Genomic DNA, 57,671 nt, shown 5'->3' on the forward strand with positions numbered 1-57,671 from the left:
TTAGGAACACGCTTGATGTTGAAATAACGATCAACACCTGCCGACACATTATAGGCGAACGACTGAGCACTGGCTACGGCACGGTAATTAGGGATTTCTCCCATATTCTCGTCTGCCGAGTTATTCATATTCGAATCGTCTATCGTGCCGGGAACAGCCGGATAACCGGGGTTATTCGTGAAGCTGACACCGCCACCCAAATTTAGTTTCCACTGATCTTTGAAGAACCAGCCTCCTTCGAAACCAACCATCAGCTTTTTGTCTGCCCAGTTGGTTGAGAGTGCTCTGACTTCATAGTCAGTCAGCAGCCCCGAAGGGGCTGTGACGTTTGTGTAACTATTGTATCCAACAGTAGCTGCTACCGTAAAGTCACCCTTTTTAGGAGTATTGTCTNCACTAAAAGTCTTTTTATTTTCATACGATACTTTTTTTGATTTGTTGTTTATTTGCCGTTACTATTGGCGATTATTCTGCAGAGTCACCTACTAAAGCTTTGATCTGAGCTAAATAATCATTGTAAATAGGTTCATTTACAGCCAAACTATTTTCAAGGTTAGCAATTAATTTCTCCTGATTTGCGATAGCCTGTTCCTCTGATACAATTGAAGCAGCATTAGCTATATTTTCATCAGCAGTAGCAATAGCTTGTTTCTGGGCTAAAATCAACTGATCGTAATCAGCTAAGCCATCAGCTATACGTTGTAATGTAGAGGCCAAAGTATATTGAACAGAATAATTATGAGAAGCTTTATTGTAAGCAATTGCAGTCTCTACTTGTGCTTTGACGGCATTATCCATAACAGTTAATAAATTAGCATATGCTGTAGCATTGTCACCCGATACGGCAGCCAATATATTATTCCAAGACTTCAAGTTATTTTCACTATCCGTTACATCTGTAGTAGCATCCTTAACTGCAGTTTCCAAAGGCTGCATGTAAGCACTTAAATTATCCTCCGCTGTACGTAGTTCACTCAAAGCAGTATTTTTATCTGCTTCGGTTTTAGCATCATCAAATTTCTTCTGCGCATCAGTTACAGCCTTTGTCAGACTTTTATAAGTATCAGAAGCCTTTGCATCTGTCAAAGCCTTATTAGCATCTGCAAGAACAGCTTTACTTACACTCAAATATCTTGTTTGATTAGTAATTGTCTCATTGATACGATCCAAATTAGCAGTATATTTGGTATAAGAGCGAGGCCATACTGTTCCGTTAGTAGAATCATCGTTTGTATAATTCACACCTTCTCCCCTAATATATTCCGTATCATAGTAAGGCGAACCTATTTGCTGCAATGTCTGAACATAAAGAGAACCATACAAATTAGTAGATGCTACCTGATAAGCTTGTTGCGCATTTTGATCAGCTGTATTTTTTTCACCTTTAATCTGGTCAAGAGCAGTCAATTTAGCATTAGCTTCCTGAGCCGCTTTCTCAGCATCGGCCTTATCTTTAGTACTATACTTCTCATATTCCGCAATTAATGCCTGAGCAACAGCTTTATTTTTTTCCTCATTAGCTATTGTTTGCTGATTGCTTAACTCTACTGACACTAAACCAGCTTTCAATCTTGCCAACTGATCTTTTGCATCAATTAAACTCTGTCTATCGTCATTGATCGTTGTCAGCAACCCATTAGCTTTACCTAACAGAGTTGTAATTCTTGTCTTATTGGCCTGATCTACTTGATCCAAAGCGGCAATAAGCTCTGCTTTAGCAGCTTCTAAAGCAGCCTTAGCATTATTCAATTCAGCTTCAGCATTAATTTTAGCAGCTTCAAGTTCTGCCTCCAAGGCAGCCTGAGCTTTCTCCAATAGGATTTTTTGTTGATCTGCTTGAGCCTGCGCCAATTCGGCTTGTGCTTTTTGATAGGCGGCTTCAGCCTCTTTTATTGCAACTTCAGCCGCAGTAATAGCTTTCTTAGCATCCGCATTCGCATTATTCATGTTCGCAACAGACTCTAATTGCTTTGCTTTTGCGTTACGCACCGCTGTTACCGATGCCGATTCGTCGTTGTCTACGCAAGCTCCCAGTGACAACGCACCCAGAAGCACTGCAACCATCATGAGTTTCTTTTTCATAATCTCAATTTTTAGTGTTAATAATATAAATAATTCAATATGTGTGTAATACCTTAATTCTTCTCTATTCTATCAAAATTGGCTATATTTGCCAATTGCCAATGGTTAACATACTTTTTAAAGAACCCTTTAATAATTGGGTATATTTAATTGTTCGAAGCAAATGTAGATATTATAATTATACTAAGCAAGAGTTAAGAGAAAAAAAATTAGAGTTTTTTGTATAAGTCTGAGTTTTAATGGAATCCAAGTAAAAAGAAAAAGCCTAAACAGCTTCTTCATACCTATATAATAATAAAATAAGGAAATATTCACGTAATATAGAACTGTGAAAAGAGCCCTCAACATAAAAGAAAATAAGGATATAATTATTTCATATATAATAATGTATACCATTATATACATATCAAACGAACATCTTACAAGCCGCTAATATATAAGATGTTGTCACAAAAAGAATCTGCAATTCCCGAAGATATGGCCTTAGATTCACTTCCGGAGATAATAAAACAGACACCAACCGAATTGGATAACTCAAGTTTAGAAAGCGGATTTACACCGCTTGAACCGGTATCCTCATACTTATATTTTTCTTCAATTAACATTGTTAACGCCTTTTGTCAGGTTGTCTTATTCTTATGCGCCAATAACAAGTCTTTTGCATTTAAAGAGCTTGTTATTCACATCTAAAGGACAAGCTTTAACCCTGTGTTAAAACAAAGCTTTGAGGACAGAAATCTTACTTTTTAAAGATGTTGATTTTCAGATGGTTTAGTCTAAAATTCGCTTCTTCACCTCACGGATGGACTCTTCGGACGAAAGCCGGGATACTTACTTCTTTGTCAACTATAAACAACGAGTTTCTAGCATTGTGAAACCAAGTATTTTTAAAAGATGCGCAAAGATAACGCAACCATACTAAAAGTCAAATAGTTATAAAACAGATTTTTTAGCGAAGTCGGACAAGAAAGCAAAGGAAAGCATATTTGGAAGGGAGTTACGTTACCAGTTTGTATCCTGTTAAAGCAAAAACGGTCAAAACGCAGGAAACACTTATCAGCTATTGCAACCGATACAACCACCAACTTGCAGCCAGAATCGGTGTAAACATAACATTGGAAAGTTATAAACGATACGGCGTATTATTCAACCACCTACGCCGTTTTCTACGAACAAAGTACAATCTGAGTGACATTTCGTTTCAAGCATTGGATTATTCTTTTGTCGAAGCCTTTGATTTCTACCTACGGGTACAATTGAAATTCAAGCCCAATACCATTGTAGGTATTTGGGGTAACTCAAAAGGCAGCGAGTTGCTCGCCACACCTTGCCCTTACAGGGAGCAATCGCCCTCCCAAGTCGGGCGATTGTAGAAATCAAGAATAGGATTACTAAATAAATATATGAGAAAACAATGTTACTAATCTGCATTTTCAATATATTTGCAGTAGATGGAAATTATGGAAAGAGGAATGGAAAGATCTTAAAATAGATGAGATAAAAAAAGAATGGTATAAATAATAATAAATGAAAATAATTCATACTGCAGATTGGCATTTAGGGCAGACGTTTTTTGAATATGACCGTAAAGGTGAACATACTCTATTTTTGACGTGGCTTCGAGAGCAAGTGAAAGTTCACGAGGTGAATGTGTTGTTTATTGCCGGAGATTTGTTTGATATCCCAAACCTATCGGCTGAATTACAACGGCAGTACTATACTTTTTTCAAAGAGGTGACGGCGAAGAATTTCGCTCTGCAAATCATCATTATTGCCGGAAATCATGACTCGGAAGCCCAGCTCGAAGTTCTCAATTCGCTTTTGGTATCGATGGATGTTACTGTGTGGGGGATTGTCAAGCGTACCGAAGAGGGTAATATTGATTTCGACCATTTGATTGTACCGCTCGGTAAAAGAGAGTATTGTTTGGTTGTACCCTATTTGCGACAAGAGGATTATCCCGAATCAGATGCCTATGCAGAAGGAGTGCAAGTGATGTATAGAGAACTTTTTGATACACTACCTATGCCGGACAAAAGTAAACTTTTCATTGTAATGTGGTATTTGCAGGCTATGTGTTCGAAGATTTTGGAAAAGAACCGTGCCGAACGCACGATTATCGGAAGGTTAGAGTGTTTTTCGCCTGAAGTATTCGACGAAGAGATTGCATACACGGCACTCGGACACTTGCACTGTACCCAAAGGGTGTCGAGGCATGAGAATGTCCGATATGCAGGTGCTCCGTTACCGATGTTATTTGCCGAAAAAATAACAAAGAAAGTGTACTGAAAAAAATATAATAGATTAGTATTGAAAGAATTCATGATATGGCAAAAGAAATAATAATAAATGATAGCGAGTACGCTCAAATATTACAGCTGGCAGTCTCTGAAATTCAGACCGCTCGCACTATCATTGCCCGGCAAGTAAACACTTCCGTCAATTCTGTATATTGGAATATCGGAAAGTTGCTCTTTGATAGAAATTTAGAGAGTGGATATGGTAGTGGCGTAGTTAAACGATTATCAGTGGATTTGAAAGAACAGTTTCCGGATATGGGATTGTCTCCTCGTAATCTATGGGATATGAAGCGTTTTTATGAAAGATATAAAACTTGTGATTCAAAACTGCGACAAGCTGTCGCAGTTTTACCTTGGGGACATAATTTATTATTGATAAACAAGATAGATGACAATAATGCTGTGAAATTTTATGCAGAAGAGTGCTTGCAGAAAGGTTGGTCGAGAGATATGTTACTCAATGCAATAAAGATGAATACTTACGCAGCTCATCAGACACAAATCAAAACGAATAATTTTGATTCGGTCTTACCTGTAGCACAAGCAGACTATGCGAATGAGGTCTTTAAAAGTTCATACAACTTGGGGTTTCTTGGGATAACAGAACCGGTTAAAGAGCTGGAATTGGAGAAGCGGCTGGTTGCTAAAATCAGATCGTTTATACTGGAGTTAGGTAAGGGATTTTCTTTTATTGGAAACCAATACCGTCTGGAGTATAACAACAAGGAATATGCGGTGGATATGCTATTCTTTCACAGGGGTTTGCGGTCACTTGTTGCCATCGAATTGAAAATCGGTGCTTTTAAGGCAGAATATGTAGGCAAAATGAACCTATATCTTTCACTTCTTGATCGTTTAGAGAAAGCTGAAGGAGAGAACCCATCAATCGGTATAATCCTTTGTGCCGACAAGGATCATTTAGATGTAGAAATCGCTTTGCAAGATATAAACAAGCCTATCGGGGTAGCTGAATATCAACTACTGTTACCTAAAGACGAACTTCAGGCGTTGCTTATCCAAGAGATTAATTCTATGGAAGAAAATAGGGATATTCCGTAAATGTTCCTCTTTCTTATAAATCAAGAGAAAAGTTTTACTTTACGTGAGCTTTTCTCTTATTTTTTTCGGCCCAATTGCCAGTCTTCTATCTTTTTCATAGAATATTATTTACATATCCTTGTTTTTTTCTTCCCAACCATGCATTATGTACATATCTTTTTCAGGGGAAGTTAAAACCTCTCCTTTTTTCCTCTTATTTTGGTCCGATTATGCTGCCGTTCTTTTTTTCTTTTCGACCTTTTCTACCATACATACCGCATTAGCCGTATGTATTCCAAAGAAAATCCAAAGCATTTCCGTTTTCCTGTTTCTGGCTTTTATCCCGGCCAGTGAGTAATGTTGTTTCTGTGTTCCAAAGCTTCCTTCCAGGCGGGTAGCTCTTTCACGGCTGAGTTCCGAGCGTAAGATCTTACGAAGCGGCTCATCTTTGGCAGTTCTGCCCTTACGCTTAAAGGAAGTACTTATATGTCTTTCAAACGCGTCTTATTCTTATGCGCCAATAACAAGTCTTTTGCATTTAAAGAACTTGTTATTCACATCTAAAGGACAAGCTTTAACTCTGTGTTAAAACAAAGCTTTTGAAGAGGGAAAACTCACGCTTCGAAGACACTGTTTTTCAAATGGTTAAGTTCCGGATTCGCTTCTCCATCCCACGGATGGTCTTTTCGGGCGAAAGCCGGGATACTTACTTCTTTGTCAACCATAAACAACGAGTTTGACTTCCGAAACCTGAAATTAGATAAGGATTATCTTGTCAAGGTCTATCATCGTCTGTGCCATTACCTCCTCTATGCAGTACACACCAGGCTTCAGGCGGATAATCTCACCGGATTTTACCGATTCCAATAGCCGGTAATGCAGATAACGGTTGCCGATAATCTGCTTGCGGGTAATATATCCCCCGTTCTGTTCTATCAGATTTTTCAATTTGTCATCCATACTATTCTTGTCTTATGTGTACAAAACAACGGCATTTATTTCTAAGTGCTGTTGTTTTGTACATATTTTCTTTTGAAGATATTAGATAGATTCCTCTTTATTATTCCCTAACAGATGTTTGAGTGCCGGAGCATTCTCAATTCATTATAAATTAGTACGACTATGAAAATAAAGATTATAACGATGTTCGCGGTGGTATTGACCGAACTGTTCCTTACCTCCTGTAATGACAAAATAGATAACTCTACTTTAAAAGTGGCATTTGATTAAGCATATTCTTTATTTTTATTGCTACACGAGGCATAGGTTCGGCAATCGTTAAACCAACCACGTCATATTCCTTTGCAATATCGTTTATCACCCTTACAACGGTTTCAATCTTCAGCCCGTCAGGATCAGTGCCAACGGCCGCAATAATTTCTGCCGGATCCAAAGCATCCAAGTCAAAGTGGATAACCACTTTTGACGCTCCGGTAGTTTTAAGCCAATCAAGAACAGTCGTACTATTCCGTATAACACAGGCAGGCAAAAGACTCTTTACGCCAATCTGTTCTTGCCGCTCCTTTGAGGCATTGGTATCATCCCAGGTACGCAGCCCTACAATGATAGATTTTGCCGGATTGAGTTTGGCGGGAAGTATATCCATAATCTCCTTGTCACCCATACCAAAGCAAGCTGTCAAAGCCATTGCATGATAACCCGTATAGCTATCACCGGGTAGGTTTAAGTCGGGGTGAGCGTCTATCCATACAACGGCTACATCATCGGGATATTTCTCCGACAAATAGGTAAATGGTACAACACTCACCGAACATTCTCCACCAAGGGTTACAATACGATCCGGATTTTCTTTTCTAATCAAGTCCAATGCGTCTTTACTTTGTTTAATAATAGCACGATAACCGCTAATACCCTTTTCCTCTTTGTGACTCTTTATGTCGAGAGAAATAGGGACTTCAACCGTTTGTTGTTTGCTTTCAGGTGCAAGAATTTGCAGTAACTGCGCACCAAGAAAATAACCACGTGAAACATCATTGGCAGGAATATCTGGCATCCAGTTTGCAACCACACCTCCCTGCCATTGAGGATAGATTAGCCGAAGTGTTTTAGAAGAATCTGCTTTCATATCATCTGATTTTGCATAAGTTGTACCTATCATGCTAAGTACAACAAGTAATAAAAACTTGTGTTTCATTTTTAATGCAAAATTACGGCGTATATACTGATAATACAAGCAGCGATAAATTTTTCATATACTGATAAATTTGCCTGTATACTTCAAAATATAGGTAATATTGATTATATTCGCAGGGAAATAGAGAGAATTATGTATAAAAAGAAGATACCGTTTAATATTGAATGTGGGGTAAAAATCACAATGGAGGTAATGGGCGGCAAATGGAAGAGTTGTATCTTAATGGAGCTGATGGGTGGTGCTAAGCGTCCGAGCGAACTTCACCGTCACTTCAATGATGCCAGCCCACGTGTAATTGACCAACAATTAAAAGAGTTGGAGGCACATGGGATGATTAGCAAAAAGATATTTGCCGAGTTGCCTCCACGCTCTGAATATTCCATAACAGAACAAGGTAAAACCCTTATTCCCATTATTGAGCAAATAGAAAAATGGGGGGATAACTTTCGACCGCAGATGGCAGAGATTCTGAAATTACAAGAAGAAAAGTAATTCCATAAAATTCGATTATACTCTGCTTGAGTTTTCAAACAATCCAACAGCTTTGTACTCATTAACGTAAAAAGCAATTTCCTACACCGAGAGGGGTAGCCGGATGTAATTGTGCGATAGTGAACTGCCTTTGTGCGTGTCCGCACAATAATAAGAGAACATTTGGGAATATATTGTATTATATAACAGCTACTTAGCTATATGGCATGATTCTTGCAAGCATAAAGAAAAAACAGTAATAGAACATGATTAAGCATTACTTGAAAGTAGCATTACGCAATTTAATGAACTTTAAAGTTCATAGTCTTATTTCGGCTATTTGTTTGGCGATAGGCATCACCTGCTTCTGCATGATGAATTATTTTATTGATGCCGTATCCGGTAAGATTGAACTGTCCGATGATAATGAATACAGCATCCGGTTACTCGGAGCATCTCCCCAGACAGCCGCCGATATCTATTTGTTTAAGGAGGATTTTGATTATCTGAAAGAGTTGCCGATAGCGGGCATAGATACCCTTGTGGCTTCTTCTTATAGCAATGGAAAAGAAATTACGGTCATCGACAAAAAACAACAGGAACTGCCGTTTTTAGTGTCGTTCAAAAATGTATCATCTAATTATTTCACCTATAATTCGTTCAAATTGAAGTATGGCAATCAAGAGATAACAGCTCCCAATGAGGTGATCGTCTCCGAATCGTTTGCCCGGAAAGCATTTGGACAAGAAGATCCGATAGGTCAAGTCATCCGTCAGGAGACAGAGGCTAACGACTCGTCTGATCTCATGGTGTATAAAATTGTCAATGTTGCTTTGACAGAAGAAAAAGATCATCGTGGGAAAACGATCGATTGTTATTTTCCCCTGTCCGCAAAGTCCCGTACTCCACTCAGCATCAGATCACGTCTCACCAGACAAACCACGACGGAAAGCCTGAATAAACAGTTAAAGGACATGACTTGGAAGCATGGAGACCAGGATATCTATTTATATGCTTTTCTGGAGTCGGAACAGAATGACAGCGTCCAAAAAACAATAAGTATTCTGCTCGCCCGGTTTATAGCTTCGCTGATTTTATTGTCGGGGTTGATCAATTTTCTGAAGTTCATTATCCAGATGTTCTATAACCGGCAACGAGAACTGGTGCTTCGCAAATGTATCGGTTCGGACATCAAAGGATTGTTTGCCCTGCTTTTTGCCGAAATTTTCTGGATGCTATCTGTCGCTTTCTTTCTGTCATTGGCCGTGACGGAAATCACCCTCTCTTTGGCATATACATACATCCGTCCGGAAGACATGATCCCATTCTCCTTGGTAGATCTATATGGGTCACAATTAGGCTTGTATCTCGTTTTGTTGTTGATCTGCATGCTCGCCATTCTTTATCCTATCTATCGGTTACGCCGGTTGAGTGTCCTTCATTCGGTCGTGCAGAGACAGAAGCGGCATGTGTTCCGCAATTTCATGATTGCTTTGCAATTGGCGATCTCCATCCTTTTCACAGGCGGTGTATTTGGCATAACGCTTTTGTTCGACGAGATGTTTGAAGGAGTGTACCATCCTTTGAGCACGGAAGAAGAGAATCGGGTGATTTCAATATCGATCAATACCATACGCATGCAGAAAAACATGGATGCCATTCTTTCGGATATCCAGTCCTTGTCCGAAATAACCGATCGGACATCCGCTTTCAATACTTTCGATGCCGATGTTTATACCTACATGACCTACATGAAAAACGGAAAGCCGAGAGGAAATGTGCTGATGATCCAAGCAGAGCCCCATTATTTTGAGTTCTTCAAGATCCCGTTTTCCGGAAAATTGGTGGATAAGGATGCTCAAGGTTTTGTTTATATAAGCGAACAGTTTAAAGAACAATTGCAGAGGGATAGTATAGAAGGTAGTGTCACGTTGGATGGCAAAGAATACCAGATTGCCGGAACTTACCGCGCACTGAACAAGGAAAATGCTCAGAACAGAGCAGTCGGTTCTGTCTTTTTAGTTAGCCCGCAAGCTTACACCTATTACTTTAAAACCCTCCATTCGGATATTACTCCGGTCGCCCTGGAAAAAATAACAGAGATCTGCCGGCGTTATGTACCTGAGACATTGCCTCTTGATATTCGTAATACGGGTGATTCCAAACAGTCCGTTATGGGAACTGCAGCACTCTTGCAGACAGCATCCCTGTTGTTGGCAATAGTCAGTATACTCTTGTTGATATTAAGTATTTATTCCGGAATCTCCATGGATGTGGTAAATCGGCAAAAGGAAGTGGCCATCCGAAAAATAAACGGGGCTACCCCGAAAGTGATTGCCCTATTATTCGGCAAAATCTATCTGATTATTTACCTCTCTGTCTTCGTAATTATCTATCCGTTAGTACGATTGGTATTGATAGGGATCGCGCAAAAAAGTAGTTTGAAAAGCATATATAGTTGGAATTGGGGAATCTTGTTGTTCTTCACGATGGCCCTTTTGATCTTCTTGGTTACGGCATACAAGATTTATAAAATAATGCACCTGAATCCGGCAAGTGTTTTGAAAAAGGAATAAAAACGACCTCTGTTGCGTCTGCCTGTTATGAGGGCGTGTCCAACTAAAGTGCCCCCCCAAAAGTTTTGTGTCTGACTTTTGGGGGCAACATTAAACTCTATGATAAACTTCATTAAAGGGTACTCTGCCCCGTTCACCCCAGATTCCTTTATTTCCATCCCGTATTCCGCAGCCGATTACCATGTTCACTTCGGCACCATGAGGTAATTTCAACAGTTTCTTCATTTGTTTACTGTCAAAGCCCTCCAAGGGACAAGTATCATACCCTTCGTTGGCCATTGCGATCATAAATGTCTGAGCGGCAAGTGCACAAGATTTATGGACGACGACACGCATATCACCCTCGGAAACTTCACGCACAATAGGGTGGAAAAGGCCGATGGCTTTAGTCAATAAAACTCTCAAAAAACCCAATATGCCAAAGAAGCGGGCATAAAGAAACGGCATTAACTTTCCATAATAGAGTTCTCTGTCCTTGATACGTTTTTCCTGACGCTCCCAGGGACTGTTTCGTCTGACGTTCCCTCTTTCAAAATCGAGTACAAACCTGGCCCTGCTCCGATATAAATCCTGACGTGTAACAAAAACGACAATCTCTGAAGCTGTTGAAGTCGCAGTCTGGTCAAGACAGGCTTTGGATATCTTTGCCAGCAACTCCGGTTGTGTAACCTGATAAAACTCCCACAATTGCATATTTGAACTGTTGGGTGCCAACGTTGCCAGTTCCAGACAATGTTTCACCTTTTCCGGATCCAACTGTTTCTCTCTATCAAACACCCGTACAGAACGACGATAATTTAAGACTTCCTCTAAATTCATTTTTATCTGATCAAATTATTTTTCCCATTTAATTGTTGCATTACCACCTCCGCCATTTTCAAACTGCTGCTTCGCACATTCGTATCCTTCTTCATACAGATCGGTCAGTTTATGAATGTCACGTTCAATACGATCGACAACAACCGGTTTCCGAGGTCGGATAACAGTTATATTTCCCTCTTCTTCCATACGCTCAACCATCTCCAACTGTTCGTTGTATACAGCACAACGCCTGCTCAATGCTTCACGTATCTTCGGATATTTACGATAAACAAAAGAGGGAACGCGGATGTCTTTATTTTCTTTCCGATAACCGCGGTTCCGGGTAAGGACAACCACATTGTTCCGATATCCATCGTCTATGGCACGTTGCAAAGGAATAGAGTCGACAATACCTCCGTCCAACATGGGAATACCGTCTACATAAGCTATGGGGCAAACGAAAGGAAGGCTGCTGGAAGCACGGACAATGTCGATCACACGGTTTTTATCCTCTTTCTCCTCAAAATAATTGGCTTCTCCGGTCAGGCAATTGGTAGTCACCATCACATAACGCTCGGGAGAATTGAAGTATGCCTGATAATCGTATGGAAGTATATGCTCGGGAAACTCCGTAAAAAGGAGATCGAAGTCCAGAATATTCCGTTTCTTAAGCAGATGTTTCAGCCCGATATAATGATATTTCTCTAACAGGTCGATATTACTGTACTTGGCACGCCCACGCTGTCGGGACATATACGAAAGGCCGTTACAAGCCCCCGCAGATACCCCGATCGTATAAGGAAAACGAATATCATGGTCCATCAGATAGTCCAGTACCCCACAGGTAAACACTCCGCGCATACCTCCGCCTTCAAGCACCAGACCGGTTTGATTATCAATTGTCATCTTTCATAATAATTAATCGTTAGAAATTAGTAGTACCTTAGTTTTTCTTAGGCCGCCGGATGACTAACAAGGAAGGAAAATCACGGAACACTTCTTCCTCTTCGGACAACTTCGTATAGGACAGGTGGCTCATCACAAGCAAGCCGTCCTTTGCTACCGAAGCCAGATCGACGGCGCTACTAAAGGATTGCGTTCGTATCCGGGAGGAATATTTAGCCAATATCGGATCTGTAGACTGCCGGAAAGCCTCATCATCGGTATCGAAGAGGAAAAGATGTACCTGTGCGCCCCCCTCCAGCATACTCTCAAGATAAGTAAGCAGAAAAGCATCGATCACCCCACCCAACACAAAAGAGACGGGGACGTTTCCGCTATAACCACGGTTGACAAAAACGGCTACCGGACATTTCACCTGTTCCATCACATCATCTATCTTATCACGAAACAAAGAGAGCCATAACACTCCACTGCCTCCGGCAGCATCCGGTCTGTACTTACTTCCTGCTCCCAGCAGAAACATGTCAGGACGCTCTTTTCGTGCCAACCGGATCATATCCTGCACCAATTTATCGGTCACCCGGTAACGGTTTTCAACACTAAGTCCCAACTCGGAAGCTTTTTCGTCCACCAGCGAGAAGCTATCACGGGCATATTGCTCTGCATTCAATGGGTTTAAGTCCGTCCCCACCGTAAAATGGGCAGCGACCACATGGGCAGCTTTCATCTTTTTACCAAATAATAAGAAAAAGACGGAAAGCAGGCTGCGTCCCGACTCCGGTCGTCCAAAACAAAAGACCAACTTCAACTTAGCCGATAAACGTTCTTCGCGACGGGCAAAAATCTGTTCAACAAAATGCAGCAACGGGGTGGTCATGAAGGTAGTCACCAGAGCCATAATGACCAGGATTACAAAAATAGAAGGTGGAAGCACTCCCATTTCGTATCCGATATTTAATGCGACCAACTCCATCAATCCCCGTGTATTCATCAGCGTACCGATAGTAAAACTGTCTTTCCACGACTCTCCCACCAAACGGGCGGCAACGGCGCAACCACCCAGTTTTCCTGCCACAGCAACCGTAATCAACAACAGGCAGACTCCCCAAAGCGCCGGACTGTTAATCAACCCGATCTCCGTACGCAACCCGGTAAAGGCAAAGAAAAGCGGAAGGAAAAAGACAAGAGCAATGTCTTCCACTTTTTCCATCATCACCTTACGAAATCCCAGGCTGGGAGGCATCACGACTCCTGCCATGAAGGCTCCGAACAGGGCATGAATACCGATAATCTCGGTAAGCGTAGAGGAAATAATCAAAATCAGCAGAATCAGGGCCACAAATGTTTTATTAATCACCTCCTGATTAGCATACACCTCTCCTACTTTCTTGAGAAACGGCCGTACCACCATAAACATGATTATGATATAAAGGGCAGTCAGCCCGATGGCATAAAGAGCGCTGGCAAATGTTCCGGCCTTGGCAATGGCTATGACTACAGCCAGCAAACACCAGGCAGTGACATCATCATTGGCAGCCGAAGCTATGGCCAAAGTTCCCAAAGGAGTTTTCGTCATATTCCGTTCCTGAATGATGCGGGCCAATACCGGGAAAGCGGTAATACTCATAGAGATACCGATGAAAAGGGCAAACGGCAGGAAACTTGTCTGGGCAGCGGCATATTCTTCATAAATCCAGTAAGATGCGACGATGCCGAGGAAGAACGGAACCAATATACCTGCATGGCTGATGACCAATGTTTCGTTGATCTTGTTTTTAAGTACACTGAAATCGAGTTCCATTCCGATCACAAACATGAAAAGTACCAGACCGACCTGGCTCAATAATTCAAGATTCGTAAGGGACTCCGGAGGGAACAGGGCCTGGAATACATCCGGAAAAAAATAGCCCAACACGGAAGGTCCCAACACAATTCCCGCCACAATCTCACCAATCACCCCCGGTTGCCCAATATGTTTAAACAGAAAACCAAAAAGCCTCACCATCAACAAGACAGCGATTATCTGTATCAACAATATACTTAACGGATGATGCAGATTGTCGGTGACAAACTGACAAAACATAGCGAAAGGAGTCTCCTCCGCAACAGCTGATGATGCTACCACATGGTGTGAAAAACGGTCACCTTCCTCGATAGCCATGTAAATAAGTGCCCCGAAAAGGAGCAACATGATCACATAAATAAGATAATTTTTTTTGGCTCTCTGCATACAAGCATATTTTTGTGTGAAGTGTGTCTATGCAAAGATAAAACAAACCAAAAGAAAAAATAGTTTTAGAGCAGGTTTAAATATTGATTCATATAAAAAGGCACTGAAAAGAATATATGGACACTCTGTTGACTTTCCTTATTTCCGCTTCAAAGTTCCTGTTTGTCATCAGTAAAACGAAGATACAGAGGAATAAGAAAGAATAAAAGAGAAAGATAACCAACAGGAAAACAAGATTATAACAACACACAAAATTGACTTAAAACCAAAGGATTGTTGATTTAAGAAGTAAAACTAAGTGTTTTTTCACAAATTGCAAAGGTAGCGAAAACCAATTAACAATCAAATAGTTATTAATTTCTATTTTGGGTTGTTGGTAGAGAAAGCGAGCATTATGGGGCATATTTTTTTTGAGCGAGTTGGCGCAAAGTTGGAATATCTGTCCGCAAGCGTTTGTACGTTTAGGAATTTTGCTTGACAGTGGTTTGCCGCCCGATATTTTATTATTAGGAACGAGATTCAACCAACTGCAAAACATGTGGCAATTCTCAAACTTTCCAACAAAGTCGTGGCCGAGTTCCCCAATCAGTTGCAGGAGCGAGATGGCGCTCATACTGGGAATAGCCATGACATTGACTTTCCAAATGTTAAAAACATACCGTTCGACATCAAAGTCAGGAGCATTTTTCTTGCCTATCTTCTTTTTGCATCGTGTAAGCCCCAGAGTCCAGATATGCACGGTAACGTGTAAGATGCATCTCTATCTGCCTGTCGCATTGACGGATTTGTCCTTGGATGAACCAGTACTGGTCATATGCCTGTTTCAGTTCAAATAGCTGATCCTCGGCCCATATACCTTCAAGTGATTTGGCTATAATCTCCTTTGTCGCCTTACAATTCTCCTCCGCCAGCATTGCCAGTCCCGTTGGATTATAGTTGCCGTCGATGATTGCCTTAATTATAGCCATGCCGGACTTTCCTTACAAGTCGCTTGTGACATTGCCAAGTTTCAGGTTCATCTGTTCCATCGCTTTTTGCATATGAAGGGCTTCACGGCTTGATGACTGCAACAAGTTAGAACGGTGGCGGGTCAGGTTACGTATCGCACGTGCTTCATTCTCGGCTTGGAAGCTACATCTGAGCAACCCGTAACTATGGAGAAGCATGAGCCATTCGGCATCAGCCTCATCCGTTTTACGGCCTGACAGATTTTTTACGTCACGGGCATTTACCAGCACCACGTCAAATCCGTTTTCCTTGAGGGTGAAATACAAAGGCAGCCAGTAAATACCGGTCGACTCCATGGCTACGGTTTCAATGCGGCAATTCTTGAGCCATTGGACTATTGACTTCAAGTCTTGGGTAAAGCACCCGAAACAACGGTTGCAATCAGAATCCCAGTCATCCGGTACACATACCTGAATTTCTGATGCCGCAATGTCAATCCCCGCTGCATTGGGATTGACTACTTTCAATTTCTTACCCGTTGCTGTTTTTACAGCTGTAGCTTTCTTTGGCATAATTGTGAACATTAGAAAATGAGAGCACAAGTCCGCGGTCGCATCACGATAGGTACTCTTCTATACGGCATCTGCGGGCCAATTATCATTCTACGGACAGCGGAGCCAGACTTTTAATTGAAGTAAATCCAAGAAGTGTTAAGGCCTGTGTACTTGCGCTATGCAAAAGTAGCAAATTGCAGTATTGGAACGGGGGATTGACAATGGATAAAGCAATGGCAGGGGCTGCCAGAGAACCGCTGTTATTTCCATATTCATTCCACCTGAACGGTGGTTGTGACTTTTAAATAACCTGTAAAACAAGCAAGCGATGAACATCGAGGAAGTAAAGAAGATTCCGCTGGAGGATTTCCTCGGACGGGCGGGGTTCTCGCCTGTCAGAAGACAGGGGGACAGTGTATGGTACCTTTCGCCTTTCAAGCAGGAGCGTACCCCGTCATTCAAGGTCAGCCTTTCCTTGAACCTGTGACATGATTTCGGGGAGGGAACCGGGGGCAGTATCATCGACCTGGCACAAAGGCTGTACGGGGTGACGGATATCCCGACCGTATTGCAGAGGATCGGGAGCGATTTTCCGGCGTTCAGGCCGGTTCCTTCTCCTGCGAAAGGACGGATTGTGGCATCGGCCTTTGAGGAGCTGCGCGTCTCACCTCTTAAGAACACCGTCCTGCTGGATTATCTCGGGACAAGGGGCATTCCTTCCGATATCGCCTCAAGGGAATGCGTGGAGGTACATTACCGCATGCGCGGCAAATGGTATTTCGCGGTCGGTTTCAAAAACAGGAAAGGGGGGCTTGAGATACGCAACCCGTATTTCAAAGGAGCGGTCTCTCCCAAGGATATCACGCATGTCAGCCATAATGCAGGGGATAGACGGCAATCATCGGTGCTGGTTTTCGAGGGGTTCATGGACTATCTCTCGTACCTGGCCTTGAAGAAAGGGCAAGCCGTGCCGGACTGCGTGGTGCTCAATTCTGTGGCCAACCTGCCCAAGGCAGTGGATATCCTTAGAAGCTACGGACAAGTCTGTTGCTTCCTGGATAATGATGAAGCCGGCAAGAAGGCGGTGGAGGAGATCGGAAGGCAGTGTGAAAAAGTGATCGACAAGGCCGTGCACTATCTGCCACACAAGGATCTGAACGAATTCCTGCAGGAGAGGATAAAATCTTCTTTGGCGGACCGTACGAAGTTAGGACAAGCCTGTGGATGAAAAATAAAGAGGTAGACAGATACGAAATTAAAGAAATACTGTAGTTGCAGTATTTCTTTAATTTTTTGTATTGTCGAAGATGCATAAAGTTAGTCTGAGAATGGGCCGGGACTACGTATCATGGTTGGATAGTTTGCACAATAAATGAAAAAATAAAGGTTGGTGAAGGCGCACTGACTTTTCCCTATATTTGTTGAAGTCTGAGATATTTTATTTGACTATCAACTGTTTGCAGTAAACTCGCATGAGAATAGGTAACGGATAAGAAAATGCCAGCCTGTTCAGAAGCACTATATTCCTCATGCTTTCAAATAACTCTTTTATCTGTCTGTAAAGATACTAAAAAAACGAGAGAGAAATTTACAAATAATAGGCTGAGGTAGAAAAACCTCCGCCTCACGGTAACCGAAATGTAGAATTATATCCAGCCGTTTGTAGCCTACATCGTGGCTGGATGTTGGGGAATGGATCCATTCAATAAAGACAATAGCGGTGCTCCTCATTTTTTCAGGGATTATTTGGTAACGTCCAGCCGGAACAGGAAGGAACTGGAAACGTATGAGAATAAGTTGCAGGGGGCAGAATAAAGCTACTATGATAAAAAGATATGTTATGTATATTGTAACCTTAGAGAATCTTATCTATATTCTACCTGCCTTATACACCGATCCTTTGAGGAGCAATATCTCCCACTTTTATGCAATATATCATCTGTACGTATGCACTTTCCCCCTGCAAATTCTGTTACCGGGGACAAAGTATCTACCAAAGGCAATGGATGCAGATTGTCGCCAGTTTACTGCTCGGATTCCAGGCAGGTCTTGCCATGCGGAACCTGCCGGACTCTTGCCGCAAAATTATGCAACAGACAAGTTGTTTGTAATTGGAATCTGATGCATGGCAAAATACGGTCAGAGAACTACAGGTTATTCGATATATCTTCTCCTATATGCCATGGGGGAGACTTTCTTGTGCTTCTTGAAGAATTTGCAGAACGCCGCCTGGTCCGAGAAGTGAAGCAGCTCCGCAATTTGTGCTACCGGAACACTGTCGTCCTCAAGCATGGCCATGGCCTGGTGTATCAGTTCATTGCAGATGACCGTATGCGGCGTCTTGCCTGTCATCTCCTTGACAACACGTGTAAGGTGCTTGTTGGAAATGCATAAGGCTTTCGCATAAAAATCAATATTATGTTCCTCCATGAAATGTCTTGAAACAAGCTTCATGAAATTCAACGTGACAAAATCCCTTTTACTGATATAAGATGGCGCACCGTCCATGTTCTCTTCATGGGTGAACATGATGTTTCCCAGCTCAAGACTGAAACTTCTGAAGTAAGTTTCACAGAGTTCCTGCCGGTAATAATGTTTCGGATTCTCAAGTGTCCCTTTCATCAGGAGCAGTTGTTTCTCAAGAATTTCGTTTTCCATCTGTGAGAGGCTCCAAACGGGAAGGCACAGCTGTTCCAGCAAACGGTTCAACGGGCCGGGACGGAGATTCTTCAGGGACTCGCTGGCAAACTCGAAAGTGATGAACAGGCACCAGCCCCGCAAATCCGGACTGGCTCTATTTATCCGGACCGTGACGGTATCCATGATATCGAGAAGGGAAGGTCCTCTCATTTCATACGCTTTTCCATTCAGTTCCAGCTCCAGAATACCGTCACATACGAGCATATGCAAACGGCTTCTCTCAATAGTCTTGCCTTCCAGTTTGTGAAAACTTTCAGGAGATACCAGCAAGAGCAGTCCCTCCCTATAAAGATCGGGAGGAAACAACAGGGATAATTCTTTCTGTGTCATTTTAATTCCGTTGGGTTTACGTGACACTGCAAAAATATAAAAAGATGTCCCGGTTGAACAATTTCATGCGTCAAATAGACATACTATTTGCTAATGTTTTTTAATGGAGGGCAATTCGGACAAATTCTTGCGCCGTTTGTACAAGAATGGAGTGGGATTCCCTGTTTATTTTCGCAGCATAAATAACAAATTTAACTAAAAAAAAAAATGAAGGTAAGAAGTGTTTTTGTATCAGTATTATGTTGCATGTGCCTGCTGACCGGTTGTCGGCAGAATGCAAGGCAACAGGAAGATGGTGGGAATTATCCCCTTATGACATTGAAACCGGAAGACCGGCAGCTTTCTGTCAAATATTCGGCAGTGATAGAGGGAAAGCAGGATGTGGAGGTGCGTCCTCAGGTTTCGGGAACAATCACGCAGGTTTGTGTGGAGGAAGGGGCGCGTGTCCGTAAAGGACAAGTGCTGTTCATTATTGACCAGGTACCGTACAAGGCAGCCTTGCAAAAGGCAGAGGCTGCTGTGGCAACGGCGGAAGCGGGCGAAGCGACTGCCAGACAGACATTGGAAGGCAAGCAGTCTTTGTTCGATGATAAAGTAATCTCGGATTTTGAACTGCGCACGGCACAGAATGACTACAAGAGCGCCAAAGCCGCCCTGTTGCAGGCGCAGGCTGAAATGACAGAGGCCCGCAACAACCTTTCCTATACAGAAGTGAAAAGTCCCGTGGACGGGTATGCAGGCATGACGTCCTATCGTATCGGAGCATTGGTCAGTGCGTCCATGACGGATGCCCTTATTCGTGTTTCGGACAATTCGGAGATGTACGCTTATTTCTCTCTGACGGAGAAGCAGGTACTTTCCCTGACAGCCCGGTACGGCTCTTTGGATAATGCCTTGCGGTCTTTTCCGGAAGTGTCGCTGGAATTGAATGACGGCTCGGTTTACGGACAAAAAGGAAAAATAGACGTTATCAGCGGTATCATTGATAAAACGACCGGGACGGTAAGCATGCGCGCCGTGTTCGGAAATAAGGATAAACGTCTGATGAGCGGCGGACAGGCGAATATCGTCATACCATACGACCGGACGCAATGTATCGTCATTCCCCAGGGGGCAACCTATGAGATCCAGAACCGTATTTTTGCCTATAAAGTGATGGACGGCAAGGCTGTTTCCACCCCGATAAAAGTTTTTGAAATCAATGACGGGACGGAATACATTGTAGAAGAAGGGCTGCAGGAAGGGGATGTGATTGTTTCCGAAGGAGCGGGTTTGCTGAAGGACGGTACGGTCGTATCCACTGTAAGGGAAGAAGCCGCAGTAAAAGAAGGAAAGGAGGGATAGCTTATGAAACTGCAAAGATTTATAGACCGGCCGATTCTTTCGATTGTCATTTCGGTCGTTATTTTAGTAGCCGGATTAATCGGTCTGTATGCATTGTCCGTGGAGCAATATCCGGACATTGCTCCTCCAACCATCCGTGTTTCTACTACTTATAGCGGAGCCAATGCGGAAGCCGTGCAGAAAAGTGTTATCGTGCCGCTGGAAGAAGCCATCAACGGGGTGGAGAACATGACTTACATGACATCTACCGCCAGCAATACCGGCAGTGCGGAAATCACGGTTTATTTCAAGCAGGGTAGTGACCCGGACATGGCAGCCGTCAATGTGCAGAACAAGGTGTCCACTGCGACCTCGCTGTTACCGGCAGAGGTGACTAAAGTAGGTGTCACCACCATGAAGCGGCAAAGCAGTATGCTGAAAATCTTTGGACTTTACAGTCCGAAAGGGACATACGATGAAACATTCCTGACCAATTACCTGACTATTAATGTGAAACCGCAGATACAGCGTATCTCGGGTGTAGGTGAAGTCAATGTGATGGGAGGAGATTATGCGATGCGTATCTGGTTAAAACCGGACGTAATGGCACAATATGAACTGGAACCAAGCGATGTGGAGACGGCGCTTTCCAGCCAGAACATCGAGGCATCCACCGGCTCCATCGGCGAAGACTCCAAGAACGTATACCAATATACATTAAAATACCGCGGAAGGCTGGAAACCGAACAGGAGTTTGAGGAAATCGTCATCAAGGCTTACGATGACGGACGTGTACTGAAACTGAAAGACATCGCCACCGTAGAGTTGGGAGCGCAGAGCTACTCTTATACCGGTACGGTGAACGGTGCTCCGGGAAGCACCTGTATGATCAACCAGACGGCCGGAACGAATGCCAATGAAATCATCACCAATATAGACAAGTACCTGGACGAGCTGGAGGAGACTCTTCCGGAAGACATGGAAATCGTGGAGCTGATGAGTACAAAGAACTTTCTTGACGCTTCCATCAACGAGGTCATCAAGACACTGCTGGAGGCTATTATACTGGTAGTACTGGTGGTATATGTGTTCCTCCAGAATCCTCGTTCCACACTGATTCCCACCATCAGCATCTTTGTGTCGCTGATCGGTACGTTCGCCGCCCTCTATGTCGCCGGGTTCAGCATCAACCTGCTGACACTGTTCGCGCTGGTGCTCGCCATCGGTACAATCGTGGACGATGCCATCATTGTGGTTGAAGCGGTGCAGACCCGTTTCGATGAAGGTTACCGTTCGCCCTATAAGGCATCCGTTGACGCCATGAGCGGTATCTCGTCGGCCATCGTCACCTCCACCCTGGTCTTTATGGCGGTATTCGTTCCGGTGTCTTTTATGGGTGGAACATCGGGCATTTTCTATACGCAGTTCGGCATCACGATGGCGGTTGCCGTAGGTATCTCGGCCGTGAATGCCCTGACGCTTTCACCCGCCTTGTGCGCCCTGATACTGCGTCCGAACGAGATCCTGATGGAAGGGAAAAGACCGGAGTTCTCCACCCGTTTCCGCATGGCTTTCGACTCGGCCTTCAAACGCATTGTGCTGAAGTACAAGTCGGGAACCAAGGTCTTTGTCAAGCATAAATGGCTGGCATGGTCCTCGTTGGGGCTGGCGGTCCTGTTGCTCGGCTATCTGATGAGCACCACCAAGACCGGTCTTGTCCCGTCGGAGGATACCGGGTCCATCTTTGTCAGCCTGGACGCGCCTGCGGGAAGCACGCTGGCCGAGACCGCAAGTATCATGAACAAGGTGGAGAAAGAGCTGAAGGAGATTCCGCAGATCGACAATTTCAACAAGGTTGCCGGATTCGGCATGGGTTCGGGCAGCGGCTCCTCTCACGGCATGTTTATCATCAAGTTGAAACACTGGGATGAACGGCAGGATGAGGAGAGCAGCGTGGATGCCATTTCCGAGGAAATCTACCGCCACACGGCAGGCATCAAGAATGCCAACATCTTCGTGTTCTCACCGCCCATGATTTCAGGTTATGGCACAGGAAACAGCTTTGAGCTTTATATTCAAGACCGGAGCGGAAAAGGCATCGACGCCTTGAGCAAAGTAACCGACGGATTTCTTGCCGAACTGAACAAGCGGCCGGAGATACAGATAGCCTATACATCGTTCAGTGCCAATTTCCCTCAATACCGTGTGGATGTGGACGAGGCGCAATGCCAGCGTGCAGGCACTACCACGGATGCAGTTCTCGAGGTATTGTCCGGCTATTTCGGAAGCATCTATGCCTCCAATTTCAACCGTTTCACAAAACTGTACCGCGTCATTATCCAAGCCCCTTCGGACAGTCGCAGGAACATGCAGTCGTTGGACAATATCTTTGTGAGGACAAGCGGCGGGATGGCACCGGTCAGCCAGTTCGTGAAACTGACCAAGACCTACGGTGCGGAGTCTTTGACACGTTTCAACATGTTCTCCTCCATCAACGTGCAGGGGATGCCGGCGGAAGGATACAGTTCGGGAGATGTCATCAATGCCGTGAGCGAGGTAGCGGCACAAACCCTGCCTACCGGTTACGGATACGAGTATTCCGGCATGACGCGTGAAGAAGAGCAGATGGCGGAATCACATGACACCGTCATCATCTACGCCGTGTGCATCCTATTCATCTACCTGATACTCTGCGCTCTCTACGAAAGTATGTTCATCCCGATGGCGGTGATACTTTCCGTACCTTTCGGGCTGATGGGAAGTTTCCTCTTTGCCCGTATATGGGGAATCGAAAACAACATCTACTTGCAGACGGGACTGATCATGCTGATCGGACTGCTTTCCAAAACAGCAATTCTGATGACCGAATATGCAACCGAACGCCGCCAAGCGGGCATGTCATTGACACAAGCTGCCATGAGTGCGGCTACCGTCCGCTTCCGTCCGATCCTGATGACGGCACTCACCATGATTTTCGGTATGCTTCCGCTGATGTTCGCTTCCGGAGTAGGTGCCAACGGCAACCGTTCTTTGGGTGTAGGTACGGTAGGCGGCTTACTTATCGGAACTGTAGCTTTGTTATTTGTAACACCCGCATTCTTCATCGTATTCCAGTACATCGAAGAACGGGTGATGGGTAAACGAAAAAAAGAGAGACAATCATGAAAAAGATAATATATATGATGCTGTGTATGGCAGCGGTGAGCAGCTGCCATATCTACCGCAATTACCAACGACCGGAGGGCTTGCCGGTGGACAGTCTTTACCGGGATACGGACAACACCCTGTCGGAAGAAGATTCCCTGACGCTGGGCGACCTTCCATGGCAGGAGATGTTCCGGGACACCTTGCTGCAAGACCTGATCCGCTACGGGCTGGAGAACAACACCGACATGCAGACTGCCCTGTTGCGCGTTGACCAAGCCAAAGCACAGCTAAAGGCTGCACGCTTGTCGTTTCTGCCTTCATTAACCCTTTCCCCACAGGGTACACTGACCGGTACTGACGGGAGTAAGACTGTGAAGACTTATGAATTGCCCATTCAGGCGAGCTGGGAGATAGATCTTTTCGGCAACCTGCGCAATGCCAAGAAAGGCTCACAAGCCACGTTGTTGCAACAGGAAGCCTACCGGCAGGCAGTCCGTTCGGACTTGATAGCGAGCATCGCCAACGGTTACTATTCGCTCCTGATGTTGGACGGGCAGCTGGAAATCAGCCGTGCCACGTTGGAGGTATGGAAAGAGCAGATACGGGTCATGGAGTCGAAATTCAAAGTGGGTGAGGAAACGGAGAATGCCGTAAGCCAGGCCCGTGCCAGCCTGCACGAACTGGAGGCCACGCACAACGACCTGCTGCGGCAGCAACGCGAGGCGGAAAATGCGCTTTGCACGCTGTTGGGAACAACCGCTCGAAGCATTGAGCGGGGCAGTCTGGAGCAACAGACATTCCCGGAACGGATCAACGCCGGACTTCCCGTGCGGTTGCTGTCCAAACGCCCGGATGTGGTGCAGGCGGAAATGGTGCTGGCAAACGCCTATTATACGCTCAATCAGGCACGTTCGGCTTTTTATCCGAGTCTCACGCTGTCCGGGAGCGCCGGCTGGACCAACTCTCTGGGACAAGTGGTGAGCAATCCCGGCGGCTGGATACTTTCGGCTGTAGCATCCCTGGCACAACCCATCTTCAACCGGGGGAAGCTCATATCCAACCTGCGTGTGTCCAAGGATGAGGAACAGATAGCCCTGCTCGCCTACAAACAGGCGCTGCTGGATGCCGGACAGGAGGTGAACGACGCGCTGTATGCCACGGAATCGGTACAAAGAACCCTTGGTAGCCACCGGAGACAGTGTAAGGAGCTGGAACGTGCTGTACAGACCTCCGAGTCATTGTACCGGACCGGCAATGCCACCTATCTGGAATTGCTTACCGCACGCCAGTCGTTGCTGAATGCCCGCTTGAATGTGGTTTCTGACAGGTTCACGTACTGCCAGTCCGTCATTAATCTGTATAATGCGTTAGGAGGAGGATGTGAATGAAAACACTGATAATGAGAACGGATTCCTACAGGATATTCCTGTTGATTTTCCTGGGACTGCTGACAGCCTTTGGCCCGTTTGTCACAGATATGTACCTGCCTGCCTTGCCGTCCATGGTAGATCTGTTTGGCACCAACACATCAATGGTACAGCTAAGCCTGACCTCTTGCATGATTGGTCTGGCTGCAGGGCAGTTGCTCTTTGGCCCCATGAGTGACCGGTATGGCAGAAAACCGGTATTGTTGTGGACGCTGTTGCTCTTTATCCTGTCCACGCTGCTTTGTCTGTTTTCGGCTGACATATATCTGTTTGTCATATTCCGTTTGTTTCAAGGAATTGCAGCGGCCGGAAGCATTGTCATTGCCCGTTCCATATCAACGGACTTGTTTTCCGGACATGAATTGGCCAGAATTCTGGCGATTGTAGGTTCCATTAACGGTATAGCTCCGGTGCTGGCTCCGGTGTTGGGAGGAGCAATGGCCGAGGCGGGAGGCTGGGAGAGCATCTTTGCCGTCCTGCTGTTTATCGGTATGTTGCTATTATTCGCCTGTCTGTATTATCAGGAATCTATGCCCGTGGAGAGACGTGTTTCATCCGGTCTTTTACGTTTACCTTCATACTTCATACCTTTATTGGGAAACCGTCCCTACATGGGTTATATGTTGCAGCTTGGGTTCGCCCAGGCTGCACTTTTCGCCAACATCGCTTCCGCGCCGTTCATTATGCAGCAATACTACGGCTTTACCCCGTTGGAATTCAGCATGTGTTTCGGCATGAATGCACTCGCCGTGGTCATATCGGCTGCTCTTGCCCCCAGGTTCAGGCGTATAGAGAAGGGAACGTTGTTGGGCAGTGCCGGTTTGCTTGTCTTTTCGGTTTGTGAAGCGGCGGCATTGTTTGCCGGTTGCAGTTTCCCCGTTTATGAGGGATTCATGCTCGGCATCCTTTTCTCGCTGGGACTTTGCTTCACCTCCTCCACTACCCTTGCCATGGACAAGGGCAGGGAGCATTCGGGAAGCGCTTCCGCCCTGTTGGGAGCCGTCTCGTTCGCATTCGGAGGGCTTGTCTCACCGCTGGTTGGAATCGGAAATCCGCTACAGACTACGGGAATCGTATTTGTGGCGTGCGCTGTGTGCTCTCTCGCCTGTGTGTATATGGCCGGCGGGAGACGGATCAGACATATACATTGATTCGTCAAATCATTTATATCCTTTTGAGTATGAACAGACTATTTGTTATGATGGCAATATTGCTGGCCGGTATGTCAGCATATGCCCAGAGTGAGAAACGTATCTATACGAAAGCGGAGCAGAAAAGCGCTGAAGAACGCGAGCTTCAAGAAAGAATGGAAGCCGTCATGGATTCCGTAAACTATGCGGATGCTGTCAAAGCGCTGGAAGAACTGGATTTTGTTTTGGAAGCGGACCGGATCGTCTTCAAACGGGGAGAGATGGCCTTTGTAACTTCCAATACGAATTTTATCTCCCTGTCGGATGACAAGGCTGTCGTGCAGATAGCCCCTTTCAATGGCGGAGGCCCCAACGGTGTGGGAGGCATAACGGTGGAAGGACGTGCGTCGAACATCAGGATGAAGACGGACAAAAAAGGGAACATCACTTTCTCCATGAGTGTCATGGGGACAGGAATCTCGGCGACGGTTGACCTTTCATTGCCCAAGGGGACAAACAGGGCGTCCGTAACCGTCAACCCGAATCTCAACTCCAACCGGATCACACTGGATGGCCGCCTGCTTCCCAAGGAGCGTTCCTCGGTGTTTAAAGGGACCTCATTCTAATTGAAATGACAACTATGGATATGGAACAAGTCTGCGATATGGCGGTGGCCCTGTTTCGGCATCAGGGCCACCCGGATGGAGGACGTCAGGATGTCTCTTGATATTTCCAAAGATGTGTTTTATGGGGCATTTCCGGACAAGGAGGCTTTACTTTGGGAATGCATACAAAGTGAGATAAAAAGGGAAGAGGAGGTTATCGAAAGGCTACGTCTGCGGATGGGGTCTCCCTTGAAATTCATAATCAAACTGTATTCACATTCCATGCGATATTTTGGCTCCTTCCACGTCTCTTTTTTTCGGGATTTGAGAAGATATCCCAGATGCCACGCCGAATTGAACCGCCTTATTGCAATATTGAGGATGAAATATAATGAGACGCTGGGAGTATGCATTCAAAAAGGGCTGTGCGTGTCAGATTGTGACACATTCATGTTTTCCTCTTTCCTGTGTGCACGGATAACGGAAATTAAGGAAGGGATTATCATAAGAAAGGATTCCGTACAAGATATTTCCGGTTTCGTCATCCGTATGATGCTATGTGGATGCTGCACGCCTGAGGGAAGAAGAAAGCTGGCGGAATAGGTATCTTGGGGAACCGCCTAAAAACCCATACGGATAGTATTGAGAATTGGATTTAAGGCTCTTAACTGGATACTTCTACTCATAGCATATATACAGCAGGTGAAAAAGATCTCCACCTGCTGTTCGCACGTGAGAATTAAGATATATATTAAACGGCAAAACGGTTTACTGTATATCAGGAAAGAGTGATACAACGTATCAAAAGGATAAACGATAAACGCTGGAATGTTTGCAGTGCATAACGCTATTGATGTAAAAGTACTTTTCATTATCCATTTGAAACCATTTATAAACTTATAAAAAATACAGGTATGGATAAGCACATCATCGGAAAGAACGCAGGGAAATTCTGGCGCTTATATACCAACAGTGCTCGGTAATGGAATCAAGTTATTTGACAATTTAGATCAAAAAATAAGACTAAACTTTAAAAATGCAATAAGTTATAACGGAATTGTAGAGATAATTTATGAACGTAAATTATAGAATTTCGTGTACCTATACATTCCAATACAAAAAGAAAGCGATATCGGAGCGTTACACCACAAAGAACAGCCTGCCGGTTATTATAAAATGATATTGCGTGCCTGGCTGGTCGGTACGGATCTCCCACCATGGGGACAAATCCCGGTAACAGAATGACAAATCAGGTACAAAAAACTGCGTTAGGGATTGCAGGGTAAAGCCCACAGCCTTTAGACGAAGATTTGGAGAAGGCGAAAGCCCGACCGTTACCGAACGCTCAAAAGAAAAAAGAATTCCCCGAACATTTATCCGGGGGAGATTCAGATCATCCGTGCCGATCTCCTTTCCGTCCCGAAAAACAAGGCTCTTTTTCTCAATCTCCTTTCCGTTTTTGTAAACGGTCATTACCACTGCATCGGCTCGTTCACAACACTGTCTTCTCCGTCCACTAAGTATAAGAAGACCTTCTTACACTTCATGTTGAATGTATGTTTCTCCTTTCTCTGAATCGTAACAGCCATAAGTGGAAATATCACCGAAGGTTTCTTGTTCTTCATGTATAAAAAGATAAAATACAAACGGTATCTCCATACAATAATAAAAGCAGGCAAAAAAGAATGATATTCCATTTATATTTTCGCCTGCTTTTAATGAATACAGTTATATTTTCATTGACAATTATCTGGATTGAGATTCTTATCATACTCCAATAGGTATTTCGCCATCGCCGGATCGTTAAAATCAACCTTGGACAGTCCCGTATCCAGCTTTCGGATCATCTTCCGGTCTGTTTCTGTCAGTTCGAAACTCTCAATGTCCAGATTCTCTGTCATGCGTAACGTATGTACCGATTTGGGAATCGCTACAATACCTTCACCCGTCAAGAAATTTAGAGCGACCTGGGCACTGGTCTTGCCATATTTCGCCCCGATATTTTTCAGCGTTTCATTTGTGAAAATCCGGTCTGTGCCTTGCGCCAGTGGTCCCCAGGCCATCAGACGTGTTCCGTAATCCTTTATCAGTTCCCTCATTCTGGCCTGCTGGGAAAACACGTGCGTCTCCAACTGCAGGACGGCGGGTTTGATTTCCATGTTTTCCGCCAGATCAACAAACCGGGCATCATAGAAATTGCTCAAGCCTATGGCCCGGACTTTACCGTCCCTGTATGCCTTTTCCATTGCCCGGTATGTCCCATAGTAATCGCCAAAAGGCTGGTGAACGAGCAGCAGGTCGATATAATCGGTACGGAGTTTGTGGAGCGATTCGTCTATGCTCCGTGCCGCCTTCTCCTCACCCGCGTTGGAGATCCATATTTTTGTGGTCAGAAACAATTCTTCACGCGGTACGCCGCATTTGCTGATTGCCGCACCTACGCCCTCCTCGTTATAATATGCCTGTGCCGTATCAATCAGGCGATAGCCAAGCCGGATGGCTTCCGACACGCAGTGCTCACATTCTTGCGGGCCAACCAAAAAGACACCATAGCCCAGCATCGGCATCTTAATGCCATTGTTCAATTCGATAGTATTCATATCAGTCATGTATTTTATGTGTACCTATTCCTCTTACTGTCGGCAGGTCCATGTCGTTGTAAATCGGACTTTTCCCTGTATCCAGTCCGGCTATGTCCTTCATTTCTTCATCTGTAAGCGTAAAATTAAAGATATCCAGGTTTTCCATCATACGCTCTTTACGGACACTTTTCGGAATGACCACCACACCTCTTTGGTTCAGCCAACGAAGAATGACCTGTCCCACCGTCCTTCCGTGCTTCTCGGCGATGGTTTTCAGAACCGGATGTTGGAATATGCCATTCTTGCCCTCTGCGAACGGTGCCCACGCTTCATGCTGTATGCCTTCTTGCTGCAGAAAGACATTGGCTTCCTTTTGCTGGAAGAAAGGATGCATTTCTATCTGGTTGACGGCAGGTTTCACCTCGTTGTGCAGAAAGAGATCCTGCAGACGTTCGTTTCCGAAACTGGTCACCCCAATGGCGCGTACGCGTCCCTCTTTATACAATTTTTCCGCAGCTCTCCATACCGCATAATAATTGCCATACGGTTTATGCAGCAGATACAAATCCAGATAGTCCAGCCCGAGCTGTTTCATTGAGTTGTCAAAGGCCCGAAGGGTATCTTCATATTCATAGTCCTGTACCCATAGTTTGGTGGTAACGAACAAATCTTCGCGTTTCAGCCCGCTGTGCCGTATGGCATCGCCTACCTGTCTCTCGTTGAAATAGGCCGCGGCTGTGTCGATCATCCGGTAGCCGGCTTCGAGTGCGTCTGTTACGACCCTTTCCGTCTCATTCTCGGGAATCTGGAAAACCCCGAATCCTATGGCCGGCATTATCACTCCATTGTTCAATCTTACTTCCTTCATCGTCATATTGTTTTTGATTTACAGGTGCAAAGTTATAGGAATCATACAGATACATTATTACAATATACGGTGAGAGATTTTCACTTTTCGTGGTTTTTGTCTATATTTGTATCCGGCAAATATGAAGAGAATGGAACAGGTGATTTGGGATAAAATATACTTTTGGGATTCCGTTAATGATTGCGATCCCCAAAAGCAGTTCGGCCATATTCTGCATATCCTCTGCATGGAAGGAAGCATGAGTTTTGTTTTTCACAATGTGAGGTACAATATAGCCAAGGGCGACTATGTCATCCTGCCCAACGGTTCCTTGGCCTGCTCTTTCTCGGAGTCCTCCGACTTTGACGCCATTATTATGAGTCTTTCCGAATCATTTGTCACCTCAATGGCCCTGCGTAGCAATTACGGCATTATCGGGCACTTGTCACTATTGCAGAATCCGGTGATGAGACTTTCGGAAAACGACTTCCGGAAATGTCGTACCGACATGTTGCGCCTTCGTGAACGGCTGAATGACCGGGAACACCTTTTTCAGGAAGAAATGCTGGGGCATCTTTTACTTGCGCATATCCTCGACCTGTACGATATTCACGCGCGGGGGCGGAAACCGGAACCGATACCGGAAAGGGCGATATCCCTTTTGCGGCAATTCATTGAAATGCTTTATCAAGGAGAATATGTCCGGCATCGTGATTTGTCTTATTATGCGTCGCATCTTTGCATTACGCCTTATTACCTTTCGGAAATATGCAAAAAGGTGGGCGGCGAGCCTGCGTCTTACTGGATAGACCGTTTTACGCTTCACGAGGTCATCCGTTGTTTGAATCGGAAGGAGCTCCCATTAACGGAAATCGTAGAGCGGATGAATTTCTCATCCCTCTCTTATTTCAGCCGATATGTAGCGTATAGGGGTTTCACCGTCGGAATACCGGAATAATCATACAGAAGTCTGATTTTTACTGCAACATATTCCGTGGGAGACAACCGGTTGCTTTTTTAAATAGCCGGCTTAAATGGTGGGTATAGCTAAATCCCAGACCATAGACAACTTCACTCACGGCTTTATGACAGAAAAACAATCAGTAAGGCCAAACTATGAAAATCGGAAATAATAGAAGACGGCCAGATGTACTCTATTTTCATTAGCAATGGCCTGTTTCAGTTGTATGACCGACTATTGCCAATCAACTTATTGTTTCACGTATATTCAGGTACTGTTTCCTGAATTGCGCAGGAGTCATTCCATGATACTGCCGGAAAAGCTTGTTCAGATAACAGGAGTCTATGTATCCCATCCTCGCAGCAATTTCCTTGATGCTCATACGGGTGTTTACAAGCATCTCCTCCACCTTCCGCAAGCGGTTCATTGATACATACCGTCTGAAATCTTCCCCGAAGTTACGTTTGAAGAAGCGGCCCGCATAAACGGGGGACAAATGGAACTTTTCAGCCAGGACCTCCAGTTTGAGCAGTTCCGGCTGGTGGATATGCTGCTGGATATATTGGAGCATGTAGTGCGCCTTGTCATTGTCCGTATGGTCATATATTGGCATCATCTCCGAGAGGCTTCTTGATATGATCAGTATGATACTGTTTACATAGTATTGCAGCAACAGCCCGGAGAGCCCCTGCCTGTTGGCCGCTTCGGTTTCCGTCATACCCATCAGGGAACAGAGCACGCCCCTATCAGGACCGGAAGGTTGGATTCTAAATCCGGACTGTATTTCGAGGGTTTTCTCTATGTAGCTGTTAATATAGTCTGATACATAATTCCTTGTGAAACGGATAAAGACATATCGGCTGTGGCTGTCTATTGTAAACCGGTGTACCCGTTCCGGCGGAATCAGATACAGGTCTCCCGCTGTATATCCGTGGCATTCTTTCTCATCCCCCAACGTGTACGCATGGAATTTTCCGTTCCCTTCCAGGATATAGACTATCTCAAAGAAAGAATGCCGATGTTCCCCGATAGGGAATTCGTCATGCTCCCTTAGCAGAATTTCAACAGGTTGGTACAAATTTTCCTTCCACATAGTCGTATTATTCATTATTATAGCATAAAAGTACAAAAATATATGCTTGGGAGGTTCCTAATTTTGCACATATTATTAGTGAGGAGTAAAATTTAGTATTCACCCCAAACTGACGGATTATGAAATTGCTTAAAATTACAGGATTATTTATTTTATTTATGGGAACTGCATTACAAGTAACTGCACAAGGGCAGGAAGGAAGGCTGAGGGACAAGGTGGCCATTGTCACGGGTGCGGCATCCGGCAACGGAAAAGCGATAGCGGTCTTATTTGCACGGGAAGGCGCCAAAGTGGTTCTGGTGGACATTGACGGCACGGAAGTAAGGAAAGTGACGGATATGCTGGAACGGCAGAACCGGACAGTGACGGATATCGAAGCCGACGTCACCAAAGAAAGCTGTATACAGCGGATAGTGGACGAGACACTGGAAAAGTTCGGACGTATAGACATCCTTGTAAACAATGCGGGAGTTTTTGACGAGCTTCTTCCGGCGGGAGAGGTCAGTGACGAAATCTGGGAGAGGGTGATTTCCACGAACCTGACAGCCCCCATGCGCGGTATCCGGAAAGTCATCCCCGTTTTTGAGAGACAAGGCGGCGGAGTGATTGTCAACACAGCATCCATAGCCGGGTTTACAGGAGCCAGGGGAGGCGGTGCGGCATACGTCGCATCCAAACACGGCCTGATAGGACTCACCAAAAACGTGGCGTTCAATTACAAGGACAGGAATATCCGTTGTAATGCGGTCGCTCCTGGACGTGTAGAAACGGACCTGAGAGTAAACAGCGAGAAACTGATAGGTTCCCGTTCAGCACATGACCATACGATTGGTGAATGGAAGGATATCGAAGACAGGATAACGGACGGTTATGTTACCAACATGAGAAAATGTACTCCCGATGAGATTGCAAGGGTCGTTCTTTTCCTTGCATCGGATGAAGCCTCGTTTGTCAACGGTTCGGTATTCGTGGCTGACGGTGGCTGGACTTCTTATTGAATCCGGAAGAGCGACTGTTATTTCGACTGTAAGATTCACTTCGCTGAAAACAGGAGTGAATTTTTTGTATGAATAATGATTTGACTAAAAAATAAAATGGAGAAAATTAGTTGGAAGGGCCATGCCTCCATGTTCGGGGCAAATGCCATGTGGGGGCTGATGTCCCCAGTTTCTAAATTCATCATGGCCGGAGGTGCCGTCACCCCGTTCGTCGTAACCGACCTGCGTATCGGAGGTGCCATGGCGCTCTTCTGGTTCACCTCTTTTTTCAGGAAACCCGAGCATGTCAGCCATAAGGACCTGATGAGCCTGTTCTTTGCCTCGCTTCTGGCTGTTGTGTTCAACCAAGGATGCTTCATCTTCGGTGTCAGCCTGAGCTCACCCGGCGATGCTTCTATTATCACGACCAGCATGCCGCTATGGGCCATGATTCTGGCAGCCTTCATCCTGAAGGAGCCTGTTACCGGGAAAAAGGTGCTTGGCATTGCCGCCGGCGCCGGAGGGGCGCTCCTGCTCATTCTGGGAAGCGGGCAGAAAACTGATGTTCCGGTTTCGCAAAGTACTGCAATTTGGGGGGATCTGCTGGTTCTGCTCGCACAATTCTGCTATGCACTTTATATTGTCCTCTACAAGGATTTTGTGGGCAAGTATTCATTGGTCACCATCATGAAGTGGATGTTTACCTATTCATTCGTCTGCACGCTGCCTTTTTCTGCCGGTGATCTGATGGATGCCCGATGGAGCAGCCTGTCGCCTGCCGATATAGGCGGGCTTGCCTTTATAGTGGTAGGTGCTACCTTTATCAGCTATATGCTTGTCGTTGTCGGGCAGAAAAATCTCCGCCCCACGGTAGCCGGAATGTACAATTACATCCAGCCGCTTGTAGCCTGCGTCGTAGCCGTATGTTGGGGAATGGACTCGTTCAACCTGACAAAGGCGATAGCGGTGCTCCTTATCTTTTCGGGGGTATATCTGGTAACGTCCAGCCGGAGCAGGAAAGAGCTGGAAGCGTATGAGAAGAAGCTTCAGGAAGTGAAATAAAGTTGCTACGATAAAAATATATTGCGGGTGTTTGCCGTTGTTCTTTGCTCACAGATATTATTAAGAATAATTCTTTCTATAATCGCAATGGGTATCCTGCAGGTGTAAGGGAAGAGACGGTCGCAGTCGATTTTTGTCTGGTTTATGTGTTCGTTCCTGACTCAACAGGCTTGGAATGCCGGCTCTGTAACGATATAACATCCGGAATTAGAATATGCTTCAAGACAAGATGAGTACATGTCCCGAACGAATCGAATGGTTACAAAACGAGCGACAGTTTCAAGGATAATGGTGATACGGACAGAAAAGCTGTGATTAGTATAGGAAAACAGATGTCAAGGCCTCCAATCCATTACCTGTCCAATGGAGAACTAAAAAAGACCGGAGCGGAACGGTTTTAGTAAATAAGATATAGAGGGTACCCTTTTCGAACACCCTCATATTTTATTGGCAAACCATTATATATCAATGATGTATTTGACATCCGGAACGGAATTATAACAAATGGTGACTCCTGTGTCAATAGAGTCTGTTGCCGGTTTGATCCACGGTGCTTTCTCCACATCAGCAGGAGTAACCTTGTATCCCAAACACGTATGTGGCAATCATCCGCTTACGTTCCTCTTCAGACAAGTGCTTCATCAATTCCACAACCGACTTTCCACCCTGACTGAATCCTGCCAGAATAAACGGACGACCTTGGTTATAGTTTATTAGGAAATGGCGGAAAGCAGCTTTTACATCTTTGAAAGACACATCCATGTATCTGCGCGCAATGGTATCTTCATTGAATGTCGCCCACGAATCAAGAGTAATATTCCGGTAATGAGGAGAATAGAAGTTGTTTCCCGATGCCATGTATTCAGTTACCTTAGCCATTTCGGTTTCCATGTGTACACGATGTTCGGGTAAGGATGGGTCTGCATAGTGAGAAACAAGGCTGTCGGACGTTTTCCAGTCAAACTCCCAAGTAGAAGGAATGTAAAACACATCGACACCGTCACCTTGGTCGTTGCGTTCGGCATACCACATTTTCGATTCATTATAATTGGAAACAGCCGGAACAAAGACCGCTGCTTCCTGTCTGTACCTTGTCGCATCCGCAAACAAAGCAAACAAGAAGCAAAAATGTACTGCAAGCCACCTGTAGTTTCATAGACTATTTCTTACGGTCGTAAATATCGCGAAACTCTCCCTTAATATTCTCACCTGCTTCCGGATCGAAGGTTTCATCCGAGTAGAAATAGAAACAATCGTTACTTTCAAACAAGATTTGTCCTCTCACAGTGCCATTGATGATAAAATCGTTGTTATCTTTCAAATTCCATTCAAATTTCTGCTCCTTGTACTCACCTTCAAACGTCATTGTGATGAGTGCTTTTCCATCTTTATAGAATGTCTGCGTACCTTCAGCACCTACCTGTGTAGGCATATCTTTCCACTCCCCGTTTATCTTTTCCTGTGTTGTACGATAAATCCATTCACCGATAAGGCGTTCTGAGTTGCTCACTTTCTGGTCTTTATCTTTGTTGCAACTGCTGAAAGAGAGCGACACCATACATAAAAGAATTAAACTAAAAAATTTGCTGTTCATACTGATAAATTTAAAATTTGATTAATACATAATGCGTTGGCGGAATTAAATTAATAAAAGTGACCAAACTTTTAATAAATATTATATGCACAACCTATATGCAAAATTCGCAAAATTTCTGAACATATGCAAACAAGTAGCCGGCAATTTAGTCAATGAATGGAAATGTACCAAGAAGAGGAGTTATTCCCAAGTTCTCAGACCTTGAATTTGTAGCATTGAATATGACATCAGAAACTGTTGGCATTGACAGTGAGTCTTTGTTGTTTGCAAAGTTGCAGGAATTAAGAGCAAGATCCCTAACCTTATATCTCGTAGACAATACAATGACAAAAATAACAAAATAGTGACGCAGGGATAAACTTGGCACAAGGTTATCTAGGAGTACACTTAATGACTTTCCTCAAATCTGTTGAGTTTTCATTTACAGAAATCTTTTTTGCTTATTTTTTGTAGATCTACGGGATTTTTAATAAACTTGCCATTGTTTTTCAGTTAAATGGATAATTATTCATGACTTTTTTGATTGCGAATTTAAAATTATGATAACTGACCGACTGATTAACATTATCATCCAATTATTTCAAAACTGTTTCTTGCTTTATATAATTATATAAGATATATGAAATTAACAAATTTATTCTCCCAGATATTGACCGGGATGTGTTTGGCGATCTGCTTGACAGCCTGTGAGAAGAACTATTATTATACCGAAGTTACGGAAGAGGCTGATAACGAAGAAATTCCAATGCGGGATTTGCATGTGGAAGCATTGTCGCAGAGTTGGTGCGCGACTAGGGGATATGATTATATCTCGCCACTTTTTGCTTATCTGGCTCCAAGTATCAGTAAATATTATAAAATGGGAGATCTATTTGAAGATATGGTACTTGTCTTTGACAATCCGGCTGCCGGTCAAGAAATCTATGTGACTATGAAAGCTTCTACCCTCAATGAAGAGAGGACGGTATCTATGCTGACAACCGGGGACGAGCGTATCGAAATGTCTTTTCCTATTAAATGGAAATACGAAAAATTCTCTTCCATAAAATCGGCAATGCCAATTATGATGGAATGGGAAATCGGAATGAAAGGAAATACAATTTGTCAATATTCCAAACAGTTTAATATCTCCCCTTTTCAAGAAGATCCATACTCTGTTTATTGGAAACTGGATACTCCAGATGCTAAGGATTATATTGCATATTTGAAAACTTTGGATTGGGGTGAATATCCTATTAGAGAAGATGATGAAATATGTTATTTGTCTTTTGCTCCTTTTCTCTTTGGTTATGTTTCACCCAATAATCCCATGGTAAGTAAACTGAAGCAGGAAGCAATGAATGATATCGCAGGCATAAAAGATGGATTTTTTGGTTATCAATGGGGAAATGATTATGTAAAGGATCAATTGGTTGCATTTTATTGGTTGATGAATAAATATGGAGTAGTATATTCTTTCGAGGGAACGCATCTGTCTACTTTTGCCGAAGTGTTTAATAATGGCCAGGGACATTGTACCACACTTACTTGTGCAATGGCCAGCCTTTGTCTGAGCGCAGGGCTAAGTATTGAATTAGTAGAGATACCCGGACATATGTACCTTGTAGTCCTCGATCAGGAAGGTAATCCTTTGTATCCTATGGATTGCACTGCTATCTGGAAACTGGACAAAACTTTACCTTTTGAAAAGCAAATAGAAATGAGCCGTGAATATTTTGAATTTATGTTGGAACTGAGTACGGCAGAGTACGAAGAGAATTGTCCTTTTATAGATGCGCAGAACCCTCGCTATTTTGTTTTTCCCATGACATCTATGGGGTATCATGAGAGTGGCATTCCTTCCATTGACATGCCTTACATTTCCGGCAATATACGTGGTGTTGATGAGAATATTCGTGTGACTTGTCGCAAAGCTGTGGAGCGTCCGACAATCCCCATTGAACTAAAGAGAGTTTATTTACCATAAAAAAGAGTTTGTTTTGGATTTTATCCCTCTTTGCTATTTACTTCTCTGATTCATTGATTTTATTAAGATATGTTCCGAACGCTAGTGAAGGTCATAAACTTCACTAGCACTCCCTCGGAATAACAATAAAAAGGATTCTAATAGAAATTCAAACATGTTCTAAATATTGTGAGGTGTTATTCGTTATACTATAGAAGCCTTTGGAGGGTCTCTTTTTAATTACTATTGTTCGTTCGTAAAGTTATATTTGACTGGAATATGGATTTGAACAAATTATAGTATACTAGTTCTTATACACTTGTCATTAGACGTTTCCTTGACATTATAAGCAAGTCTTTTTTTCTTGGCGAAAATTTTTAGAATCCGGAACTGTACGCAAATAAACTTTCTTTAGCTTTTTGGATTACACCATTTGTTGGTTAATGAGAGGAAAGTTAAGCTATTTAAAGGTTCTTCTTCAAATTTGGTGGTAAATTTCTTATCTCTTTATTTCCAAGTTGGTAATTATCCTTTTTTACTTACTTTGATAAGAAAAAACAGGCGCTGACTGAATTAGATAAATGAGTAGAGGAAAACTTACCACCAAATTTGACGAAGAACCGAAATATTGACTATCTTTGTGATAAAGATATTTGAAATTATGCAGAGAAACGCAATATGCAGCAAGACTTTTGCTACTAATGTGTTACTTATTACCTTTGGATTTAGACCTTACTTTTTGATTTTCAAAAAGATAAAATCAATCACTTAGATTTCCGGTGTAAAAACCCGTTAGTTTAAACCCCAGAGGACTTTGGTTTTAAACTAACGGGAACATAGTTTCGAATGTATCCTAAAAACACCTGTTCACTAATCGCCGGAAATTCCCTGCCCCTTCAGGTCGGCAGCCGATATTGTAAAATCATTTCCCTGCCTGATCCGTTCCAATACCAGGTTGCCTACTTTCCGGGCATCTTCTTCCAAAGCAAACCCTTTCCGCCCCGGAAGGGAAGGTATGTATGGTTGGCAGATCACTACCCGGTCGCCACAAAGAATCTGATAACCATATCCGTTCCCATTTTCTGTTTCAATTACTTTGAGACGATACGTACAAGCTTCATGCCGATCATAGAAAAAGAGGACTGAGACAGCGCAAGCAACGCATATCATACAAAGCAGCTTCTTATTCCTCTTCATATTCATAAGGTTTCAGTTCCCAGGTATCGTCAAAGTAAGAACTCGAACCACTGCCACCCGTCGCAACAATACCCCGGGTCCCGGTAGAGAAGCAAACAGCATGAATACGGGTACTTCCTTCAAACGCCGTCAGGTCGTCACCTTCCCAAAGATCGGTTGCCGGATCATAAATCCAATAATTCGAATAATAACTTCCTCCGGCAGTGGAACCCAGAGTCAGATAAGCTTTTCCATCGATCACAAAACTGACTCCATAAGAACGGACAATAGATGTATAGTCATCATCGTAATCATCATCACTCGTATTGGCGATGTCTCTCAGTTGTGTCCAAGGTGTAGCAGCGGAAGGGTCGAAGCACCAGAAGTCCGATACATCGGAATTATTGTTCTGCCCTCCGCAGACATAAGCTTTCCCGTCGATGACAAATGCCGTACCTCCCTGACGCTTTTGTCCTCCGAAACCATTCACGATAGTCCATTGTGAACCGGCTGCAGCAGTAGGGTCGAAACGATAAAAGTCCTTCAGGTAATTATCGTTGTAACCGGTTCCCACATAACCATAATTATCAATGCCGAAACCAATGGCATAATAGCGGGCTCCTCCCTTGAAGTCGTCCATCTGCCTCCAACTATTCGTTTCCGGATTATACTCCCACGTATCGGACAGGTATTTCTGATCGGGATTGTATCCGGTAGTGACATACCCTTTGCTACCTACCGAGAAGCCGGTGGCAGCATTGCGGACCGTACCGGGCATATCGGCACGCTGAGTCCACCAGTCATTGTCGATATCATATTCCCAAGTGTCGGCGAGCCGGGTCGTTTTTCCGTTATAGCCTCCGCAGATGTACCCTTTGTTGCCAATGGTGAAACCGGCAGCATCGGTCCGTGCTACCCCGTCAAAGTCCGAACGCCGGTACCATACTCCGGCCGTATAGGAAGCATCTTCCGTACAGGCACACAAACAAAAGAGTATGGCACAAAGCACCAATGCTCCGGACGCGGACTTACTCGCTACAGTTTTTTCTATTCCAGTCATTCTTTTATTCTGTTTTTTAATCGTTAATTACTGACCGCAAATGTAGACGACATCAGTAAGGGTGAAAAAAAGGATCGACTAACAGGCACATTCTCTCTACCAACCAAAATGCAGTCGATAAATCATTCCAGTTAGTCGATAGTTTTTTAACAGGGAAGAGAAATCGACTTCTTTTGCGGCAAAATTATCCGATTAATGAAACAGAAAACCCTATCATTTTTATTCATCACTCTTTTAATATCCCTCCTTGCCTCTTGCCGGGACGAACTGTCAACAGTAGGAGGCAAATGGGTGGAAAGTTCCCTGCGGACGGTGCAGACCGATACTTGCACGGTCCGCATCAGCACTATCCTGAGTGATTCTCTTGCCACATCGGGCGACACAGTCTGCCAGATAGGAACCATTGACGATCCCGTCTGGGGCAAAATAAAAACCGCTTTCTATGCAGAATATGACGTACCGGGAGTTTCATTCAGCGAAGACGCCGATTATGGTTTCGATTCCATTACCATCCGATTCTACTCTTCGGGCAATTATCTGGGAGATACTCTGAATCCGCAACGCATCTCACTGCACAGCCTCTCAGAAAATCTGTCGCTGGACGAAGGATACCTGTATAATAAATCGACAGTGGCGTACCATGCCACTCCCTTAGCTTCGTTCACCTTCACTCCCACTCCGGGCGAAACCGCCCGGGAACACGAAATCCGCCTCCCCGACGAATGGGGACTCGAGTGGTTCGAACGTTTCCAAAACGGATCACGCGAGATGGAGTCACAGGAATACTTCCGCGACTATTTCAAAGGCATTGCATTCATTCCCGAAGAGGGAGGAAGTTGTATCAACGGTTTCATGGTGAATGATTCAAGCCTGTGCATCACACTTTATTATCACCAGACGAAAACAGACGCAACGGAACTGTCCGCCAGTTTCCCGGCCAACAGCGACCTGAGGTTCAACCAGGTCAGTTGTGACCGTAGCCAGACAGCCCTCTCCTCCTTACAAAGCGGAATCAATAACGGGCTTCCTTCGGAAAAGTCCGACCACCAGGCCTACCTGCAAGGACTGACAGGAATGTATCTCAACATCGACTTCCCATTCCTCAATGACTTGCGCGCCGAAGGCAGACTGGTAACTATCGAAAGTGCGCTCCTCCGCCTTTATCCGGTAAAAGAGACGTATGGCGAACGGTATCCTCTCCCCGAATCGCTGACACTATATACAGCCGACGAAAACAATGTAACGGAAGATGTCGTGACGGATATTTCAGGCAGTTCGGTACAAACCGGAAGCCTGGTAACGGACGAAATGATGGGAGAAGATACCTATTACTCTTTCGATATTACCTCTTTCCTGCAAAGCAATCTGGGGACAGTGGGATACAACCGGAAAATCCTTCAGCTGATGCTTCCGGACAATTTGTTTTTCACCACTCTGAGTGGAGTCGTATTTGGAGATGCCGGCCATCCGGACAGTAGCCCCGTGAAACTAACCATACTTTATAAAACATATAACCCATGAAAAGACAGCTGATTCTACTGCTTACGCTTTGTCACTCCACCTTATTAATATATAGTCAGAACACAACCAATTCCCCTACATCCATGTTCGGCCTGGGCGAACTTTCAACCGGAGAAGGCGGACAATACGCCGGACTGGGCGGAGCGGGAATCGCCCTGCAAAGCTATAACTTCCTGAATACTGCCAATCCTGCCTCACTTACCGCCATCGAAGGACAACGTTTTCTGATAGACGCCGGACTGATGGGGGCATACAAAATCTACACCCAAACCGGAACAAGCAATCATTCAGTAGTGGGAAACCTGAATAACCTCAGCATCGGTTGCCGTCTCACTCCCCATTGGTACGGGGCTGTATTTATGGCACCGGTCAGCAGTATGGGATACGCTATCACACTGGATCAGGACATCACGGGAACCGGAAATTCCACCGTATCATCACTTTTTGAAGGAGAAGGGGGGCTATCTAAAATGGGTATCAGTACCGCCTACCGCCTTTTCAAAGGTTTCTCTGTCGGTGCTAATCTTTCGTACGTGACCGGAACCATCAAACAAACAGAGACTCAGGGAAGTCTCAGTGTGGAAGAGAGTTCTTACAAGCATGCTTTTTATGTCGATTTCGGTGTGCAATACAAGTTTTCTCTAAATAGGGATAAGTCCATTGTAGCAGGGCTTGTATACGGGTACTCACAAGATCTAGCACAAGACAACAACCTGTCGGTGAGCAGTTCGTCGGGCAGCGAGTCGATTGATGAAAGCCAACGTTATGTGCGCCAATGCCTCCCGCAGTTTATCGGGGCGGGATTATCATACAATAGCCTCCGCTGGATGCTGACAGCCGAATACAAATATACGGATTGGAGCCGCATGAAGTCTTCAAAAAGCAACGTCCGCTTCGAAAACCAACACCGGTTATCGGCAGGTATGGCCTACACAGCAGGCAATATCTACCGCAATCCGGTGAAACTGTTACTCGGAGCGGGCGTCAACAATTCATATATGGTCATCCAGAAGAAGAAAGCAACCAACTACTACATCTGTGCAGGAAGCAACTTCACTCTCTATAACGGAAATGTCCTCTCGTTAGGAGTGAAATACAGTGATCAACTCCATCTACCCAACGGTATGCAACGGGAACAAGGGCTGGCACTCTTCTTCAACTTTACCTTCTCAGAACGGACATACCGGGCGAAAATACAATAGACTAATCACGGAACACTTCTTCCTGCTTCAGAACGTAAGCATCAGCCAAAGCACCGGTAGCAGGTTGTTTCTCATTGTTCAGCATCACCAAGCTGCCCTCCTGCACCTTAAAGTAAGAGACTTCGCCTCCTTTTTCAGTAAGTGTCAGCAGATTGTCTTTTACCGTGAATGTTCCGGTTTCATCAAACTCGGCATCTTTGCGATCAATGTAAAGCCAGTGGTATGTATAAGTGCGGTCCTTTTTCAGGGTCAGAGTCAGTTCTATGCCCGGACAATCGGCAGCCGGAATCGTACCTTTGTAAACTCCATAGTAATCGAGAGAGGTTTCGGCAGTGTGCATATCTACCACTTGTGTGGTATCGCTGCCTGCCGCAGACACATCGGCTTTCTTCGCATTTGTACAACCTACAGCAGTTAAAGTGATGAATGCTGCTGCCATCCAATAAAGATTCTTTTTCATCGGTTTAAGTTTTTATAAATTAATCTTGTTATATAATATACCTGCCGCTTTCAAATAAGCCACATAATTCAGATAAAGCTGGAAATGCGCATTCACTTTCGTTTCGTATGCCTGTTGCCACAAGGCTTGTCCTTCCAGATGGTCAGAAAGGGTTTCCAACCCCACTTCATATTGGCTTTTGCTGACGCGTCTGTTTTCTTCGGCCTGTTGAAGAGAACGGTCGGCAAGCTCGCTTTCCAGTTTTGCCTCATCAAGATTATTGGCCGCCCGGGTTAGTTCCAGCAACATCTGCTCGTTCAGGCTTTGCTGTTGCAAGCGGGTCTGTTCCAGTTTCGCCTTGGCTGCGCGCACTTTGTTGCTTCGTTCACCGAAATGGAAAAGCGGTATGCTGACATTGAGCAAGACGGAAAAACTGGCATTGTCCAGGAAATTCTTGTCATTCAGTTCCAAACCATGTACATAATCGTAAGAACCTTTGATACCGACTTTGGGCAACAATTCACTGCGGTTCAGTTTCACCTGCTGTTTGGCTATGGCAACTTGTTTGTCCAGGATGGTATATTCAGGACGGGCGGTGATATCCAATACCTGAATTTCCAATCCCTGCTCTATCTCCGGAAAGTTACCGGAAACATGGATGTCGGCAGTCAACGGCTTTCCAATGAGATGACACAAGTTCATGGTAGCCAGCCGAAGCGCATTCTCCGCCTTACGAACAGCCAGCTCGCTCTCATTCAGTCTGACCTGTACCTTCAATACATCGTTTTGTGGTTTCAGACCATGTTTGTATGCACTTTCTACATTCTTCTTCAGCTCGGTAAGTACCGCATGATAGGCATTGGCTACTGCCTTCATCTCTTTGGCTTTCACCACAAGAGCATAAGCCTGATCGGTTTTCAGAATCACTTCGGTAGCAGTCAGGGTTTCATTCATCTGCGCCATCTGTTTTCCCAGTACCGACATCTTGTAGGCAGCAGTGATTTTGCCACCCATATAAAGCGGCTGTTCCAACTGTATCCCCCCCATATAGACCCATCCTATCTTATAATCCAGATTGATACCCGGAAAATAGGCAAAGCCGCCATTAGGTATGAGTTGTCCGGTCGCATCGGGCAGAAAAGTGGGCAGATTGCCACCGGCTATCCCGTAACTTCCGTCGGCATTACTGTAAAGTCCGGTGCCGCTGGCTGTAAAATTGGGGAAGAAGTTCCCCTTGTAACTTTTGGCTGTGTAGTGGGTGCTTTCCGTCTGTTTAATGGAGGCCGCCATTTCTTTGTTGTATTTCAATGCCATTTCGCGGCACTCTTGCAGACTGAGTGTCTCTTGTGCGAATGCCGGAGCACAGAGGCCCGACAACATAAAGCAAAGAGAAAGTATAATTATCTTTTTCATCAGTTCTCGTTTTTTATTCAGTCGTTTCTTATCTTGAAGAATAAAGCATATAATATGGGTATAAAAAGCAGTGTGATAAGTGTACTGCATAGCAACCCTCCCATAATGGCTGCTGCCAGTGAACCGAACATAGCGTCGGACAGCAATGGAATCATCCCCAAAATAGTGGTGAGCGATGCCATCATTACGGGACGGAGACGGCTTTGCGAACTGTCTATCAATGCGGTGACCGGTTCTATACCGGCATTAATCTGCAAGGTGATTTCATCCATCAGCACAATGCCGTTCTTAATCAACATACCAATCAGTCCCAGTGTTCCCACAATGGCTACAAAGTTGAAAACCTTTCCGGTAAGCAGCATCACGGCCACTACCCCTACGAATATCATCGGCAGACAGCAGAAGATAATAATGGGTTTACGGTAATCCTTGAACAACATAATCAGAATAGCGATCATCAGGATTATCGCTAAGGGGAAGTTCTTGAACAAATATTTCATGGATTGGTCGCTGGCTATCTTTTCACCTTGCCACACCAATGAATATCCATCGGGTAACCGTATCTGCTCTATCTTATCCGCAATGGCCAGTCGTGCCTTCTCCGTTTCAATGCCCGGAGCAGGAGAACATTGCACACGTTGACTGCGTTGTCCGTTGTAACGGGGCACTACAGGGTCCTCCCAACGAATATCGATTCCTTTGCTGATTTGCTGCAACGGCGTGCTCCCCATCATACTTTCTACCAGGTCTTCTTTAGAAAGAGTACCAGTCTTCAACTTGACCATGGTCTCCTCGTTCAACAACCCGTTCAGGGATGGTAAGACAGAAAAGACTTGTGTATTGCCCAAGTCCTCTATCGGTTGCCCTTCCTTATCCAGGCATTTCAGATAGATATTGTTCTTATGTATGCCTTCATAAAAAGATCCGATAGGAATGCCACCGGCAGCAGTCAATAAAGACATACTGACATCACTGCGGCTCAAACCCAGTGCGCGTGCGGCAGGTTGGTCATATTCAATGGTCAGAACAGGTATTTGAGGCTCCCAATCGGTAGTGATAAGACATACTTCGGGGGTATTCTTCATGATGTTGCGTGCACTGTCGGCCAATTGGTGAAGAACAGCAGGATCGGGTCCCAGAAATTGTGCTTCAATGGGGTATTTCTTGAACATCAGGTTATAGCGCTTCAGTTTGATGTAAGCATTCGGATAAGTCGCCGACAGATAGCGCTGAATTTCATCCATATTGTCTACCAACTCCTCGGGAGAGGTGAAGTCGATGATCAGTTCTCCATAAGAGAGTGACGGGTTAGCCACACTTCTCACCAGATTATACCGCCCGGGAGTACCGCCGATGGAAGCCGTGACATGGGTGATTTCCTTACGTCCTTTCAAGTAAGCTTCTATCTCTTTCAGATCCTGTTCTACGCGGGTATAGTTGTTCCCTTCGGGGAGTTTATATTCCATGTAGAGCTGATCGTAAACCATATCGGGGAAGAAACCCTGTCGCATGTACTGATAGCCGAAAACAGAAAGAGCCAGCAAACCGACCATGGTAAAAACAAAACTCCACCGGTGTGCCAATCCGAAACGAAGTGCCGTACGCAATGCGGCATAAATCTTCCCCTTGTAAACCCGTTTGCCACCACTATCGGCTTCTACGGCAAAATGCAGACGACGGTTAGCCATCAACGGTACATGAACCAACGCCAACACCCAGCTGAGCAGCAAAGAAACGGCAAGTACTATGAAAAGATCACGCGTATAGACACCTGCCGTATCCGGCGACATATAAATCGGCAAGAAAGCGATGATGGCGATCAGTGTAGCTCCCAGCAATGGCATGGCAGTCTGCCGCCCTATGGCGGTCATTGCCTCCATCCGGTCCTTCCCGGCTTTCAGATCTACCAATATCCCATCGATAATGACAATGGCATTATCGACCAGCATCCCCATAGCCAACACAAAGGCAGCCAGGGATACACGCTGCATGGTTCCTCCTGCGGAATAAAGAAATAAGAATGAACCGAAAACAGTAACCACCAGGCTGATGCCTATGATGACCCCGCTCTTAAATCCCATGGCAATCATCAGGATAAGCACTACGATGATGACTGACTCTATCAGGTTAATGACAAATGTACCCAAAGACTCGCCCACACGCTCCGGTTGGTAGAATACCTTTTGATATTCGACTCCGGCAGGCAGACGTTCGAGCTTGAGTTCCGCCAGTCTGACCTCTACGGCATGCCCCACTTTCACGATGTCCGAACCACTGGTAGCGGCAATCAGAATGCCCAGTGCACGCTCACCGTCATAGTACATTTCGTTACGGGTCGGCTCTTCATAGCCTTTCTCTATTTGTGCGATGTCGCTCAGACGCAGTTGGTCGTCATCATGTCCTTGAATAAGCATTTTACCTATATCTTCCACCGTCTTGAATTTATCATTGACAGTCACACGGATCCGATTGTCACCATTGTCATAATAACCCGTATAGGTAGTCTTGTTTTGACCGTTCAGGGTAGCAAGAACTTCAGCAGGCTTTACACCCAAATTTGCCATACGATCCTGCAACAAAGAGATGTTGATGCACTCCGGACGCTTTCCATACAGATCTATCCGGTCTACCCCTTCCAGTTCACCGACTTCACGCTTAATCAGTTCGGCATAGTCCGACAGCTCACGATCGGACAAACCATCACCAGTCAAAGCGTAAAACATACCGTACACATTCCCGAAGTCATCTTTTACAATGGGAGCACTGACTCCTTCGGGCAGTGAAGCCCGGGCATCATTGACTTTGCGACGCAGCATATCCCAGCATTGCTCTACATCATCATCCGGCACCGTGCTCAGAAGTTCAATCTGTATAAGTGACAGATCATTATAAGAATAACTTTCTATATTATCTATATTTCCCATAGTGCGGATGTTCTTTTCCAATACATCTGTCACCTCCAACTCTACCTGATGTGCCGAAGCCCCAGGGTATGTGGTGACCACCATGGCAAGTTTTACCTTTATTTCCGGATCCTCCAGTTTACTCATCTGATAGCAGGAATAAGCTCCTCCGAACATCAGGACGGCTATCAGGAAATAAATCAGGTTACGATTATGGAATGCCCATTTACTTATATCCATTATAATAGTCCTCCTATATTTGTGTGAGTGATTTCAGGCAGAGTTTTTACGGTTTCCCCGTTTTCTATATGATGTACTCCTGAAGATACGATTCTGTCTCCGGGTTGCAGTCCGTCAGAAGAAATAAGGCTGTGTCCGTCATTTGTCAACCGCAATACAGATACTTCACAACTGTGTACGGTATGGTCTGATGCATTGTAGATAAAAACATACGACTTTCCGTCTTTCTGCAAGAGGGCACTGGTAGGGACGGATAACATACCGGAGCGATCTGTATCGCAAAAGATAGTCACCATGGCATTCATACCGGGAGAAGGAACAGCCTGTTTTCCGGGTATTAGCTGAAGTCGCATGGTATACAACTGGTTAGCATTTGCCTTAGGAGTGACACTGATCAGTTTTAACGGGTAGGTTTCTCCCGGATAAATATCGAATGTACAGTGATAGCGGTTGAACCGGTTACGCCGGATATATTCAGCTGCCGGCAAGTTGATTTCCACCTCGGGTGCACCTGCACTTACCATCGAGATGACAGGCATGCCGGCTCCTATGGTCTCATGGGCTTCGAACAAACGTTTTTGCACATATCCGCTGAAAGGAGCATAAAGGCGGGTATATGCCAACTGATCTTGATGATGTTTATATTTGGCTGTGATTTGTTTCAGTCCATAGACAGCCTTGTCATTGGCATTGGGCGTGGTTCCGTTCTCTTCATAGAGAGCCATGACTCTTTCCGCTTCGGCCTTTACCTGACGGTATTCAGCTTCCGTAGCGTCCAGTTGTACTTGATAGTCAGTCGGATCCAATTCGGCCAAGAGTTGCCCCTCTCGTACTTGCGCCCCGTCTTTCACGTATATTTTGTTGATAGTGCCACTTACCCGAAAAGAAAGACTAATATCCTGAGCGGCTTTTACTCTCCCCGGAAATTGTAGAAATTTCTGTTTGTCAGCAGCAATGACTGTGTCTATTTTTACTGTTTGATAATCTTTATTTTCCTTGGTGCGCCGGGCACAGGAAATAAACAGTATAAGAAAAATCCCTGTTAGAATAAGATAAATCTGTTTCATAATTTGCGTACATTTGTATTTCAGATGCAAAGTTATTGGGAAGGGAGGAGATAGAAAGGTTGAAATGAATGATAAATTGTTCTATTTGTATCTTTTCAGTCTGTATACAGATAAAAACTTTGCGATTTGTATTTATTTTGTAACCGGCTTATAATTTAAGAACAGAAAAATGATAGAACAACAAATGCCTTTTCGGAGGATTCTGCTTACCAGTGATACGTTTCAAATACTTAAAGAGGGACAAATAATTTCGACATTCAATAAATGTGGTATCTTCTATTGTCAACGTGGCAGTGTAGAGGTCTCTTTAGAAGGTTGCCATTATCATATCAAACCCGGGGATGTTTATATCTATATGGCTTCTACCTTGGTGCACTTGTTGCATAAGAGTGAAGATGCCGAGGGGATTATGGTTGAAGTGGACTTTTACTATATTCTACCGATTGTAAACAAAGTGATAAATGTGGAAAGCCAGCTCTTTATGCGGAAAAATCCATGTGTCTCCTTGTCTGATGAACAATGTGCCCATTTTGAATATTTGCTGAATAATCTATGGGATAGGATAAATGCGGAAGACTGCCAGAAGGAGAATGTCCAGTATCAGCATCTGAAACTGGAACTGATAAAATCGATGGGACAGACTATCTGCTATGAAATCTTAAACATGTATTTTACCAACCAGCCCTTGCAGCCTTTACAACAGGGAAAAAAAGATGTTGTCTTTCAGAATTTCATGCTGTCTCTGTTCCGTTTCTATCGCAAGGAACGTGACGTTTCTTTTTATGCAAGGATGCAGCATATCACTCCCCGTTATTTCTCGGCCATTATCAAGGAGAAAACAGGAGATAGTGCCTTGCAATGGATCGTACGGATGGTGATAACCGAAGCAAAACAATTATTGGAGGAATCTGATCTGAGCATAAAAGAGATAGCGGATCAACTGAATTTTCCGACACAATCTTTCTTTGGAAAATATTTTAAACAATATGTGGGAGTTTCGCCCAAAGAATATAGAAACAAAGCTGCGTCAACGAGAATAAAACACTAAAATATAGCAGTAAAGATAGACGTTCATTTCCATATTTAAGGATATTCAGCTATCTTTGTCGCATAAATATTAATAAAAACGACATAATAATGAAAAAGACAATCCTCCTGGCCGCTTTAGGCTTGATCAGTCTGAGCGCATTGGGCAAAGACAAACCAAAAGAAGAAGGCTTCGTTTTCACGACAGTGAAAGAAAACCCGATTACATCCATCAAAAACCAGAATCGTTCAAGCACTTGCTGGAGCTTCTCGAGCCTCGGTTTCCTCGAATCGGAACTACTCCGTACGGGAAAAGGCGAATACGATCTTTCTGAAATGTTCGTTGTACACCACACAATGGTCGACCGCGCCGTTAACTATGTCCGCTATCATGGCGACAGCTCCTTCTCTCCGGGCGGAAGCTTCTATGACATCATGTTCTGTATGAAGAACTACGGACTTGTTCCGCAAGAAGCCATGCCGGGAATCATGTATGGTGACTCACTGCCCGTTCACAACGAACTCGATGCAACAGCGGAAGGTTATGTAAACGCCATTGCCAAAGGCAAACTGAAGAAACTGACTCCGGTATGGAAAAAGGGTCTTTGCGCCATCTATGACACTTACCTCGGACAATGTCCGGAGAACTTCACTTACAAAGGTAAAGAATATACTCCGATGACTTTTGCACAGTCTCTGGGTTTGAATCCGGACGACTATGTATCTCTGACTTCATACACACACCACCCCTTCTATTCACAGTTTGCCATCGAAATTCAGGACAACTGGCGCAACGGATTGTCATACAACCTGCCGCTTGACGAATTCATGGCTGTAATGGACAATGCTGTAAAGAACGGATACACGTTCGCATGGGGTAGTGACGTCAGCGAAGAAGGATTTACCCGTGACGGCATCGCCGTAATGCCGGACGCAGCCAAGGGTGCTGAACTGACAGGTTCGGATATGGCCCGCTGGACCGGAATGACCGCCGCTGACAAACGCAAAGAACTGACTTCAAAACCACTGCCGGAAATTAAAGTTACTCAGGAAATGCGCCAGACGGCTTTCGATAACTGGGAAACAACCGATGACCACGGAATGATTATCTACGGTATCGCCAAAGATCAGAACGGAAAAGAATACTTTATGGTGAAAAACTCTTGGGGCACTAATAACAAGTACAAAGGTACCTGGTATGCTTCTAAAGCTTTCGTTGCTTACAAGACTATGAATATTCTGGTTCACAAAGATGCGCTTCCTAAAGATATCGCAAAGAAACTGGGAATCAAGTAAGAAACTACAAGTTACAGAGCCACGGGCTGTAGTCTGCAAGGTGTAATCCACTTGTAGATTACAGCCCATTCTTATGGCCTGTAACCCGACCTTAACTGCTGATACAAATCTTGTTGATATATTCTGTAAACCTCTCCTTATAATTGTCGCCGACAGGTATGTATATATTCTTATTAAAAATGATGCGCAACCGTGAGACCTCCGTTATTTTCCGGAGATTGACGATATAGGAGCGATGTACCCTCATAAACATTTCTTGCGGCAGACGCTCTTCCAGTTTTCTCATACTCAGCAGAGTGACTACCGGCTTATCCGCCATATTCGTGTAAATGCGCACATACTCACTCATGCCTTCGATATAACAAATATCCGCCACATTGATACGGATAATCCTGGATTCGGACTTCACAAACAACGAACCGTCCCGTTCCAGCAAATCCGGTTCTGCCCCTCCCCCGTAATCCTGCAAATGATACTCAAACTGCCTGCGTGCCTTGTCCGCAGCCTTCAGGAGATCCTGAAACTCGAACGGCTTCAACAGATAGTCCACCGCATCCACTTTAAAACCTTCAACAGCATATTCCGGATAGGCGGTGGTAAACACAATCAGAGGTTTCACTACCAATGAACGCACCAGATCGAGTCCGTTCAGGTCCGGCATATGAATATCGACGAACATCAAGTCTATTTCTTCTTCAGAAAGCACCTGCATGGCACCGAAAGCATCCTGACAGGAAGCAATTAGTTGCAAGAAAGGGACACGTGAAATATAACCTACCAATTGTTCAAGTGCCAACGGCTCGTCATCAATAGCAATGCATTTTATCATAACAGAGGAATGATTAATAAAACGTTAAAACTACCCTCGCGCTCGTTAATAGACAGGGTATAGTCCTGCCCGAACAAAAGCCTCAACCGCTTACGGACATTTTCCAATCCGATGCCATGATTCTGTTCACCGGATTTTCCCCAATTGCTGTTGGAACAGCGAAACGCAAGTTTCCCATCTTCTACAGTCATGGCAACTCGTATGAACGACTCTTTCTGATAACTCACTCCATGCTTAAATGCATTCTCTACAAAAGAGATAAAGAGTAAAGGCGGTATCTGTACTTTTGGTATTTCGCCGGGCATGTCGCACATGATGCAAACCTTATCGGTATAACGAAGCTTCATCAGGGTAATATAGTTATCAAGAAACTGTATCTCACGCGAAAGCAAAATCGTTTTATTACTTGCTTCATAAAGCACATAACGCATCAGTTTAGAGAGTTCGACAATGGTCTTCTTGGCTTTCCCGGCATCCATATCGACCAGTGCATGAATGTTGTTGAGCGTATTCATAAAAAAATGCGGATTGATCTGATACTTCAGATATTGCAATTCCGATTGCAGATGCTGGTGTTCCAACTCTTTCAGTGCCTCTTCATCCCGCATGGACTTGAATAGAAGCTTGATAGCCACATTGAACCCCACCACCAGCAAAGCCAGTGAGAAACGTCCAAAAAGATAGCCCGGCAAAGGATAAGGCCCCTGCCGGAGCGGATCCATCACTCGCTTGGGCATGGGTGGTTGAGACGAATGTTCTTCATAAATATAACCGGGAGGAACGGGCATCGGGTTGTTGAACTGCCTGTGCCTCGGTCGGCTGAAGGAGGGATATAAGAAAAAAAGCAGAACAATGACTCCTATCAACGAAAATGCATAGTACCAATATCGCTTCCGAAGCAACAATCGGGGGGCAAGTAAATAGTTGTTCACTACAAAAAGCAGAAAAAAGGGTAACGTCAACAGCCATGCTACCCGTATGGTCTGCCAGCTGAAAGTATGTATCGAACTGATGGATGAAAACAGATAGTCACCCACCAACGGTACGAAGATGACAGTCAGCCAGATGACGAGATAAACCACCTGCTCCAGTAATTGCTGCTTATTAATCTGTTTCATTATGATAAAGTCTTTCTGAAGATTAGTCCACAAAAATACCCCCTTTTGTCCATACCCGACAAAAGAACTCGACAAAGAGGGACGTTTTGACGATAAAGCATGGTAAATCATGAACTTTCCTTTTCTCCGCCGGTGCATTTATTCGTTACCCTGAAAAGATCGATGCCCCTTAGCCACGAATTTTGCCAGTAATTACCTATCTTTGCAGCCCGAAAAAATAATCCGCCATTTTAATGAAGAAATTAGCCATACTTGCAGCTTTCATCTTTTGCCCCTTTGCCATACAGGCACAAGAAGTATTTATCAATGCCGACCTGGTAAGCAGTTACATCTGGCGTGGAATGAAGAATGGAAATGCTTCCGTACAGCCTACTCTCGGCGTAGAGTGGAAAGGATGGACCCTATCGGCATGGGGATCGACAGAATTCAGAAACGAGAATAATGAAATAGACCTTACGCTGGAGTATGAATATAAAAACCTCCAACTGTGCCTTAATAACTACTTTTACCAAAGTGAAGACGAACCATTCAACTATTTCCACTATACTCCCCGCACCACAGGTCACACCTTTGAAGCAGGAGCTGTCTATACCATTAGTGAAAGTTTCCCGTTATCGTTGGCCTGGTATACCACCTTTGCCGGAAACGATTACCGGGAAAATGAAAGACGTGCCTGGTCCAGTTATTGCGAACTCAGCTATCCATTCACTGTAAAGGGAGTAGACTTGGCTGTCGAAGCCGGGTTCACCCCATGGGAAGGAGAATACGCTGATAAATTTAATGTGGTTAATGTCGGACTTTCGGCTACCAAAACATTGAATATTTCATCCGGATTCACTCCATCTGTTTTTGGTAAACTGATAGCTAATCCATACGAAAACCAACTCTATTTCGTTTTCGGAATAAGTTTGTAGAACAATTGGCATTTCCATATTTCTTTGGGACTGAAGGCTTCTTTACACCTGAATATGGACACCCGAAACGATCGCAAACCTTACTGGAAATGGGATAACGACAATGGCAACATGGGTAATCTCTATAACAGACTATTACGCCGTGGTCTTTTTGCCCCCTATATCGATGGAGAACCCAACGAGACATTCCTGGCATGGTACCCCATGGAGGTTATTAACGGGAATAGCGGTTATAATAAAAAGCGTTATTCCAACTACGGGATAAATGTAGCTCTCCAGTACGATACTCCTTTCATTAAAGGCTTAAGCCTGAAACTGTCATACAACCGGTATGAGTGGCATACTTTCATCAAACGTTTCAGTCGTCCCTACGACTTGTACGTATTTAAAACAACCGGCACACACAATCATATCCCAACCAATGAAATTGATTATGTCAAAACCAGAGATGATGGAGAGTTTCTGTATGAGAAATACAATAATGATAACAGTTATCAGTTGAACGCCATGGTTACCTACAACAAGACCTTCGGCAAACACGATATCAACGCATTGTTTGTATACGAACAGTATGAGGATACTAACGACTGGCTGGACGGGCAACGAAATTATTTCATCTCCTCTGCCGTAGATCAAATCTTTGCAGGCAGTTCCGATCCAAAGAATTCGACACTAAACGGAAGTGGTTCAGAAGGCGGACGTCTTTCGTATGTAGGTCGGCAGGGCTATACTTATGATAGTAAATACTTGCTGGAAGCCTCTTTCCGCTATGACGGTTCTATCAATTTCGATCCAAAACACCGCTGGGGTTTCTTCCCTTCCGCATCTGTCGCCTGGCGTATTTCAGAAGAAAATTTCTTTAAAAACAACATCGGGTTTATAGACTACCTGAAACTTTGCGGATCAATCGGTTTGCTAGGCAACGATGCTGTAGGTAGCTGACAGTGGATGCAACGCTATAACCTCAACTCAGGCGCCTACTTCGGTTCGTTGAGCAACGGGGTATCAGCCAGTGTAATCCCCAATACAGAAATTACATGGGAAAAATCATTGGATATAGATTATGGATTTGATATGCAAATTCTACGTAATCGTCTGTCATTAAGTGTCGGTGGATTTTACAAACATACTTACGACATTTTAGGTGACCGCCTGGACAGCCTGCCTTCTACTTTTGGTGGCACCATGCCCAAAGAAAACTATGCCACCATCGATACCAAAGGCTTCGAAATAGAGTTCTCATATAAGGATAAGATAGGGGAAGATTTCAGTTACAACATAAGCGGAAACCTCGGATATGCAGTCAACGAACTAATTACCAAAGACGAAGCTGAAAATATTCGTCCTTACAAATCAGAGTTAGGATACAATACGGACCACCAAATGGGCTATGTAGCTACAGACATTATCTGTACACAAACCGAACTCGATGCCCTGCCCGAAGAATATACCATCTTTGGTAAAAAGCCCGAATTGGGAATGTTGAACTATCAAGATATCAGAGGTACCAACTCTAATGAGCCGGATGGAAAGATCGATAGCAATGACCAGGATGGGTAATCAAACACACCAAGTCTCCAATCAATTACGGTTTCTCCGTGGGAGGATCATGGAAAGGACTGAGCGTCGACCTGTTCTTCCAGGGTGTAGCCAGTGGAAAACGTTTCTATGACAACCGTATAGAATGGGGTGGAATGGAAGCAACGTCATACGCATTCAGGGCAGACTACTGGACCCCTGAAAACACGGATGCCAAATATCCCGCAGCCGGATGGGATCAGGATGTAGCAGGTTATTCGGACGAGGCTTATGGAGAGACCAGTATATTGTACGGACAACTTACCACCAATTCCATAGATACTTGGAATTACAGCAGCATCCGTAACATTAATACCATGCTAAACAGCATTAAGAACGGCAATCTGGATGTAGGGACCAAAGCCTCCTTAAAAGCACAGGCTCTAGTGCTCAGGGCATAGCGGTATTTCCAGATGATGCACCAATATGGAGGCGTACCTATGGTCATGGAACCGCAGGCACTGACCGATGATTTGTATGTTACCCACAACAAGACCTCAGAGTGTATCAATTTGATCATTCAGGATTTGGATGAAGCCATTCAAGATTTGCCCTGGAAATGGACAGGAGATGACAAAGGACATTTCAGCAAAGCCACAGCCATGGCACTAAAAGGCCGCATCTTGTTATATATTATGCCAATTCACAATTTAATCCGGAAAATAAAGCGGAACGCTGGGAAACAGCTTATGCCTATAACAAGGAGCCTGCCGGACAAATAGAAACGAACGGTTATGATTTGTATGAAAGCTATGAAAATATCTGGTTCGATGAAATGAATAAGGAAGTTTTGTTCGTGACGCGCTATCAAGAACCCGACATCGTACATCACTGGGATGCGGCAATCCGTCCGTTATCTGAAGCTCAGAATTATTCGGGAGCCAACCAACCCACTAAGGAAATGGTAGAATCTGACCCAATGATCACAGGCGATCCTATCACAGAATCAGCAGCTTATGATCCGATTCATTTCTGGAAAAATCGTGATCCACGATTTACCAGTACGATAGCCTACAACGGCTGCCTATGGGAACTTAGTGGCAAAAAAGACAGAATCCAATGGACTTACCAAGGCAATTCCACCCTCAACCACTCTGCCAGCGGATTCTACTGCCGGAAAGCCATCAATGTAAATTTTACCCCTTAAGATACCGAAAGAAGTAGTACGGACTGGGTGGAAATACGTTTTGCCGAAGTGTTGATGAATTACACCGAATGTGCTGCCGAAACTCAGAAATACGATGAAGCATATAGTGTATTGAAACGCATCCGTAAACTCGCCGGAATAACAGCCGGAGACAATAATATGTACGGATTAAAAGAAAACATGTCACACAATGAAATGATAGTTGCTATCATGCTGGAACGCAAGATAGAATTTGCCTATGAAGGAAAACGATATTGGGACTTACGCCGTCAGCGCATGTTTGCTTCCGAAATGAATGGAATCAAGCGCCATGGCCTTTTACCCAAACTAAAAGGTTCTCCAACAGAATTTGATAATCTAAAAGATAAAGTAGATATAGAGAAAGACTATACCACTTATTTTAAAGACTCAATAGTGGTATTGGATCAGAAATATGAAATTGATTTTCAAGATAATTACTATTTTTATGCCATTCCTAACAAGCATCTGGAGCAAAACTCTAAATTGCAGCAGACACAAGGCTGGGATAATGGAACATTCAATCCTTACAAATAATATAGAATAAGATAACGGTAGACAAAAGACAGAGATACCTTGAAAAAACATCTCTGTCTTTCTAAAAGGAGAATAAAGTCTCCGGTAAAAAGAAAATCATCCATCTTTTTTTTACAAAAGTACATTGATTTATATCATTCTATTCTCTTTCTTTACAAACGAATTTAAAGCAAAGCTGTTTGTTTTAATAATGCCTTTATATATTCACCTTATAAATATAGCATTATGAATGTTTCCAGAAGAATTGCATTTTTATCTTTAGTCCTATGCAGCAGCCTGATTATCAAAGGGCAAACTTCTACCCGGCTATCTTTGCCTGCCATCTTTTCGAATCATATCGTACTCCAGCAGCAAAGTTCAGCACCCATCTGGGGATGGGGAGAAGCTGGCACAAAAGTTAAAA

Annotated in this window: 52 protein-coding genes and 4 pseudogenes (1 of these 56 running past the window's edge); 28 read left to right on the forward strand and 28 right to left on the reverse strand. The window is 44.4% G+C overall.

Annotation, left to right across the window (positions count from 1 at the left end; genetic code table 11):
• From JZY04_RS18315 to JZY04_RS18325, 3 genes and pseudogenes are all read right to left on the reverse strand, one after another.
• Positions 1-398 (reverse strand): annotated as a pseudogene (locus JZY04_RS18315) (BT1926 family outer membrane beta-barrel protein); the annotation flags it as partial.
• A gap of 67 nt (positions 399-465) precedes the next feature.
• Positions 466-2,082 carry a hypothetical protein gene (locus tag JZY04_RS18320; RefSeq protein ID WP_122143509.1) on the reverse strand — a complete coding sequence of 539 codons (1,617 nt, stop codon included), beginning with the start codon at positions 2,080-2,082 and terminating at the stop codon, positions 466-468.
• A gap of 419 nt (positions 2,083-2,501) precedes the next feature.
• Positions 2,502-2,687 carry a hypothetical protein gene (locus JZY04_RS18325; protein ID WP_122143510.1) on the reverse strand — a complete coding sequence of 62 codons (186 nt, stop codon included), beginning with the start codon at positions 2,685-2,687 and terminating at the stop codon, positions 2,502-2,504.
• A 381-nt stretch (positions 2,688-3,068) separates the two neighbouring features.
• On the opposite strand from JZY04_RS18325, the gene JZY04_RS18330 reads away from it, so the two are divergent.
• The 3 genes from JZY04_RS18330 (at position 3,069) to JZY04_RS18340 (ending at position 5,441) form a co-directional block, all read left to right on the forward strand.
• Positions 3,069-3,455 carry a phage integrase SAM-like domain-containing protein gene (locus JZY04_RS18330; protein WP_234078513.1) on the forward strand — a complete coding sequence of 129 codons (387 nt, stop codon included), beginning with the start codon at positions 3,069-3,071 and terminating at the stop codon, positions 3,453-3,455.
• A 154-nt stretch (positions 3,456-3,609) separates the two neighbouring features.
• The gene (locus JZY04_RS18335) at positions 3,610-4,371 is read left to right on the forward strand and encodes an exonuclease subunit SbcD (RefSeq protein ID WP_122143511.1); all 762 of its coding nucleotides are present in this window, start codon (positions 3,610-3,612) and stop codon (positions 4,369-4,371) included.
• A gap of 38 nt (positions 4,372-4,409) precedes the next feature.
• On the forward strand, positions 4,410-5,441 hold the full coding sequence (locus tag JZY04_RS18340) for a YhcG family protein (protein ID WP_122143512.1): 1,032 nt from the start codon (positions 4,410-4,412) through the stop codon (positions 5,439-5,441).
• A 207-nt stretch (positions 5,442-5,648) separates the two neighbouring features.
• Here the strand turns inward: JZY04_RS18340 and JZY04_RS18345 are convergent.
• The 3 genes and pseudogenes from JZY04_RS18345 to JZY04_RS18355 form a co-directional block, all read right to left on the reverse strand.
• Positions 5,649-5,906 (reverse strand): annotated as a pseudogene (locus tag JZY04_RS18345) (DDE transposase); the annotation flags it as partial.
• A gap of 270 nt (positions 5,907-6,176) precedes the next feature.
• Positions 6,177-6,380: a type IV toxin-antitoxin system AbiEi family antitoxin domain-containing protein gene (locus tag JZY04_RS18350; RefSeq protein WP_122143513.1), complete on the reverse strand. Its 204-nt coding sequence runs from the start codon at positions 6,378-6,380 to the stop codon at positions 6,177-6,179.
• A 244-nt stretch (positions 6,381-6,624) separates the two neighbouring features.
• The gene (locus JZY04_RS18355) at positions 6,625-7,575 is read right to left on the reverse strand and encodes an arginase family protein (RefSeq protein WP_122143548.1); all 951 of its coding nucleotides are present in this window, start codon (positions 7,573-7,575) and stop codon (positions 6,625-6,627) included.
• 132 nt (positions 7,576-7,707) lie between these two features.
• On the opposite strand from JZY04_RS18355, the gene JZY04_RS18360 reads away from it, so the two are divergent.
• Complete coding sequence (locus JZY04_RS18360; protein WP_122143514.1) at positions 7,708-8,067, forward strand: helix-turn-helix domain-containing protein; 360 nt, start codon at positions 7,708-7,710, stop codon at positions 8,065-8,067.
• Positions 8,068-8,312: 245 nt separating this feature from the next.
• Positions 8,313-10,622, forward strand: coding sequence for an ABC transporter permease (locus tag JZY04_RS18365; RefSeq protein WP_122143515.1), 2,310 nt, complete (start codon positions 8,313-8,315; stop codon positions 10,620-10,622).
• A gap of 90 nt (positions 10,623-10,712) precedes the next feature.
• On the opposite strand, the gene JZY04_RS18370 is transcribed toward JZY04_RS18365, so the two are convergent.
• From JZY04_RS18370 to JZY04_RS18395, 6 genes are all read right to left on the reverse strand, one after another.
• Positions 10,713-11,441, reverse strand: a complete 729-nt coding sequence (locus JZY04_RS18370) for a nitroreductase family protein (RefSeq protein ID WP_122143516.1) — start codon at positions 11,439-11,441, stop codon at positions 10,713-10,715.
• 15 nt (positions 11,442-11,456) lie between these two features.
• Positions 11,457-12,329 carry a patatin family protein gene (locus JZY04_RS18375; RefSeq protein WP_122143517.1) on the reverse strand — a complete coding sequence of 291 codons (873 nt, stop codon included), beginning with the start codon at positions 12,327-12,329 and terminating at the stop codon, positions 11,457-11,459.
• A gap of 37 nt (positions 12,330-12,366) precedes the next feature.
• Complete coding sequence (locus JZY04_RS18380) at positions 12,367-14,556, reverse strand: cation:proton antiporter (protein ID WP_022011790.1); 2,190 nt, start codon at positions 14,554-14,556, stop codon at positions 12,367-12,369.
• A 259-nt stretch (positions 14,557-14,815) separates the two neighbouring features.
• Positions 14,816-15,184, reverse strand: a complete 369-nt coding sequence (locus JZY04_RS18385; protein ID WP_122143518.1) for a transposase — start codon at positions 15,182-15,184, stop codon at positions 14,816-14,818.
• 46 nt (positions 15,185-15,230) lie between these two features.
• Entirely contained in the window at positions 15,231-15,524 is a 294-nt protein-coding gene (locus JZY04_RS18390) for a hypothetical protein (protein WP_122143519.1), read from the reverse strand.
• A 12-nt stretch (positions 15,525-15,536) separates the two neighbouring features.
• On the reverse strand, positions 15,537-16,076 hold the full coding sequence (locus JZY04_RS18395; protein ID WP_181996518.1) for a transposase: 540 nt from the start codon (positions 16,074-16,076) through the stop codon (positions 15,537-15,539).
• A gap of 310 nt (positions 16,077-16,386) precedes the next feature.
• Between JZY04_RS18395 and JZY04_RS18400 the strand changes: the two genes are divergently transcribed.
• Together JZY04_RS18400 and JZY04_RS18405 are read left to right on the forward strand one after the other, a co-directional pair.
• The gene (locus tag JZY04_RS18400) at positions 16,387-16,545 is read left to right on the forward strand and encodes a hypothetical protein (protein ID WP_181996520.1); all 159 of its coding nucleotides are present in this window, start codon (positions 16,387-16,389) and stop codon (positions 16,543-16,545) included.
• A 60-nt stretch (positions 16,546-16,605) separates the two neighbouring features.
• Complete coding sequence (locus JZY04_RS18405) at positions 16,606-17,286, forward strand: toprim domain-containing protein (protein ID WP_122143521.1); 681 nt, start codon at positions 16,606-16,608, stop codon at positions 17,284-17,286.
• 926 nt (positions 17,287-18,212) lie between these two features.
• Here JZY04_RS18405 and JZY04_RS18410 read toward each other — a convergent pair.
• Positions 18,213-19,088 (reverse strand): AraC family transcriptional regulator, encoded by an 876-nt coding sequence (locus tag JZY04_RS18410; RefSeq protein ID WP_122143523.1) that lies wholly within the window; start codon positions 19,086-19,088, stop codon positions 18,213-18,215.
• Between the two features lie 207 nt (positions 19,089-19,295).
• Here JZY04_RS18410 and JZY04_RS18415 point away from each other — a divergent pair, with 207 nt between their 5' ends.
• From JZY04_RS18415 to JZY04_RS18435, 5 genes are read left to right on the forward strand one after another with little or no spacing between them, the layout of a single operon-like run.
• A complete protein-coding gene (locus tag JZY04_RS18415; RefSeq protein WP_122143524.1) occupies positions 19,296-20,432 on the forward strand; it encodes an efflux RND transporter periplasmic adaptor subunit in 1,137 nt (378 codons plus the stop codon).
• Positions 20,433-20,435: 3 nt separating this feature from the next.
• Entirely contained in the window at positions 20,436-23,576 is a 3,141-nt protein-coding gene (locus JZY04_RS18420) for an efflux RND transporter permease subunit (RefSeq protein WP_122143525.1), read from the forward strand.
• Positions 23,573-24,946, forward strand: a complete 1,374-nt coding sequence (locus JZY04_RS18425; protein ID WP_122143526.1) for an efflux transporter outer membrane subunit — start codon at positions 23,573-23,575, stop codon at positions 24,944-24,946. Before JZY04_RS18420 ends, JZY04_RS18425 begins: the two co-directional genes overlap by 4 nt.
• Complete coding sequence (locus JZY04_RS18430) at positions 24,943-26,136, forward strand: multidrug effflux MFS transporter (protein WP_122143527.1); 1,194 nt, start codon at positions 24,943-24,945, stop codon at positions 26,134-26,136. The genes JZY04_RS18425 and JZY04_RS18430 overlap by 4 nt, the downstream gene beginning before the upstream one ends.
• A gap of 29 nt (positions 26,137-26,165) precedes the next feature.
• The gene (locus tag JZY04_RS18435) at positions 26,166-26,741 is read left to right on the forward strand and encodes a DUF4251 domain-containing protein (protein WP_122143549.1); all 576 of its coding nucleotides are present in this window, start codon (positions 26,166-26,168) and stop codon (positions 26,739-26,741) included.
• Positions 26,742-27,860: 1,119 nt separating this feature from the next.
• Here the strand turns inward: JZY04_RS18435 and JZY04_RS21360 are convergent.
• From JZY04_RS21360 to JZY04_RS18450, 4 genes are all read right to left on the reverse strand, one after another.
• On the reverse strand, positions 27,861-28,193 hold the full coding sequence (locus tag JZY04_RS21360; protein WP_250706978.1) for a hypothetical protein: 333 nt from the start codon (positions 28,191-28,193) through the stop codon (positions 27,861-27,863).
• Positions 28,193-28,345, reverse strand: a complete 153-nt coding sequence (locus JZY04_RS21365) for a hypothetical protein (protein WP_250706979.1) — start codon at positions 28,343-28,345, stop codon at positions 28,193-28,195. Before JZY04_RS21365 ends, JZY04_RS21360 begins: the two co-directional genes overlap by 1 nt.
• A gap of 111 nt (positions 28,346-28,456) precedes the next feature.
• The gene (locus JZY04_RS18445) at positions 28,457-29,320 is read right to left on the reverse strand and encodes an aldo/keto reductase (protein WP_122143550.1); all 864 of its coding nucleotides are present in this window, start codon (positions 29,318-29,320) and stop codon (positions 28,457-28,459) included.
• 1 nt (position 29,321) lies between these two features.
• Entirely contained in the window at positions 29,322-30,170 is an 849-nt protein-coding gene (locus JZY04_RS18450; protein ID WP_122143529.1) for an aldo/keto reductase, read from the reverse strand.
• 130 nt (positions 30,171-30,300) lie between these two features.
• Between JZY04_RS18450 and JZY04_RS18455 the strand changes: the two genes are divergently transcribed.
• Complete coding sequence (locus JZY04_RS18455; RefSeq protein WP_250706981.1) at positions 30,301-31,107, forward strand: AraC family transcriptional regulator; 807 nt, start codon at positions 30,301-30,303, stop codon at positions 31,105-31,107.
• A 247-nt stretch (positions 31,108-31,354) separates the two neighbouring features.
• Here JZY04_RS18455 and JZY04_RS18460 read toward each other — a convergent pair whose 3' ends face one another.
• Complete coding sequence (locus JZY04_RS18460) at positions 31,355-32,203, reverse strand: AraC family transcriptional regulator (RefSeq protein ID WP_220575446.1); 849 nt, start codon at positions 32,201-32,203, stop codon at positions 31,355-31,357.
• A 158-nt stretch (positions 32,204-32,361) separates the two neighbouring features.
• Between JZY04_RS18460 and JZY04_RS18465 the strand changes: the two genes are divergently transcribed.
• Positions 32,362-33,201 (forward strand): SDR family oxidoreductase, encoded by an 840-nt coding sequence (locus JZY04_RS18465; protein WP_370635143.1) that lies wholly within the window; start codon positions 32,362-32,364, stop codon positions 33,199-33,201.
• 96 nt (positions 33,202-33,297) lie between these two features.
• Positions 33,298-34,242, forward strand: coding sequence for a DMT family transporter (locus tag JZY04_RS18470; protein ID WP_122143532.1), 945 nt, complete (start codon positions 33,298-33,300; stop codon positions 34,240-34,242).
• Between the two features lie 564 nt (positions 34,243-34,806).
• On the opposite strand, the gene JZY04_RS18475 is transcribed toward JZY04_RS18470, so the two are convergent.
• Both JZY04_RS18475 and JZY04_RS18480 read right to left on the reverse strand, forming a co-directional pair.
• Complete coding sequence (locus tag JZY04_RS18475; RefSeq protein ID WP_122143533.1) at positions 34,807-35,361, reverse strand: DUF3089 domain-containing protein; 555 nt, start codon at positions 35,359-35,361, stop codon at positions 34,807-34,809.
• 40 nt (positions 35,362-35,401) lie between these two features.
• Complete coding sequence (locus JZY04_RS18480; RefSeq protein WP_147347896.1) at positions 35,402-35,836, reverse strand: hypothetical protein; 435 nt, start codon at positions 35,834-35,836, stop codon at positions 35,402-35,404.
• Positions 35,837-35,921: 85 nt separating this feature from the next.
• Here JZY04_RS18480 and JZY04_RS18485 point away from each other — a divergent pair.
• Both JZY04_RS18485 and JZY04_RS18490 read left to right on the forward strand, forming a co-directional pair.
• Positions 35,922-36,170, forward strand: a pseudogene (locus JZY04_RS18485) (IS982 family transposase); the annotation flags it as partial.
• A gap of 288 nt (positions 36,171-36,458) precedes the next feature.
• Positions 36,459-37,805 (forward strand): hypothetical protein, encoded by a 1,347-nt coding sequence (locus tag JZY04_RS18490; RefSeq protein ID WP_122143535.1) that lies wholly within the window; start codon positions 36,459-36,461, stop codon positions 37,803-37,805.
• 849 nt (positions 37,806-38,654) lie between these two features.
• On the opposite strand, the gene JZY04_RS18495 is transcribed toward JZY04_RS18490, so the two are convergent.
• Together JZY04_RS18495 and JZY04_RS18500 are read right to left on the reverse strand one after the other, a co-directional pair.
• Positions 38,655-38,981 (reverse strand): DUF4907 domain-containing protein, encoded by a 327-nt coding sequence (locus tag JZY04_RS18495; protein WP_250706983.1) that lies wholly within the window; start codon positions 38,979-38,981, stop codon positions 38,655-38,657.
• On the reverse strand, positions 38,968-40,020 hold the full coding sequence (locus JZY04_RS18500; protein WP_122143536.1) for a kelch repeat-containing protein: 1,053 nt from the start codon (positions 40,018-40,020) through the stop codon (positions 38,968-38,970). The genes JZY04_RS18495 and JZY04_RS18500 overlap by 14 nt, the downstream gene beginning before the upstream one ends.
• 195 nt (positions 40,021-40,215) lie before the next feature.
• On the opposite strand from JZY04_RS18500, the gene JZY04_RS18505 reads away from it, so the two are divergent.
• Together JZY04_RS18505 and JZY04_RS18510 are read left to right on the forward strand one after the other, a co-directional pair.
• A complete protein-coding gene (locus JZY04_RS18505) occupies positions 40,216-41,541 on the forward strand; it encodes a DUF4270 family protein (protein WP_181996524.1) in 1,326 nt (441 codons plus the stop codon).
• The gene (locus JZY04_RS18510; RefSeq protein WP_122143538.1) at positions 41,538-42,743 is read left to right on the forward strand and encodes a hypothetical protein; all 1,206 of its coding nucleotides are present in this window, start codon (positions 41,538-41,540) and stop codon (positions 42,741-42,743) included. Before JZY04_RS18505 ends, JZY04_RS18510 begins: the two co-directional genes overlap by 4 nt.
• 1 nt (position 42,744) lies before the next feature.
• Here JZY04_RS18510 and JZY04_RS18515 read toward each other — a convergent pair whose 3' ends face one another.
• The 4 genes from JZY04_RS18515 to JZY04_RS18530 are packed head-to-tail and all read right to left on the reverse strand — an operon-like array spanning position 42,745 to position 48,805.
• Positions 42,745-43,203 (reverse strand): copper resistance protein NlpE, encoded by a 459-nt coding sequence (locus tag JZY04_RS18515; protein ID WP_005807759.1) that lies wholly within the window; start codon positions 43,201-43,203, stop codon positions 42,745-42,747.
• A 12-nt stretch (positions 43,204-43,215) separates the two neighbouring features.
• Complete coding sequence (locus tag JZY04_RS18520; RefSeq protein ID WP_181996526.1) at positions 43,216-44,595, reverse strand: TolC family protein; 1,380 nt, start codon at positions 44,593-44,595, stop codon at positions 43,216-43,218.
• A 17-nt stretch (positions 44,596-44,612) separates the two neighbouring features.
• Entirely contained in the window at positions 44,613-47,738 is a 3,126-nt protein-coding gene (locus JZY04_RS18525; protein WP_122143540.1) for an efflux RND transporter permease subunit, read from the reverse strand.
• On the reverse strand, positions 47,738-48,805 hold the full coding sequence (locus JZY04_RS18530; protein WP_122143541.1) for an efflux RND transporter periplasmic adaptor subunit: 1,068 nt from the start codon (positions 48,803-48,805) through the stop codon (positions 47,738-47,740). Before JZY04_RS18530 ends, JZY04_RS18525 begins: the two co-directional genes overlap by 1 nt.
• A 169-nt stretch (positions 48,806-48,974) precedes the next feature.
• Between JZY04_RS18530 and JZY04_RS18535 the strand changes: the two genes are divergently transcribed.
• Entirely contained in the window at positions 48,975-49,853 is an 879-nt protein-coding gene (locus JZY04_RS18535) for a helix-turn-helix domain-containing protein (protein ID WP_122143542.1), read from the forward strand.
• An 89-nt stretch (positions 49,854-49,942) separates the two neighbouring features.
• A complete protein-coding gene (locus JZY04_RS18540; RefSeq protein WP_005807760.1) occupies positions 49,943-51,127 on the forward strand; it encodes an aminopeptidase C in 1,185 nt (394 codons plus the stop codon).
• A gap of 91 nt (positions 51,128-51,218) precedes the next feature.
• Here JZY04_RS18540 and JZY04_RS18545 read toward each other — a convergent pair whose 3' ends face one another.
• The gene (locus tag JZY04_RS18545; protein ID WP_022011796.1) at positions 51,219-51,956 is read right to left on the reverse strand and encodes a LytTR family DNA-binding domain-containing protein; all 738 of its coding nucleotides are present in this window, start codon (positions 51,954-51,956) and stop codon (positions 51,219-51,221) included.
• The gene (locus JZY04_RS18550; protein ID WP_122143552.1) at positions 51,953-53,074 is read right to left on the reverse strand and encodes a sensor histidine kinase; all 1,122 of its coding nucleotides are present in this window, start codon (positions 53,072-53,074) and stop codon (positions 51,953-51,955) included. Before JZY04_RS18550 ends, JZY04_RS18545 begins: the two co-directional genes overlap by 4 nt.
• 233 nt (positions 53,075-53,307) lie before the next feature.
• Between JZY04_RS18550 and JZY04_RS18555 the strand changes: the two genes are divergently transcribed.
• The 7 genes and pseudogenes from JZY04_RS18555 to JZY04_RS18575 all read left to right on the forward strand — a co-directional run.
• Positions 53,308-53,988 (forward strand): transporter, encoded by a 681-nt coding sequence (locus tag JZY04_RS18555; RefSeq protein ID WP_005780751.1) that lies wholly within the window; start codon positions 53,308-53,310, stop codon positions 53,986-53,988.
• Between the two features lie 54 nt (positions 53,989-54,042).
• Positions 54,043-54,930: a hypothetical protein gene (locus JZY04_RS18560; RefSeq protein WP_147347898.1), complete on the forward strand. Its 888-nt coding sequence runs from the start codon at positions 54,043-54,045 to the stop codon at positions 54,928-54,930.
• Positions 54,931-54,936: 6 nt separating this feature from the next.
• Complete coding sequence (locus JZY04_RS18565) at positions 54,937-55,548, forward strand: TonB-dependent receptor domain-containing protein (RefSeq protein WP_122143544.1); 612 nt, start codon at positions 54,937-54,939, stop codon at positions 55,546-55,548.
• A gap of 38 nt (positions 55,549-55,586) precedes the next feature.
• The gene (locus JZY04_RS21370) at positions 55,587-55,967 is read left to right on the forward strand and encodes a hypothetical protein (RefSeq protein ID WP_250706985.1); all 381 of its coding nucleotides are present in this window, start codon (positions 55,587-55,589) and stop codon (positions 55,965-55,967) included.
• 12 nt (positions 55,968-55,979) lie between these two features.
• Positions 55,980-56,288, forward strand: a complete 309-nt coding sequence (locus tag JZY04_RS21375; protein WP_250706987.1) for a RagB/SusD family nutrient uptake outer membrane protein — start codon at positions 55,980-55,982, stop codon at positions 56,286-56,288.
• Positions 56,289-56,341: 53 nt separating this feature from the next.
• Positions 56,342-57,268: pseudogene (locus tag JZY04_RS21380) on the forward strand (RagB/SusD family nutrient uptake outer membrane protein).
• 225 nt (positions 57,269-57,493) lie between these two features.
• Positions 57,494-57,671, forward strand: the beginning of a protein-coding gene (locus tag JZY04_RS18575) for a sialate O-acetylesterase (RefSeq protein ID WP_122143545.1). Its footprint extends 1,259 nt past the window's final position; 178 of the gene's 1,437 nt are visible here — the first part of the coding sequence; the start codon lies at positions 57,494-57,496; its stop codon lies off the right edge, out of view.

Origin of the sequence: Bacteroides sp. 11BF, assembly GCF_019633765.1 — a bacterium.
GTDB lineage: Bacteria > Bacteroidota > Bacteroidia > Bacteroidales > Bacteroidaceae > Bacteroides > Bacteroides hominis.

What these genes read in the sequence shown, in the direction of transcription:
- JZY04_RS18415 (WP_122143524.1), top strand. Translation starts at nt 19,296, where the DNA reads ATGAAGGTAAGAAGTGTTTTTGTATCAGTATTATGTTGCATGTGCCTG.
- JZY04_RS18450 (WP_122143529.1), bottom strand. Translation starts at nt 30,170, where the DNA reads ATGAAGGAAGTAAGATTGAACAATGGAGTGATAATGCCGGCCATAGGA.
- JZY04_RS18445 (WP_122143550.1), bottom strand. Translation starts at nt 29,320, where the DNA reads ATGAATACTATCGAATTGAACAATGGCATTAAGATGCCGATGCTGGGC.
- JZY04_RS18510 (WP_122143538.1), top strand. Translation starts at nt 41,538, where the DNA reads ATGAAAAGACAGCTGATTCTACTGCTTACGCTTTGTCACTCCACCTTA.
- JZY04_RS18320 (WP_122143509.1), bottom strand. Translation starts at nt 2,082, where the DNA reads ATGAAAAAGAAACTCATGATGGTTGCAGTGCTTCTGGGTGCGTTGTCA.
- JZY04_RS18550 (WP_122143552.1), bottom strand. Translation starts at nt 53,074, where the DNA reads ATGAAACAGATTAATAAGCAGCAATTACTGGAGCAGGTGGTTTATCTC.
- JZY04_RS18470 (WP_122143532.1), top strand. Translation starts at nt 33,298, where the DNA reads ATGGAGAAAATTAGTTGGAAGGGCCATGCCTCCATGTTCGGGGCAAAT.
- JZY04_RS21365 (WP_250706979.1), bottom strand. Translation starts at nt 28,345, where the DNA reads ATGAAGAACAAGAAACCTTCGGTGATATTTCCACTTATGGCTGTTACG.
- JZY04_RS18430 (WP_122143527.1), top strand. Translation starts at nt 24,943, where the DNA reads ATGAAAACACTGATAATGAGAACGGATTCCTACAGGATATTCCTGTTG.
- JZY04_RS18500 (WP_122143536.1), bottom strand. Translation starts at nt 40,020, where the DNA reads ATGACTGGAATAGAAAAAACTGTAGCGAGTAAGTCCGCGTCCGGAGCA.
- JZY04_RS18435 (WP_122143549.1), top strand. Translation starts at nt 26,166, where the DNA reads ATGAACAGACTATTTGTTATGATGGCAATATTGCTGGCCGGTATGTCA.
- JZY04_RS18465 (WP_370635143.1), top strand. Translation starts at nt 32,362, where the DNA reads ATGGGAACTGCATTACAAGTAACTGCACAAGGGCAGGAAGGAAGGCTG.
- JZY04_RS18480 (WP_147347896.1), bottom strand. Translation starts at nt 35,836, where the DNA reads ATGAACAGCAAATTTTTTAGTTTAATTCTTTTATGTATGGTGTCGCTC.
- JZY04_RS18495 (WP_250706983.1), bottom strand. Translation starts at nt 38,981, where the DNA reads ATGAAGAGGAATAAGAAGCTGCTTTGTATGATATGCGTTGCTTGCGCT.
- JZY04_RS18385 (WP_122143518.1), bottom strand. Translation starts at nt 15,184, where the DNA reads ATGGCTATTCCCAGTATGAGCGCCATCTCGCTCCTGCAACTGATTGGG.
- JZY04_RS18355 (WP_122143548.1), bottom strand. Translation starts at nt 7,575, where the DNA reads ATGAAACACAAGTTTTTATTACTTGTTGTACTTAGCATGATAGGTACA.
- JZY04_RS18420 (WP_122143525.1), top strand. Translation starts at nt 20,436, where the DNA reads ATGAAACTGCAAAGATTTATAGACCGGCCGATTCTTTCGATTGTCATT.
- JZY04_RS18555 (WP_005780751.1), top strand. Translation starts at nt 53,308, where the DNA reads ATGAAGAAATTAGCCATACTTGCAGCTTTCATCTTTTGCCCCTTTGCC.
- JZY04_RS18395 (WP_181996518.1), bottom strand. Translation starts at nt 16,076, where the DNA reads ATGCCAAAGAAAGCTACAGCTGTAAAAACAGCAACGGGTAAGAAATTG.
- JZY04_RS18410 (WP_122143523.1), bottom strand. Translation starts at nt 19,088, where the DNA reads ATGACACAGAAAGAATTATCCCTGTTGTTTCCTCCCGATCTTTATAGG.
- JZY04_RS21375 (WP_250706987.1), top strand. Translation starts at nt 55,980, where the DNA reads ATGATGCACCAATATGGAGGCGTACCTATGGTCATGGAACCGCAGGCA.
- JZY04_RS18525 (WP_122143540.1), bottom strand. Translation starts at nt 47,738, where the DNA reads ATGGATATAAGTAAATGGGCATTCCATAATCGTAACCTGATTTATTTC.
- JZY04_RS18370 (WP_122143516.1), bottom strand. Translation starts at nt 11,441, where the DNA reads ATGAATTTAGAGGAAGTCTTAAATTATCGTCGTTCTGTACGGGTGTTT.
- JZY04_RS18335 (WP_122143511.1), top strand. Translation starts at nt 3,610, where the DNA reads ATGAAAATAATTCATACTGCAGATTGGCATTTAGGGCAGACGTTTTTT.
- JZY04_RS18560 (WP_147347898.1), top strand. Translation starts at nt 54,043, where the DNA reads ATGGACACCCGAAACGATCGCAAACCTTACTGGAAATGGGATAACGAC.
- JZY04_RS18390 (WP_122143519.1), bottom strand. Translation starts at nt 15,524, where the DNA reads ATGGCTATAATTAAGGCAATCATCGACGGCAACTATAATCCAACGGGA.
- JZY04_RS18380 (WP_022011790.1), bottom strand. Translation starts at nt 14,556, where the DNA reads ATGCAGAGAGCCAAAAAAAATTATCTTATTTATGTGATCATGTTGCTC.
- JZY04_RS18505 (WP_181996524.1), top strand. Translation starts at nt 40,216, where the DNA reads ATGAAACAGAAAACCCTATCATTTTTATTCATCACTCTTTTAATATCC.
- JZY04_RS18515 (WP_005807759.1), bottom strand. Translation starts at nt 43,203, where the DNA reads ATGAAAAAGAATCTTTATTGGATGGCAGCAGCATTCATCACTTTAACT.
- JZY04_RS18540 (WP_005807760.1), top strand. Translation starts at nt 49,943, where the DNA reads ATGAAAAAGACAATCCTCCTGGCCGCTTTAGGCTTGATCAGTCTGAGC.
- JZY04_RS18325 (WP_122143510.1), bottom strand. Translation starts at nt 2,687, where the DNA reads ATGTTAATTGAAGAAAAATATAAGTATGAGGATACCGGTTCAAGCGGT.
- JZY04_RS18350 (WP_122143513.1), bottom strand. Translation starts at nt 6,380, where the DNA reads ATGGATGACAAATTGAAAAATCTGATAGAACAGAACGGGGGATATATT.
- JZY04_RS18375 (WP_122143517.1), bottom strand. Translation starts at nt 12,329, where the DNA reads ATGACAATTGATAATCAAACCGGTCTGGTGCTTGAAGGCGGAGGTATG.
- JZY04_RS18490 (WP_122143535.1), top strand. Translation starts at nt 36,459, where the DNA reads ATGAAATTAACAAATTTATTCTCCCAGATATTGACCGGGATGTGTTTG.
- JZY04_RS18425 (WP_122143526.1), top strand. Translation starts at nt 23,573, where the DNA reads ATGAAAAAGATAATATATATGATGCTGTGTATGGCAGCGGTGAGCAGC.
- JZY04_RS18360 (WP_122143514.1), top strand. Translation starts at nt 7,708, where the DNA reads ATGTATAAAAAGAAGATACCGTTTAATATTGAATGTGGGGTAAAAATC.
- JZY04_RS18520 (WP_181996526.1), bottom strand. Translation starts at nt 44,595, where the DNA reads ATGAAAAAGATAATTATACTTTCTCTTTGCTTTATGTTGTCGGGCCTC.
- JZY04_RS18530 (WP_122143541.1), bottom strand. Translation starts at nt 48,805, where the DNA reads ATGAAACAGATTTATCTTATTCTAACAGGGATTTTTCTTATACTGTTT.
- JZY04_RS18340 (WP_122143512.1), top strand. Translation starts at nt 4,410, where the DNA reads ATGGCAAAAGAAATAATAATAAATGATAGCGAGTACGCTCAAATATTA.
- JZY04_RS21360 (WP_250706978.1), bottom strand. Translation starts at nt 28,193, where the DNA reads ATGACCGTTTACAAAAACGGAAAGGAGATTGAGAAAAAGAGCCTTGTT.
- JZY04_RS18455 (WP_250706981.1), top strand. Translation starts at nt 30,301, where the DNA reads ATGGAACAGGTGATTTGGGATAAAATATACTTTTGGGATTCCGTTAAT.
- JZY04_RS18365 (WP_122143515.1), top strand. Translation starts at nt 8,313, where the DNA reads ATGATTAAGCATTACTTGAAAGTAGCATTACGCAATTTAATGAACTTT.
- JZY04_RS18545 (WP_022011796.1), bottom strand. Translation starts at nt 51,956, where the DNA reads ATGATAAAATGCATTGCTATTGATGACGAGCCGTTGGCACTTGAACAA.
- JZY04_RS18400 (WP_181996520.1), top strand. Translation starts at nt 16,387, where the DNA reads ATGAACATCGAGGAAGTAAAGAAGATTCCGCTGGAGGATTTCCTCGGA.
- JZY04_RS18535 (WP_122143542.1), top strand. Translation starts at nt 48,975, where the DNA reads ATGATAGAACAACAAATGCCTTTTCGGAGGATTCTGCTTACCAGTGAT.
- JZY04_RS18565 (WP_122143544.1), top strand. Translation starts at nt 54,937, where the DNA reads ATGCAACGCTATAACCTCAACTCAGGCGCCTACTTCGGTTCGTTGAGC.
- JZY04_RS18460 (WP_220575446.1), bottom strand. Translation starts at nt 32,203, where the DNA reads ATGTGGAAGGAAAATTTGTACCAACCTGTTGAAATTCTGCTAAGGGAG.